This window comes from Lentzea sp. NPDC005914, assembly GCF_040629405.1.
Lineage (GTDB): Bacteria > Actinomycetota > Actinomycetes > Mycobacteriales > Pseudonocardiaceae > Lentzea.
In genome coordinates this window covers 223,236-280,443 of the sequence record NZ_JBEXVQ010000002.1, presented here as the reverse complement: position 1 = coordinate 280,443, position 57,208 = coordinate 223,236, and the positions used below count along the sequence as shown (strand labels likewise).

Below are 57,208 nucleotides of genomic sequence, written 5' to 3'. Positions count from 1 at the left end.
ACCGGCCAGCTGCCGGTCCTCCAGGTCGAGACTGCGCAGATCGACCCGCGACAGGCGCAGCTTCGGGGCATCCGGCGACTCCGGCCGCCGAGCGAGGATGGCCAGCGCGGTCTGGACATCGGGCGCCCGCATCCTCAGCCACGGCAGACTTTCGTCGACCTCGCCCACGGACTCTCCGCCGTCCCACGGAACCCGGTTGCGCACGAAGCTGCCGATGGTGATCTGAACGAACCGGCGGTCCTTCGGCGAGTCCGTCGAGATCCGTTCGAGCACGTAGAGCCCGCCGATGCGGACGTCGGCGTTCTCGCTGGCGAGGTGCTCGACCGCACGGCTGAACCGGTCGGTGATCTGACCGTCCCTGTTCACCTGGACCTGTCGCCAGGTCGCTGCGGCTCCGGCGACGATCAGAAGACCGCCGAAGAACTGCAGCAACGACGTGCGCAGGTTGATCTGCAACTGCGTCTGCTGGACATCGACGCCGGACTGGACCGGATAGATCATCAGCGGTAGGAACACGATGACTGCGAGGGCGATGAGGCCGCCGGCGACACCGGCGGCCACGAGGCAGATCGTTCTCAACCGCATGGTGGGCCATCCTCGCGGTGACCCCGCACAGGCGATATCCGCCATCAGGTCAGATAGCGGACCTGCTTGGCCTTGCCCTCGAGAACTTCCTCGCGGGCTTGAGCGATCTCCGCGCGGTGGGACGTCTCCGGCACGCCGACCTCCCACCACGCGCCTGCCTCGGTCCACGACGACGGGTGCGTGCGGATCACGACGACAGCCGGGCGTTTCTCGCTGACCGCCACCTCGCGGGCCTTGCGGTAGGCGCCTTCGAGGTCGCCCAGGGAGTCGACGGGGAACACCGCGCAGCCCATCGCCGCCGCGTGGGCCGCGAAGTCCGTGCGTGGCGGCTCGGCGTGGCTCGAGGTGCAGTCGGCGTAGAGGTTGTTGTAGCCCGCGCCGCCCTGGCCCGTCTGGAGGCGGTGGATCACCGCGTAGCCGTCGTTGTCGCAGACGACCGCCACGAAGCCGTGGCCCGCGAAGGACGCGGAGAACAGCTCGGAGTTCAGCATCAGGTACGAGCCGTCGCCCAGCAGGGTGGTGACGACGCCCTCGGTGTGGGCGATGGCGGCGCCCCAGGCTCCGGCCAGTTCGTAGCCCATGCAGGAGAAGCCGTACTCGACGTCCATTGTGGACTCGCCTACCGCGCGCCAGCCGCCGATCAGCTCGCCGGGCAGGCCACCGGATGCCGTCATCACGTAGTCGCGGGGTCCGCTGACGTCGTTCACCACGCCGACGACCTGGGCGTAGGTCGGCAGGCCCTCGGAAGGCCGGCGCAGTGAGGTGATGTGGGCGTCCCACTTGCCGCGTTCGGTCATGGCTCGGCGGCCCCAGTCCGGTGAGGCCTGCCACGAGCCGAGGACGTCGGTGAGTTCGCGCAGTCCTTCGTCCGCGTCGCCGACCAGGGCGAACGAGCCGTGCTTCACCGCGTCGAAGCGAGCCGCGTTCAGGGACACCAGGTGGACGTCCGGGGAGAAGACCGTCCAGGACGCCGTGGTGAAGTCCTGCAGGCGGGTGCCCACGGCGATCACCAGGTCCGCCTCGCCTGCAAGGACGTTCGCCGAGGTGGAACCCGTGATGCCCAGCGGACCGGCGTGCAGCGGGTGGTCGTGCGGGACGAGAGTGCGGCCCGCCGTGGTCTCGGTGATCGGGATGCCGTGCTGTTCAGCGAACCTCAGGGCGCGGCCCGCGGCACCCGAATAGCGGACACCACCTCCGAGCACGAGCAGCGGACGAGAAGCCGAACGGATCGCGCGAGCGGCCTCGGCCAGAGCCCGCAGGTCGGGCCGCAGGCGGAGCGGGCGGTGGACGACCGGGGTGAACAACGCGTCGGGGAAGTCGTAGGACTCCGCTTGGACGTCCTGCGGCAGAGCCAACGTCACCGGGCCGCAGTCGGCCGGGTCGGTCAGCACTCGCGCGACCTGAGGCAACGTGGAAAGCAGCTGCTCGGGGCGGGTGATGCGGTCGAAGTAACGGCTGACCGCGCGGAAGGCGTCGTTGACGGTCGCGGTCGGGTCGTGGAAGTGCTCGACCTGCTGCAGCACGGGATCCGGGGCACGGCCGGTGAAGGTGTCGCCGGGCAGGAGCAGGAGAGGCAGCCGGTTGGCGTGGGCCACGCCGGCCGCGGTGATCATGTTCAGGGCGCCGGGGCCGATGGACGACGTGGCGACGCCGACCTGGCGGCGGTGGGTGGCCTTGCCGATGCCGACCGCGGCGAGCGCCATGCCCTGCTCGTTGTGGCCGCGCCAGACCGGCATGCGGTCGCGGACCTCTTCCAGGGCGTTGCCGAGGCCGAGCACGTTGCCGTGGCCGAAGATCCCGAACACGCCGGGGAACAGCGGCGCCTGCGAGCCGTCGAGCAGTTCGGTGCGCTGGGCCAGCATCCAGCGGACCAGTGCCTGCGCAGTAGTGAGCTTCACTTGACCCGCCCCTCCGCGGTGGTGACCGGACAGCGCGGGTCGAGTTCCTGATCAGACCAGCTGTCGCGGACCCAGGTGTGCGCCGGGTCGTCGCAGAACGCCATGGAACGTTCGTCGCCCGGCCCGGCCAGGACGTTGAGGTAGTACATGGGGTAACCCGGCGCCGCGACGCACGGACCGTGGTAGCCGCGCGGGATCAGGAACACGTCACCGTCGCGCACGGTCACGTCCTCGTCGATCGTGCCGTCGTCGGTGTACGTGCGGTGGAAACCGAAGCCGGTGCGGGAAGGCGTGACCTGATCCCGATCGGCGATCCGGAAGTAGTAGATCTCCTCGTTCTCGACCTCGCACGGCTGCGAGGAGTCGTGCTTGTGCGGCGGGTACGAGGACCAGTTGCCGTCCGGGGTGATCAGCTCGCACGCGTTGAGCTTGTCCGCGTGGTCCCACACGCCAGGAGTGCCGAAGTTGGTGACCTGGCGGGTCGCGTTGCCGGAGCCGCGCACCTCGACCGGAACCCCGTCCGCGGGGCCGTACTTCGGAGTCAGGCGCTTTTCGCAACGAGCCATCGGCAGAGCGACCTCGCATCCGTCCTCGGACGACAGCACGACCGAGGCGTCCCTTGGCACGTAAGCGAAGTCCGTGACGCGGGTGAACACCGACTCACGGCCCTGCAGCTCGTACCGCTCGTCGTCGACCTCGACCGTCAACGACCCGGACAGCGGCAGCACGAACGCCTCGAACTCGCCGGTCTCGAGCGTGTGCACCCAACCGGCCTCGATCCGCAGCACGCGCAGTCCCGTGTAGATCCAGCCCGCGTCCTCCGGCATCAGGTGGACGGTCTCGGCGGAGGTCGACAGCGTCCCGTGTGGACGGTGCAGGGTCATACCGTGACTCCCTTGGCGGTGCGCAGGATTTCGGCGGCGGCGGCAACGGCGGCGGCGACATCGCCGTCCGGCGGGTAGAGCAACGCACGACCGACCACCAGGCCGCGCACGGTCGGGTGGCGCAGCGAACGGCCCCACGACGCGAGGTCGTCCTCTGGATTCGCGGACGGCACACCGCCGAGCACCAGCGCGGGCAACGCGGTGGTGTCCAGCACGATCTCCGGCTCGTCCGGTGCGGGCAGCTTCAGCCAGGTGTAGGCAGACGTCGCGCCCAGACCGGCGGCAACGGCCGAGGCACGTGACAGGGCCGCGGAGTCCTTCTGCAGCACCAGCTTGTCGTTGTGATCACGCTTGTACGGCAACGGTTCGACCATCGCCATCAGGCCGTGCTCGGCGAGTTCGGTGACGGCTCGCGCGCAGCCTTCCAAGGTCGGGATCGTGCCGGGGTCCGAGTCGACCAGGCGCAGCAGCATCTTGCCGCCGTCCAGCCCGAACGTCGCGATCGACGCCGCGTCGTAGGCGGTGAACCTGTCGTCGATCTCCCAGTCCGCGCCGGCCAGGCCGCCGCGGTTCATCGAGCCGATGACGACGCGTTCGTTCAGGCCGTCCAGCAGCAGCAGGTCCTCGATCACGTCCGGCGTGCCGAGCACACCGTCGACCGCGGGGTTCGCCAGCGCCGTCAGCAACCTGTCGAGCAACGAGCGCCGATCCGCCATCGCCAGCGGATCGCCGCCGACGCCCAGCGCACCTCGTGCCGGGTGGTCCGCCGCGACCAGGAACAGCGTGGACTTGCCGTTCAGCAACGAGTTGCGCCGCTTGCGAGCCTGGTAGGCCCGCCTGATCGAGCCGGGGTCCTCGGCTCGCCGCCACAGCAGTTCGCGCCACTGTCCGTCAGTGATCACAGCAGGTCCTCGATCTCTTTCTGGTCCGGCATCGCGTCCGCGCAGGCCAGTCGTGACGCCACGATCGCGCCGGCCGCGTTGGCGTGACGGGCGATCTTCACCGGGTCCCAGCCGGACAGCAGGCCGTGCACCACGGAACCGCCGAACGCGTCACCGGCGCCGAGCCCGCACACGACCTCGACCGGCGTCGGCTCGACCGTCCAACGACCTTCCGGCGTGGCCACGAGCACGCCCTCGGCGCCCTTCTTGACCAGCGCCAACGAGATTCCGTGCGCCAGCAGCCGGTCGGCGGCCTCGTCAGGATCACCAGTTCCAACAGCGATCTCGCACTCGGTCCGGTTGCCCACGGCGACCGTCACGTGATCGAGCATCCAGCTGATCTCGGCCCGCGCTGTCTTCACGTCCGGCCAGAACATCGGCCGGTAGTCCAGGTCCAGCACCGTGTGCCCGTGCCGGGCCCGGCTCGCCAGCATCATCCGCTGCGACCCGCGGGCGGGCTCGGCGGAAACGCCCGTTCCCGTGACCCACAACAGCGGGACGTCACGGACGACGTCCCACGGCACGTCCTCCTCGCCCAGCGTCAGGTCCGGTGCGATCGGCAACCGGTAGAACAGCAGCGGCGGGTCCGCGGGCGGGTTGAGCTCGCAGAACACCACCGGGGTCAGCAGATCGGGCGAGGTGCCGACGTGCTCCGACGACACCCCGAAACCTTCGAGTGCCTGCCGCACATAGGTTCCGAACCCGTCCGGCCCGACCTTCGTCAGCACACCCGCGCGACGGCCGAGCCGCGCGGCGGCGACCGCGACGTTGGTCGCGGTCCCGCCGAGCGACTTGGCGAACGTGCTGACCTCGGCCAGCGGCACCCCCGACTGCTCGGGGTAGAGGTCGACACCGACCCGGCCGACCGTCAGCACTTCCAGCGACGTCACGCCTCGACACCTCGCAGCTCGTGCTCCAGCGCTTCCAGCTCGGCACCGCCGGCCATCTGCCGCGTCAGCTCGTTGATGTCGATCTCGTTCTTCTCGTAGCTGCCCAGCGCACGGCCGCGCTTGAGCAGCAGGAACCGGTTGCCGACCGGGAAGGCGTGGTGCGGGTTGTGCGTGATCAGCACGACGCCGAGGCCGCGATCACGCGCCTGGGCCACGTACTTCAGCACCACACCGGCCTGCTTCACGCCGAGAGCGGCGGTCGGTTCGTCCAGGATCAGCACCTTGGCGCCGAAGTGCACCGCACGGGCGATGGCGACGCACTGCCGTTCGCCACCCGACAACGTGCCGACCGGCTGCTCCACGTCCCGCAGGTCGATGCCCATGTCGGACAACGCCTTCTTGGTGATCTCGCGGCCCTTCTTCCGATCCAGGAAGCCGAACTTCGTGGTCGGTTCCGAACCCAGGAAGAAGTTGCGCCACACCGACATCAGCGGCACGACCGCGAGGTCCTGGTACACGGTCGCGATGCCGTGGTCCAGAGCCTCGCGCGGCGACGAGAACTTGATCTCGTTGCCCTCGACCTTGAACGAGCCCTGGTCGTGCTGGTGCACACCGGCCAGGATCTTGATCAGCGTCGACTTGCCGGCACCGTTGTCGCCGAGCACGCAGGTGACCTCACCGGCGTTGACCACGGTGGACACGTCGCTCAGTGCGATGACGCTGCCGTAGGTCTTGCCGATGCTCTCGGTCTCGATGAGTGCGGTCATCGCTTCACCCTTTCCGCCCGACGGCGAAGCATGTTGTTCACCAGCACGGCCGCCAGCAGCATCACACCGAGGAACAGCTGGAACCAGTCGCTGTTCCAGCCGGCGTAGACGATGCCCTGCCGCGCCATGCCGAAGATCAGCGCGCCGATCGCCGCGCCCACCGCGGAACCGAAGCCACCGGTCAGCAGGCAGCCGCCGATCACCGCCGCGATGATGTACTGGAACTCCAGGCCGATGCCCTGGTTCGCCTGCACGCTCGCGTACCGCAGGATGTTGATCGAGCCGACGAGCCACGCGGCGAACGCCGTGGTCATGAACAGCAGGATCTTCGACCGCATGACCGGCACACCGACCGCGCGGGAGCTCAGTGCGGCACCACCGATCGCGAAGATCCAGTTGCCGAACTTGGTGCGCATCAACACGGTCGACGCGATGACCGTGAACAGCAGCCACCAGATGATCGACACGTAGAAGCTGGTGCCGCCGATCTGGAACGTCGACGCGAACAGGAACCCGGCCGACTCGTACCCGACCGTGTCGCGCATGCCCGACACCTGCACGCTGCCGGTGACGAGGCGGGTGACGCCGAGGTTGAGACCCTGCAACGCGAGGAAGCTGCCCAGCGTCACGATGAAGCTCGGCAAGCCCGTGCGCATCACGAGCCAGCCGTTCAACGCGCCCACCGACAACGCGAAAGCGAGCGACACCAACAGGGACAGCCAGACGTTGAGGCCCAGCTGGGTGGAGAGGATGGCCGTGACGAGCGCCGTGGACGCGGTCATGACACCGGCGGACAGGTCGAACTCGCCACCGATCATGAGCAGCGCCACGGCGACCGCCATGATGCCGAGCATCGAGGCGTCGTCCAGCCAGGTGGCCGCACCACCGACGCTCAGGAACTGCTCGGTGACCACGGAGAAGAACAGGAACACGAGCAGTGCGCCGAGCATGGCGCCGATCTCAGGGCGCTTGATCAGCTGATCCATCGCCCTGGGCTTGCTCAGCCGTTCGTCGGCAGCCGGTGGCGCCTTGGCCGTCACGGTCATCTCTCCGCTCACTCCTCTCAGCGCTTGCCGGCCTTGGCGTACTCCGCGACCTTGTCCACATTGGACTTGTCGACGAAGCCGGGACCGGTCAGGACGGGCTTGCCACCGCCGAGGGTGTTGGCGTTCTCCTTGAAGAGCTTCAGCATCACGATCGGCAGGTAGCCCTGCTCGTACTGCTGCTGGTCGACGGCGAACAGCACGTCACCGGCCTTGATCGAGCTGACCACGTCCGCGTTCAGGTCGAACGTCGCGACCTGCGCCTTCGAGCTCGCACCCTTGATGGCCGACGCCGCGTTCACGGCGACCTGCGGGTTCAGCGCGAGCACACCGTCGATGGCGGTGTCGGACTGCAGCTTGGCCTTGATGCGGGCCTCGATGTCGGTCGGGTTGGAGATGTCGACCTGGAGGTTCTCCACCGTGCCGCCGAAACCGGTGCGGGCGCCGTCGCAGCGCTGGTTGAGGCCCGTGTTACCGGCCTCGTGGATCACGCACAGCAGCTTGGTCTTGCCCGCGGCCTTGAGCTTCTTGCCGGCTTCCTCACCGGCGATCGACTCCTCCTGGCCGACGTGCGCCATGGCACCGAACTCCACGCTCTTCGCGCTGCCGGAGTTGATCGTGATGACCGGGATGCCGGCCTTCACCGCGTTCTCGATGGACGTCTTGAGCGCGTCCGGGTTCGCCATCGACACCACGATGCCGCCGACCTTCTGCGACACGGCGTTGTCGATCAGCTTCGCCTGGGCGCCGGGGTCGCCGTCGGAGTTGTACGTGACGCCGACGCCGAGCTGCTTGCCCGCGTCCTCCGCGCCGACCTTCACCACGCTCCAGAACGCGTCGCCCGCGGTGCCGTGCGTGATGACGGCGACCTTGAGATCACCCGCCGCCGGCGCGCTGTTGTTCTGCGTGGTCTGGGAGTTCGTTCCCGTGGGACCGCTGCACGCGGCCAGTAGAGCAACACCGGCGAGGGCAACGCCCGCACGGATGACCAAGCGAGACTTCATCGTCTCCAGTCCCTTCAGAGGATCTTGCTGAGGTGCGCGAGGCTGCGCCCGGTGTCCTTCAGTGGCTTGTCCACTGGACTTCCGTCCTTGAGCTGGGTGTCCTGCTCGAGCACGAACCAACCGGTGTAGCCCGCCTCTTGAACGAGCTTCACCAGCGCTTCCACGTCCACGTCGCCGTCCCCGAGCGGCACGTAGATGCCCTGTTCCACGGCATCGGTGTAACTGAGCTCGCCGCTGCGCACCTTCGCCGCGATCTCGTCACGCACGTCCTTGAGGTGCACGTGACCGATGCGGTCCGGGTAGCGGCGCGCCAGCTCGACCGGGTCCGTGCCACCGATGAGGAGGTGGCCGGTGTCCAGGCAGAGCTGGAGATCGGAGTCCGCGAGGAACCTGTCGACCTCCGCCTCCCGCTCGACGTGGGTGCCCACGTGCGGGTGCAGCACGGTCGCGAGCCCGTGCTTTGCGGCGATCTCACGGATCTTCGCGCAGGTGTCGACGAGGGTGTTCCACTCGTCGTCGGTCAGCTGGGGCGTCTCGTCGTAGCCGTCGAGGCCCGTCGCGGCCGCCAGCACGAGAACTTCCGCGCCACCGGCCTTGAGGATCGCGGCCACGCGGTCGGCTTCGTCCAGAGTGGACTGGACGTTCGTGTGCAGCGGGACGGCGAGGAAACCGCCGACGAGGGTGAGCTCGTGCCCCGCCAGCAACGTCTTGAGCGCCTCGGGGTCGGCGGGCAGGTAGTCGGGCGGGCCGAGTTCAGTGGCGGTGAGGCCGAGCTGATGCATTTCGGCGAGGACCGTGTCCGACGGGAGCACGTTGCCCCAGCCCGGGACCTCGCAGACACCCCAGGAGATCGGTGCCCCAGCGATCTTCGCCATGCCTAGTTCCCCTCGATCTTCACCGGTGCGCCGGTGCGGCGCGACTGCTCACACGCTTCAGCCAGGCGGAGGCTGATCAAACTCTCCCGCGCGGGCGACGGGTTCGCGACTTCGCCCTTGATGACCTGCGTGAACAGGTTCATCTCGTTGACGTACGCGCGGTGGAAGCGCTCCGGGAAGCCGGGGTAGGCGTCCGGTCCGGCCACGTGGCCGCCGGGCTCCAGCGAGTTCAGCGGGGTGCGCGGGTCGACGCCCGCGACCAGGGAGTCCTTGCTGCCCAGGACCTCGATGCGGTGGTCGTAGCCGATCGGGTCGTGCCGGCCGCCAGCCAGCGTGGCGTGCGCGCCGCCCGCGAACTTCAGCATCACCACGGCGTTGTCCACGTCGTCCGCCTCCGCAAACGCTTGGTGCACCAGGACGGAGCCGCTCGCGTAGACCTCGACAACGGGCTCGCCGACCAGCCACGGCACGCAGTCCAGGTCGTGGATGAGCAGGTCGCGGAAGATGCCGCCGGACGCGGGCAGGTAGGAGAAGTCCGGAGGGTTCGCGTCGTTGCCGACGGCCCTGACCAGGTAGATGTCGCCGACCTCGCCCGCGCGGATCCGGCGGTGGAGCTCGTAGATGGCCGGGTCGAAGCGGCGCTGGAAGCCCACCAGCACCTCGACACCGGACTTCTCGACGTCCTCGATCAGCGCGGACATCTCCTCGACGTCGCTCGCGATCGGCTTCTCGCACAGCGTCGGAACACCTCGCGCGATGGCCGAGCGCAGCATGTCCGGGTGGGTGTTCGTCGGGGTGGCGAGCAAGACCCCGTCGACGCTGTCCAGGAGTCCGATCAGGTCGTCGACAGCGGTTGTTCCCTCGATCTCAGCCGACGCCTGCGCGGCACGACCGGGCACCGGGTCGAAGAGAAGCACCTCGTCGACTCGATCCAGCGCGGCGAGGTTGGTCGCGTGCATGGTGCCGATCCTGCCGACACCCGCTACTCCGATCCGCATCGCAGGTTTCCCCTGTTCATGGACGAGATGTGTTAGAGCGCTCTATTGGTTGGAGCGCTCTAATGCTGTAACTTCGGCCACAGGGTGTCAAGAGGGGAGGTGGTTCCAGGTGGTCAGACCGACGATGGAAGACGTCGCTCTGCGGGCGGGCGTGTCCCGCGCTCTGGTGTCACTGGTGATGCGCAACTCACCCAAGGTGAGCGAGGCGCGACGCACCGCTGTGCTGAAGGCCGCGGAGGAGCTGGGGTACTCGCCGCACGCGATGGCGCGGTCGCTGGCCTCGCGCACGTCGACCGTGCTCGGCGTGATGGTGTCCGACCTGCACAACGCGTTCTTCGCGGAGGTCGTGGACGGCATCGACGAGGTCGCACGCGAGCAGGGCTTCGACATCATCATCAACACCGGTGGCCGCTCGCCCGCCCGTGAGCGCCGCGCGGTGGAGTCGCTGCTCTCCTTCCGCCCCGCCGGGCTGATCCTGCTGTCGCCCGTGGTGCCCGCCACCGCGATCGGCAAGGCCGCCGAGCAACTTCCGGTGGTGCTGGTCGCGCGATCGTCTCGGGTGTCCACTGTGGATACCGTGAACGACGACGGTGAGCAGGGCGCGCGACTCGCGATCGACCACCTGGTCTCGTTGGGGCACAAGCGCATCGCCCATTTAGATGGCGGTGAAGGAACTCAGGCCGGGCCTCGTCGGCGTGGCTACGTCACCGCCATGGAAGCGCACGGGCTCGCGCCGCAGATCGTTTCCTCCGAGTACACCGATGTTGCCGGGGCCCGGGCGATCCGGTCGTTGATCACTGATGACGCTCTGCCCACAGCCATCCTGTCCTGCAACGACTTCAACGCTGTCGGTGCGATCTCGGCTCTCGAGGATGCCGGGCTGCGCGTGCCGCAGGACGTTTCCGTTGTGGGGTATGACAACACTTCGCTGGCGGCTCTTCGCCACGTTTCGCTGACCACGATCGACCAGCCGCGTGCCGAGTTCGGCCGACTGGCTGCTGAGGCGCTCCTGCAGCGGGTTCGTGAAGAACGCACCGAACCCGTGCGCCATCTCCTCAATCCCTCTCTCGTAGTCCGCAACACCACCGCTCCACCAGGAGGCTTGCGTTGAGCACCATCCCCCACTGGATCGACGGCGCCCGCACCACGGGGGTGTCGTCCCGCACGTCCGACGTCTTCAACCCAGCGACCGGTGAGGTCGCGGCCCAGGTCGTGCTGGCCGAGCAGGCCGACGTCGACCTCGCGGTCTCCTCATCGCTGAAGGCCGCGCAGTCCTGGTCCGAGTCGTCGCTGTCCACGCGGTCGCGGATCCTGTTCGCCTACCGCCACCTCCTGCACTCTCATCGCGACGAGCTGGCCGCGATCATCACGTCCGAGCACGGCAAGGTCCTGTCGGACGCGGCCGGCGAGGTGCAGCGCGGCCTGGAGGTCGTCGAGTTCGCGTGCGGCATCCCGCAACTGCTGAAGGGCGAGCACTCCGAGCAGGTCTCGCGCGGTGTCGACGCGTACTCGTTCCGCCAGCCACTGGGCGTCGTCGCGGGCATCACGCCGTTCAACTTCCCCGTGATGGTGCCGATGTGGATGTTCCCCATCGCCATCGCTTGCGGGAACACCTTCGTTCTCAAGCCTTCCGAGCGCGATCCGTCCGCGTCCGTGCGCCTGGCCGAGCTGTTCCAGGAAGCCGGGCTGCCCGACGGCGTGCTGAACGTGCTGCAGGGCGATGCCTTCGCGGTCAACGCACTGCTCGACCACCCGGACGTGTCCGCGGCGTCGTTCGTCGGCTCGACGCCGATCGCGCGGCACGTCTACTCGCGCGGCACGGCGGCAGGCAAGCGCGTGCAGGCGTTGGGCGGCGCGAAGAACCACATGGTCGTGCTGCCGGACGCCGACCTCGACGTGGCCGCCGACGCCGCTGTCTCCGCAGGCTACGGCTCCGCCGGTGAGCGCTGCATGGCCATCTCGGTGGTCGTCGCCGTGGGTGAAACCGGTGACGCGCTCGTCGAGAAGATCGCCTCGCGGACCCGTGACCTGCACCCGTCGGTGTTGCCCGGCACCGACCCCGACGCGCAGATGGGGCCTTTGGTCACCGGAGTGCACCGGGACAAAGTCAAGTCCTATGTGGACGCTGGCGAGGTGGCCGGCGCGTCACTGGTGGTCGACGGGCGTGGTTACGCGCCCGAGGGCCACGCGGACGGTTTCTGGCTCGCGCCCACGCTTTTCGACCACGTCACGCGCGACATGACGATCTACACCGACGAGATCTTCGGCCCGGTGCTGTCGGTCGTGCGCGCCGACACGTTCGAGGACGCGGTGGAACTGGTCAACGCCAACCAGTACGGCAACGGCACGGCCATCTACACCGGTGACGGCCTGGCCGCACGCGAGTACCAGCGGCGCGTGCACGTCGGCATGGTCGGCATCAACGTGCCGATCCCCGTGCCGATGGCCTACTACTCGTTCGGTGGCTGGAAGGACTCGCTGTTCGGCGACACGCACGTGCACGGCGCCGAGGGCGTGAAGTTCTACACGCGTGCCAAGGCGATCACGGCGCGGTGGCCGCAGCAGCACGGCGTGAACCTGGGCTTCCCGACGCACGGCTGAGCCCGGCGAAAAAGCCCCCGCCGGGAGAGCGGGGGCTTTTCCACAACGCGATCAGGCCCAGAAATCAGGCCCAGAAATCAGGCATCGACCTTCTCGCGTTCGACCGCCGGAGCCGAAGGAGGCGTCGGCTTCGGCAGGAACTTCCTGATGAGCGGGAAGAACACGATCACCAGGATGACCACGTAGACCACGATGGCCATCGGGCTGTTGACCAGGCCGGTCAGCGACCCGTCGGAGAGCTGCAGCGAGCGGCGCATCTGCTGTTCCGCGGCCGGGCCGAGGATCACACCGATGATTGCGGGCAGCACCGGCAGGCCGTAGCGGCGCATGCCGAAGCCCAGCAGGCCGATCACGAACATCAGCAGCAGGTCGAAGATGTCCGCGTTCACCGCGTAGGCGCCGACCGAGGCGAAGAACAGGATGCCCGCGTAGAGGTACGGCCGCGGAATCTTCAGCAGTTTCGCCCACAACGGCGCGAGCGGCAGGTTCAGCACCAGCAGCAGCGTCAGTCCGATGAACAACGACGCGATCAGCGCCCACACCAGGCCGGCTTCGCGCTGGAACAGCAACGGGCCGGGCTGGATGCCGTAGGTCTGGAACGCCGCGAGCATCACGGCCGCGGTCGCCGTCGTCGGCAGACCCAGGGTCAGCATCGTGACCAGGGTGCCTGCGGCGGAAGCGGAAGCCGTCGACTCCGGGCCCGCGACACCCTCGATGGCGCCGTGGCCGAACTCGTCCTTGTGCTTGGAGAGCCGCTTCTCCGTCACGTAGGACAGGAAGGTCGGGATCTCCGCGCCACCGGCCGGGATCGCGCCGAACGGGAACCCGATCACCGGGCCGCGCAGCCACGGCTTCCAGGTGCGCTTCAGATCCGACCGGGACAGCCACGGACGGCCGACGGGGATCGGCGTGAACGGCTTGCGGCGCAGGTGGGCGGCTACCCACAGGGCCTCGCCGACCGCGAACAACGCCACCGCGACGACGATCACGTCGATGCCGTCGGCCAGGTGCAGCGAGCCGAACGTGAGGCGCTGCTGGCCGGTCATCTCGTCGAGGCCGACCAGGCCCAGCGTCAGGCCGATGAGCAACGACGCCACGCCGCGGATCCGGGAGGCACCCAGCACCGAGGTCACCGCGATGAACGCCAGCACCATGATCGCGAACAGGTCCGGCGCGCCGATGTCGACGGCGTGCTCGGCCACGAACGGCGCCAGCAGGACGATCAGGATCGTGCCGATGATGCCGCCGGTGAAGTGGCCGATGGCGGCGGCGGCAAGCGCTTGCGCACCACGTCCCTTGCGGGCCATGGGATTGCCCTCGAACGCGGTGACGACCGCCGCGCTCTCGCCCGGTGTGTTCAGCAGGATCGACGTCGTCGAGCCACCGAACATGCCGCCGTAGTAGATGCCCGCGAACATGATGAACGCGCCGGTCGGCTCCATGCCGTAGGTGACGGGCAGCAGCAGCGCCACCGCCATCGCCGGACCGATGCCCGGCAGGACGCCGATCGCAGTGCCGAGCAGCACGCCGATCGCCGCCATGAGCAGATGTGTCGGCGTCAGCGCGGTCGCGAAGCCGTCGAGCAGTTGTTCCACCTAGAACACCTCCATCAACGGGCCACCGGGGAGAGGGACGCCGAGCAGGTTGTTGAACACCACGAACGTGAGGATCGAGAGGCCGGCCGCGATCAGCGGGTCGCGGACGTAGGCACGGCTGCCGAGTGCGTAGGCCGCGCCCCAGAACAGGATCGCGCCCGAGATCGGGAACCCGACCACGCCGATCAGCGCGGCGTTCGCGAGGAAAGCACCGCACAGCAGCAGAACCGTGCGCCAGTCGGCCGGTTCGGTCAGGTCGACGTCCTCGCCGGCCTCCGCCTCGCCGCGACCGCCGCGCAGCACGTCACGGGCCAGCAGCACGGCGACGACCAGCAGCAGCGAGCCGACCAGGATCGGCACCGCCTTCGGGCCGACGGGACCGCGCTGGGCGAAGTCGGTGGGGATGCGCAGCGCGTCGGTCAGCACCAGTACGCCGAGCACGACCAACAGGGCGCAGATGCCCAGCTCGGAGCGTTCGCGGAGCCAGCCCCTCGGCCCCGTCTTCGTCTCGGTCGTCATGCGAGCCCCAAGTCCTTGAGCACCGTTGCCACCCGCTTGTTCTCGTTTTCCAGGAAGGTCTTGAACTGGTCTCCCGGTGCGAACGCGTCGGTCCAGCCGTTGCGCTGCAAGGCCTCTGCCCACTGCGGGGTCTTCTGCATCCGCTGCAGCAGGTCGACCAGCTTGTCCCTGTCGGTCTGCGTGATGCCGGGAGGAGCCACGATGCCGCGCCAGTTGGAGAACTCGACGTCCACACCGGACTCCTTGAGCGTCGGCGCGTCGATGCCGCTGACGCGCTTCGAGCTCGTCACCGCGAGCACCCGCAACGTGCCGGCCTGGATCTGGTCGCGGTACTCGCCGACACCGGAGACGCCGAACGCGACCTTGCCGCCGAGCACGCTGGCCAGCAGCTCGCCACCACCGTCGAACGGGATGTAGTTGACGCTCTTGGGCGCCAACCCGACGCCCTTGGCCATCAGCATCGGCGCCAGGTGGTCAGGTCCGCCCGGTGCCGAACCGCCGCCGACCGTGACCGTGCCGGGGTTCGCCTTCCACGCGTCCACGAGTTGTTGCAGCGACGTGTACGGCGAGTCCTTCCCGACCACGACGATGTCCGGCTCCTCGATCAGCCTCGCGATCGGGGTGGTGTCGAGCAGCGAGTTCGGCGACTTGTTCGTGTACACCGCGCCCACGACGCCCAGGCCCATCGACATGATCAGCTTGCCGTTCCCGCGCTCGCCGACCGTGCGACCGAGGCCGACCGTGCCACCGGCGCCGGGGAGGTTGAACACCTCGGCGTTGCGCAGCAGGTCAGCGTCCTCCATGGCCTTCGCCGCGGTGCGGGCCGTGATGTCGTACCCGCCGCCGGGCTGGTTCGGCACCAGCACGCGCAACGCCCGCACCTGGCTGGTCTCGCCGCTGTCCGCACCCGGCGTCAGCAGCGGTGGTACCAGCAGGACGGCGAGCAACGCCGTCGCCACCGCCACCCACACCTTCACCGACACTGTGATCCCCGCCTCTCATCCGCGTGGTTCGACATGTTGCTCTGGTGTAAACCTTGATGTCGCTCTTGCGCTTCTAAGGTTTCTTTCGGTCTTTCTGGTCACGGGAGGTCTCATGCGTCGCCGCCGTTCCCTGGCCAGCCAGCTTCTAGTGTGGCAACTCGTAGTCGTCACCTTGCTACTGTGCGCGGTCGGCGCGCTGACGGTCGTCCAGTTGGGCAGCAACTTTCGCTCCAACGAGGAACGCCGGATGCTGTCCGTCGCGGAGAACGTCGCGGCGACCAACGTCGTCCAGACGTCGATGGGCAACTGGCGGATCCTGGCCGCACCCGCCGAGACCGCGCGGAGTCTGTCCGGCGCCTCCTACGTGCTGATCGTCGACGCCCGCCGGATCGTGATCGCGTCGCCGGACCCGGCGCAGATCGGGTCCAAACTGGACACTCCGACGACGGCGCTGGACGGCAAGGCGTGGGTCGGGACGGTGGACGACTCGATCGAGGCCCACGTGCCGGTGTTCGACGAGCAGACGCGCAAGGTCAACGGCATGGTGATCGCCGGCGCGATCGAGCCGGGTCTGTTCGCGGGGGCGCTGAACCAGCCCGTCGACGTGCTGCGGTACCTGGCGATCGCGCTGGTAATCGGCGTCACCGGGTCGTTGCTGCTGGCCCGCCGGGTGAAGAACCAGACGCTCGGGCTGGAACCGCACGAGATCACCGCGCTGGTCGAGAACCGCGAGGCGTTGCTGCACGGCATCAGGGAAGGCGTCGTCGGCCTCGACGGGCAGAACCGGATCACGCTGGTCAACGACCACGCGAGCGACCTGCTGGCGTTGCCGGAGGACGCGGTCGGCCGGTCGGTCGAGGAACTGGAGCTCAACGACCGGCTGCGCGACGTGCTGACCGGGCGCGCGACCGGCGTCGACCAACTGGTGCTGCGGCAGGGTGCCGTGCTCACGGTGAACCGCATGCCGATCGAGGGCGCGGGTGCCGTCGTGACGTTGCGAGATCGCACGGAACTCCTTGCGCTGCAACACGAACTCGACGCTTCGCAGCACGCGACGGACACGTTGCGGGCGCAGGCGCACGAGTTCGCGAACCGGCTGCACACCATCGCCGGGCTGATCTCGTTGAAGGAGTACGACGAGGTCACCAACTACGTTCACCAGATCAGCTCGGCGCAGGACCAGTGGCGGTCCGAGGTCGGCTCGTCGATCGGCGACCCCGCCGTGGCGGCGCTGCTGATCGCCAAGGCGTCGCTCGCGTCCGAACGCGGCACGGCGCTGCGGATGGGCCCGGACAGCGTGCTGGGACGCGTCGACGAGGCGTTGTCCGCGGATCTGGTGATGGTGCTGGGAAATCTCGTCGACAACGCGTTGGATGCACTGAGCTCGCTGAGCACCAACGGAGCCGGCAAGTGGATCGAGGTGGGTGTGATGCAGTTGGACGACGAGGTCCAGGTCGTGGTGCGCGACTCCGGTCCCGGGGTGGCGCCGGAACTCGCGGAAGAGGTGTTCCGGCACGGGTTCACGACCAAGGCGGCATCGCACGGCGAACGCGGCATCGGGCTCGCGCTGATCAGGCGGGCGTGCCTGCGGCGCGGAGGGTCGGTCAGCGTCTCCGGTTCGGTCTTCACGGCAAGGCTGCCCTGGTGATCCGGGTGCTCGTCGTCGACGACGACTTCATGGTGGCCAAGGTGCACAGCGGGTACGTCGCGCGCACCGACGGTTTCGAGGTGGCCGGGGTCGCGCACAACGGCGCGGATGCGTTGCGGCTGGTGGCTTCTCTCAAACCGGACCTGGTGCTGCTCGACGTCTACCTTCCGGACGTCAGCGGCCTCGAGGTGCTGAAGTCGTTGCGCGCCAACGAGGACGTGGACGTCATCGTGATCACGGCCGCGACCGACGTCGAGACCGTGCGCAGTGCGATGCGCGGTGGCGTGCTGCACTACCTGATCAAGCCGTTCGACTACTCGGCACTGCGGGACCAGCTCGCGCACTACGCGTCGTTGCGGGAGAAGCTGCATCGGCTGGACTCGGCCGGGCAGGCGGACGTGGACCAGGTGTTCGGGGCGCGTCCGACCTCGAAACCGTTGCTGCCCAAGGGTTTGACACCGGAGACCGCGCGACTCGTCGAGAACGCGCTGCGGTCGCATCCGGACGGGCTGTCGGCGTCGGAGTGCGCGTCGTCGACCGGCGTCGCCAGGGTGAGCGCACGCCGGTACCTGGAGCACTTCGTGGCTGTCGGCCGGGCCGAGGTCCGGTTGCGGTACGGCGGAACCGGCCGGCCGGAACGGATCTACGCGCTAGTCCCAGGAGCCTGAACGGCCGCGGCCGCGTTTGGTGTCCGCACGGCGCTTCTTCGACGCGATGCGCCGTTCCTGCGAGCCCTTGGTGGGCTTCGTCGGCCGGCGCACGGGAGGTGGCGCGGCGGCGGCACTGCGGAGGATCGCGGCGAGGCGTTCCCGTGCGGCACCGCGGTTCTGCAGCTGCGCGCGGTGCTCGGACGCGGCGATCGTGAGCACGCCGTCGACCAGCCTGCCCTGCAGGCGCTCGAGCATCCGGCGCTTGAGGTGCTCGGGAACCGACGGCGAGGCAGCCAGGTCGAACGAGAGCTCCACGCGGCTGTCCGCCGTGTTCACTCCCTGCCCGCCCGGCCCACCTGACCTGGAAAAACGTTCACGCAACTCGGACGCCGGAATCACCAGCGTCCTCGTCACGGTCACGTCGTTCATGCCTCCAAGGCTAATAGGTCAGCCCCGGCAAAGTCGCGATCTTTATCAGCGCCTCGAGGTCGGGCACCGGCGCCGGCCTGGTCTTCGGGCCGTCCAGTTTCGGCATGCCGACCACGTTGGTGCGGAACTCGCCCACGTTGACGCTGCTGACCTTGACGAAGTTGCCGTCTGGTCGAAGCGCCTCCACCTGGTAGATGTGGACGCCGTCCTGCTTGCCCGCGATGCTGGACCGGATCTTGATGCCGTTGACCTCGCGAAGCTCGCACGGCGCGACCTCGGGCTCATAGCACCAGCCGAGGTCTGCGCCGGCGTTGCCGCGGTGGAGCTCGATCGTCAGCGCACTGGTGCCCTGGGCATCCTTCAGCAACGCCACGGCACGACGGCTGTCTCCGAGGTCGAAGAACTGCAGCGCACCTGCCGGAACTCCCTGGGCGCCCTGCGCGGTGACTCCGGCCGGGATCACGCCGGCCTCGCGCAGGATCGCGGTGAGCTGGTCGTTGCGGCCGACAGCGGAGTTCCCTCCGGAGTCCGCCGAGGTCATCCCCGCCGTGGAGTTCGGCCGCGCCAACGTCAGGTACCCGGCCGCGCCCAGTCCGGCCAGCACCGCGAACACCAGCGCGGACGCGATCGCCGTGCGCCTGCGGGCCAGCCTGGTCTTGCCCTTCCGGATCACGTCGGAGGCGTAGATCCTCGACGCCGGCTCGTCCACCAGCAGGTCGCGCAACGCGGCCAGACCCTTGGACGCCTGACTCTTCACCGTGCCCTCCGTCCTGCCGAGGATGCGGGCGGTCTCGGTGATGCTCAGGTCCTCCCAGTACCGCAGCACGACGACAGCGCGTTGCCCCGGTGGCAACGCGTCCAGCGCCAGCTTGAGGTCGAGGTCGGCCGAGTGGTCGGCCACCGGGCGTTCCGGCACGGCGTCGGTGGTCCGCTCACGCTGGAAGAACCCGCGCCGGCCCTCGTCGATCGCGGCACGTACCAGCACCTTGCGCGCGTAGGCGTCCAGACTGTCCTTGCGCACGCGTGACCAGGCCACGTACAGCTTGGTGAGCGTGGTCTGGACGATGTCCTCGGCGCGGTGCCAGTCACCGCAAAGCAGGAACGCCGTGCGGCGCATGACGAGAGCGCGTGCGTCGACGAACTCCCTGAACTCGCGGTCGCGGTCCAAGTCCCCTCCTCGGTCGTCGCTTTATACGCAGCGACGACCGCGGAAGGTTGCCCGGCAGTTCTAGAACCTGGGGTGGTCACCGACGAGCGCGGCGCCGCCCACCTCGGACTTGGTGATCTCGCCGAGCACCCACGACGGGACGTGGCGCGCGGTGAGCACGGCCAGGGCGCGGTCGACGTCCTCGGGCGCGACGACGGCGACCATGCCGACGCCCATGTTGAACGCCTTCTCCATCTCCTCGCGCTCCACCCGACCGCGCTGGGCGATCAGCTGGAACACCGCGGACGGCGTCCAGGTGCCGCGGTCGAGCGTCGCGTGCATGCCATCGGGCAGCACACGGGCCAGGTTCGCGGCCAGGCCACCACCGGTGACGTGCGAGAACCCGCGGACCTCCGTCTCGGCGATCAGCGCGAGGCAGTCCTTGGCGTAGATCTTGGTCGGCTCGAGCAGCTCCTCGCCGAGGGTGCGGCCGAACTCCTCGACGTGGCCCTCGAGCGGCATTCGCGCGATCTCCAGCAGCACGTGCCTGGCGAGCGAGTAGCCGTTGGAGTGCAGGCCCGACGAGCCCATCGCGATGACGACGTCGCCGTCGCGGACCCGGTCCGGGCCGAGCAGCTTCGACTGTTCGACCACGCCGACGCCGGTGCCGGAGATGTCGTAGTCGTCGTCGCCCATCAGGCCGGGGTGCTCGGCCGTCTCTCCGCCGAGCAGTGCGCAACCGGCCTGGACACAGCCCTCGGCGATGCCCTTGACCAGCGACGCGATCTTGTCCGGGTCGACCTTGCCGACCGCGATGTAGTCCTGCACGAACAGCGGCTCGGCACCGCAGACCACCAGGTCGTCCACGATCATGGCGACCAGGTCGATGCCGACGGTGTCGTGCTTGTCGAGCGCCTGCGCGATCGCGATCTTGGTGCCGACGCCGTCCGTGGAGGAGGCGAGGATCGGCTCCTTCCAGCGGTCGAGCTTGAGCTGGAACAGGCCCGCGAACCCGCCGATGCCACCGAGAACCTCGGGCCGATGCGCCTTGGCCGCCCACGGCTTGAGCTTCTCCACCGCCTCGTCACCTGCGGCGATACTGACTCCGGCGGCGGCGTAGGTGGCCTTGGCGCTGTCGGTCACGTCAACTTCTTCCACTTGGATCTGGGAGCTCAGGGACGACGCAGGGCGTCTTCGGCACCATAGCCGCTCGCCAGGACGGGAGCGGCTGAGCCCGCCACGCCCTTCAGGCCCTCGAGCAGGTGCTTGCCCATGAGCGCGTCCGGCGGCAGCTCGATCGGGTACTCGCCGTCGAAACAGGCCGAGCACAGCCGCGTCTTGGGCTGCTCGGTCGCGGCGACGAGCTGCTCGAGCGACACGTACCCGAGCGAGTCGGCACCGACCGAGCGGCGGATGCCGTCGTCGTCCAGGCCGTTCGCGATGAGCTCCGCCCGTGAGGCGAAGTCGATGCCGTAGAAGCACGGCCACTTGACCGGCGGCGACGCGATCCGCACGTGCACCTCGAGCGCACCGGCCTCGCGCAGCATGCGGACGAGAGCGCGCTGGGTGTTGCCGCGCACGATCGAGTCGTCCACGACGACCAGCCGCTTGCCGCGGATGACGTCCCGCAGCGGGTTCAGCTTCAGCCGGATGCCCAGCTGGCGGATGGTCTGCGACGGCTGGATGAACGTCCGGCCGACGTAGGCGTTCTTGACCAGGCCGGACCCGTACGGGATGCCGCTGGCCTGCGCGTACCCGATCGCGGCCGGCGTACCGGACTCCGGCACCGGGATCACGAGGTCGGCCTCGACCGGGTGCTCCTTGGCCAGGCGGCGGCCGATCTCGACGCGGGTGGCGTGCACGGAGCGTCCGGAGATCGTCGTGTCCGGCCGCGCCAGGTAGACGAACTCGAAGACGCAGCCCTTGGGCTCGGGCGTCGCGAACCTGCTGGACCGCAGCCCGTCGCCGTCGATCGCGATCAGCTCACCGGGCTCGACCTCGCGCACGAAGCTGGCGCCGACGATGTCCAGCGCCGCCGTCTCGCTCGCCACGACCCAGCCGCGGTCCAGCCGGCCGAGCACCAGCGGGCGGACACCGTGCGGGTCACGCGCCGCGTACAGCGTGGATTCGTCGGAGAAGACCAGGCAGTAGGCGCCCTTGACGGTCGGCAGCAGCTCCAGCGCGGCCTGCTCGATGCCCTTGTCCGCGGCGGCGTGGGCCAGCAACGCGGTGAGGATGTCCGAGTCGGTCGTCGCACCGTTGCGGCTGGAGATGCCGAGTTCCTTGACCTTCTCCAGCAACTCGGCGGTGTTCACCAGGTTGCCGTTGTGGCCGAGGCTCAGCCCGCTTCCGGCCGCCGTCGTGCGGAACGTCGGCTGCGCGTTCTCCCAGGTCGTGGACCCGGTGGTGGAGTAACGGCAGTGCCCGACGGCCACGTGGCCCTTCAGGCTCTGCAGGACCTGCTCGTCGAACACCTGGCTGACGAGCCCGAGGTCCTTGAAGACGACCACCTGCGACCCGTCACCGACCGAGATGCCAGCCGCCTCCTGGCCGCGGTGCTGCAGCGCGTAGAGGCCGTAGTACGTCATCTTGGAGACGTCTTCCCCCGGAGCCCAGACGCCGAAGACGCCGCACTCCTCACGGGGTTCCTGTTCGGACTGGGACGGGTCGGCGACCACCGAGTTGGCTCCCTAACGACGGGGCTGGCTACGTCCCGAGTGTAAGTGGAGCAAGGGGCCAACTACCCCCTCCGGACCCCCGGTGAGGTGACGAAACTCATGCATTCAGACGCCGAAAACGCCTTCAGGGCAAGATGATCTTGCCCGTCACGCCTTCTTGCAGGTCTTCATGTGCGTCACGACGTTCGAGTTGCCGAACGCGTTCCCCTTCTCCTGCTCGACCAGGCAGAGGACCTCGTCGCCGACATCGGCACCACCGGTGATGTCGCTCTTCGTGTTGGACAGCTTGGTCAGCCCACTCGGATCCAGTGCACCCTTCGGGGCAGCGCCCACCAGTTCGAGCCTGAACAACTCTGTCGGGGTGCTGTTGTCGAACGACACGATCTTGTACCGCACCTCCTGTGCCTGCCAGTTCGCCGCACATCCGGCGAGCAGCAGGCAACCGAGCAGTGCCGCGGTCAGCTTGCGCATCAGTGCCCCCGTCCGACCTGAAGGACGTCCAGCACGCGCCGGTCGCCGGTCATCTCCTTGAGGTTCATCCGGTTCCAGAGCCAGAAGTAGACGAGCTCGGCCTCGCCGGTCACCTGCGCGTCGCCCTGTTCACCGGGAGCCGCGGCCCGCGTCTCGGGCACCTCACCCGGCGTGAAGGAGATCAACCAGGACTCGGGCACGTCCGTCGGCCGCACCACTGCCGTACCGGAGACCTCGGTCGGCGAGTCGCCGTCGAGCTTGGCCGCGACGATCGTGGTCAGCACCTCGTCGATGCCATCGGTGCAGAGATCCGTGTCCGTCCCAACGAGCTGGCGGACCACTGTCTGCGCGTCGAAGCGGCGCAACACCGTCTCGTGGGCGATCCGGCGGTGCCACACCCACGCGAGGTCAGGTGCCGCCGGTGAGAACGTCCACACAGGGCGATTTCCCGGCACGGCCGTCAGGATCTCTCCGGCCGCGGTGAGCTGCAGGTCCAGGTACTCGAGCGGCGCCAACCCGGTCGGCGGAGCCGGCGGCTTGATCGGACCGCGACTGCCGGTGCGCAGATAGGCGGTGGAGGTCTCCAGGAAGCGGGCGAGGTGGACGACCAGGTCCTGGACGGTCCACCCCGGACGCGTTGGCACCTCCGCGGCCGGGTCCGCGTCCGCCACTGCCTTGCGGAACATCTCCGCCTGTTCGATGAACACAGCGGTCCACCGCTGAGCCGTCCACCCCGTCTGCACCATGAGCGACATGGTGCCGGAAACGCTCAACGCGTGAGTGGGGAACCGGTCATGATGCTTCTGCGTCGCATGGATCAAGGACCAACCAGGGGGTGGCGATGTTCGGCGTTGAGCCCGAACTGCTGCGCAACGCGTCCAAGGAGTTCGGCAACGGCTCCGACGCGGTGCGCGAGGCAGCGGAGATGATCTCGATGCTCAAGCTGGACGCGGGAGCACTCGGCGAGGTCGACGCGGCGGCCGAGTTCGCGGACGCTCTGGCGAAGTTCGTCGGCACGCACGCCCAGGACCTGCAGCGCGGTTCCGCCTGGATCACCGACGCCGCCGAAGGTCTCGTGTCGAACGCCGAGGCCTACCAGCGCACGGACGACGACCACGCGTCGATGCTGACGAAGCTCATGCAGGGACTTGGGGGCGGCAAGTGAGCTACACGGATCCGGAGAGCCTGTACGGAAAGCTCGCGTCCGGGGACGTCGGTCGCATCGCTGCCGCCGCCGACCCGATCACCGGTGCGATCAGCGCCGTCGGCCGCGCTGGCGATTCCGTGGCCAAGGGCGGCAGGACCGCGGTGAGCAACTGGGTCGGTGACGCGGCGACGAAGTTCACAGCACGGGCCGAGCTGTCCGCTAACGCCGCGAAGGCCGCAGTCGAACGGCTCGGTGCGGGCGTCGACATCGTCCAGGCCGCATCACGGGCCTACGGCCAGATGCGCGGCGCCGCGGACCAGGCGATCAACGTGTGGCGCAGCCGTCCGCCCGGCATGGACGAGGAGCAGACCCGCACGCTCGCCAACCAGGTCAACGACTCCCTGACCAAGGTGAAGTCGGGCTACGACAACGTCCTGCGTTCGTACGCGGGCGCGCTCACCAAGATCCCGCCGGGCTTCGAGGAGTCCGCGCGCACGGACTGCGGCTGGGACCGCGCAGCTCAGCGGGCGGGTGCGGGCGGTGCGCTGCCACCGGTGCCACCGCCGGGAAGCGACCCGAAGGCCGTCGCCGACTGGTGGAAGTCGCTCAGCAAGGACCAGCAGGACGCGCTCAAGAACACCAAGTACCAGGAGCTCGGCCAGCTCCGCGGACTGCCGGCCGACGTGCTGGACTACGCGAACCGCAAGCGCATCCCCGAGGACGCGGCACGGTTCAACGCGGAGAAGGACCAGCTCAAGCAGCAGCTGGCGGACCGCGCCCGGGAACTCGGCGTCGACCCGAACTCGGCGGAGGGTCAGCGCGCCCTGCGCAACGACGCCCAGGGTTCGCAGCTGATGTCGCAGTACGACGAAGCCGCCCGGCGCGCGAAGAACGCGGACAACGCGGTCGGCGCGTTGAAGACGGCCGGGGACCTGAGCATCGCGAACGGCAAGCAGGCATACGTCCTGTACTGGAGCCCTGACGGCGCCGGTGCCAAGGAAGGCTCCCTGGCGGTGGCGTACGGCAACCCCGACACCGCCAAGAACCTCGCCGTCTGCGTCCCCGGCACGACCTCGGGCCTCGACGGCTTCAGCCAGGAACAGGCAGCCCAGCTGAGCGCGAAGATGGGACCGGACGGCGCCGCGATCCAGTGGCTCGGCTACGACGCGCCGGAGTTCTCGCTCGGCCAGGTCAACGACCCGGCGCAGGCCAAGGAAGGTGGCGCGATCCTGGCGAAGGACGTCGAGGGTTACCGCACGGCCAACCCCAACGCCCACGTCACGGTGATCGGCCACAGCTACGGCAGCACGGTCGTCGGCTACTCCGCCATGGACAACGGACTGAAGGCGGACGACATCGCGTTCGTCGGCTCGCCCGGCGTCGGAGCGTCCAATGTGGACCAGCTGTCGGCCGGCAGCGGGCACGTCTACGTCGGTGGCACGGAACACGACCCGGTGATCCAGGCCACGAGTGGCGACTGGTTCACCAAGGACGGGTCCTCGACCGGCCCGTACGACTCCTCGTTCGGCGCGAAGACGTTCGGCACGTCCGGCGAGGCCGGGATCGGGCACGCCCACTCGTCCTACTACGACAAGGGTTCCGAGTCGCTCGACAACCTGGCGAAGATCGCCAACGGCCACGGCGGCGACGTCAGCGCGCAACGGTGGCAGGACGCTCCTACGCCGCGCGAGGTGCCGGGATCGGACCTGCCGGGCGTCGGGCCGGTCATCGACTGGGGTGTCAACACCGGCAAGGAGGTCGTCGACATCGGCGAGGACGTCTGGCACGGCGGCGGTCAGGTCGTCGACGACGTCTCGAAGGGCAACTGGGGTGACGCGGCCGGCCACGCCTGGGACACCACGAAGGAGGTCGCCAGCGACGCCGGTGACGTCGTGGTCGACACGGTGGGCAACGTGATCGAGGTCGGGAAGGACGTCGTCGACGGTGTCGGCGGCGCGATCAAGACGGTCGGTTCGTGGTTCTAGAAACGCACGACCGGCAGTAGGTGTGAAAGGTCGGCTCGGGTGCCGGAGGCGGTGACCCGAGCGCCGTCCAGGGCTTCGGCCCAGTCCAGAGCACCGGTCGCCAGTTCCAGCCACGTGCGGGGATCGGTCTCGACCACGTTCGGGGGCGTGCCGCGGGTGTGCCGCGGGCCCTCGACGCACTGCACGGCGGCGAACGGCGGCACCCGGACCTCGACGCTGCGACCTGGGGCGATGTGTTCCAGGGTGCGCAGGCTCAGGCGGACGGCAGCGGCCAGCACCGGACGTTCCGGCTGGTCGGCCTCGCCCCGCAGCCACGGGAGCACCGCCTGCACCGCTGCTCGCATCTCGGCGGGGTCGACGGGCTTGGCTGGCACGTCGCCCACATTAGCGAAGCGGCAGCGGCGGTCCCCGGGCTGTTGGTATATCTGGACGGTGATCAGGAACTTCGCCGTGGTCGGTCCAGGGCAGGCGACGAGGGAGCGGCTGACGGCGGCGCTCGCGGCGGCGCCGGACATGGCCGTCTACCGGATCGGGCGCGGGGCGGACCCGTTGCCCGTGTCGGCGACCTTCGACCCGTCGGACCAGGCCGGCTGCCGGAGCCTGCTCGACTGGTTCGAACGCGGGGCGCCTTCCGGTGCGGTGTTGCTGCTCGACGACTGGGGGCTGTGCTTCGAGCAGGACCCGGAGCTCGACCAGGTCGTCGAGTGGATCGCGGCGTTCGGGCCCGCACGCGGCGTGCAGGTCGTCGTGACGGCCCGGAAGTGGAGCGAACTGCCGGTCCGGTTGCGGCGGCACCTCGACGGCGAGGCGACGGACTTCCTGGCGCTGCACGGGATCGAGGCCGATCTCAGCGACAAGTACCAGCGGCACGACCTCAAGGCCGCTGTCGGTGTCGACGAACGCGGATGGCCGGTCTACCTGGACATCAGCGTCGACGGCAACGGGCTCACGGGTGCCTACTACGGTCCACAACGCGGGCAGAAGCTGCTCAGCGCGTTGCTGGGACTCATGATCACGCACTCGCCGCAGGACCTGAACCTCGGCCTGATCGACATGAAGAACTCCCGGGTGTTCGACAGCCTGAACCCCGCGCCGCACGTGTCGTTCGCGCTCAAGGGCGAGGACCAGGACGAGCTGTTCGAGCGGTTCCAGGTCGGCCTGGAAGGCGAGCTCAACCGGCGGCAGGAGCTCATGCACAAGGCGGGGTGCCGCAACTTCACCGACTACGGGGCGCAAGCCGGCGTGGAACCGTTGGCGTCCTTGCTGATCTGCGTCGACAGCGCCGAGGTGCTGATCGAACGGCTGCCCCGCTTCGCGGACACGCTGAAGGCGCTCACCAGCGCCGGCCGCATCCGGGGCATCCACCTGCTCTACTCCGGCGACGCGTTCCCGCAACAGCTGCCGTACAACGTCCCCGAGTGGCCGTTCGCGACGCCTCCGCACGACATCGAGGAGTGGATCGAGGCGTTGCCCTGGGCGCTGGCCGGCTCCGCGCCGCCTGCTCGCCCGGTCGTGTTGCCGGCGCTGCACCAGAACTACGTCGAGCTCAAGCTGGACATGCTGCCGCCCGGTGCCATCGGCGTGGTGGACGAGCCGTACCTGCAACGCCGTGACGTGCTCGTCCCCACCTTCACCGACCAGCTGCGGCACGGCGCCATCGTCGGCAAACCCGGCACCGGCAAGAGCACCACGCTGCGCACGCTGGCCACCGTCCTGGGCGACCTGACCGAGTACCAGCTGCTCGACGGGCCTGGCGAGCCGCTGGACCCGGAGCGGCACATCGTGGTGACCGCGCGCTCGTGGGACCAGGTGCCGCCGTTCATCAGGAACAGCCTCGCGTTCGCCGTCGAGTTCCGGCTCGACGACCCGGCCACCTCGCTCGTCGACGCCCGGCAGGCTGCCCGCGTGCCCGACCAGCCCGGCTACGGTCTGTCCGTACCGCACCGACTACACGCACAGATAGCGCTTCCGTGACCCCACTCGCCCTCGTCGGCCCTCCGCACCTCACCGCATCGCGAATCCCTGCCGCACAAGGCGTCTACCGCATCGGACGGGGCCAGTCCGCGGTGGCGGCCGTCAGCTTCGACCCCTCCGACGAACGCCGCAGGCAGAACCTGCTGACGTGGTTCGAGCGCGGTGGCGAGCCCGGCGCGACGCTGCTGATCGACGACTGGAAGCTGTGCGCGGAAAGCGATCCCGGCCTCGCCGACGCCGTCCGGTGGATCACGACGATGGCGCGCGGCGTCCAGGTGATCATCACCGCTCGCGCGCTCGGCGATCTGCCCGACGGTGTCCGGCTCGCCGTCGAGGTCCTGGACTTCCTGTCGCTGCACGGGATCCACGACTTCAGCAAGACGATCGCGTGGAAGGGCAGGTGGTGGAAGGTCCCGATCGGCGTCGACGGCTCGGGCGAACCGGTGGTCGTCGAGCTCACCCGTTTCGCCGACGGAAAGTGGCGGACCGGATCGCACCTCAGCGTGACCGCGCCGGACGCGTTCCGGAGTCTCGTGCTGGGGCTGATGACCACGCACTCACCCCGGTTGTTCCAGACGATCTTCATCGACGCGCACGACACGGACACGTTCTCCGGGCTGGACCAGGCGCCGCACGTGCAGTCCCATCACCGTCACGCGGCGAAGAACCCCGCACGGCTGGCGGACGCGCTGCTGGCCGAGTCGGCGCGCCGGCTGGAGGTCGTCGGCAACACCTGGACGATCTTCCACCACCGCGGCTTCGACCAGGTGCTGCCACAGCTCCTCGTCTGCGTCACCGGTCTCGAGGACATAATCGCGGCCGAACCGTCGTTCGCCTCGGACCTCGCGATCATCGCCAAAGACGTTCGTCAGTCGGGGATGCAGCTGCTGCTCGACAGTCCACACGCGACTGCGGACCTGCGGATCGACGACTGCACCGCGCCCGCGAACCTCGACGAGCTCGCGATCTCGTTGCCGTTGCTGATGCACCGCGACGAGCCCGCGCCGGACTTCTTCACCCTGCACGAGATGCCGAAGCACGCGTGGCGACCGCGTCCCGTCGCCCTGCAGTACCGGGCTCCTGTTGGTGCGGACGAGCACGGGCAACCGGTGGAGGTGGACCTGAAGTCCACCCACCTGCAGGACGGGATGGGCCCGCACGGCGAGGTCGTCGCACCACCCGAGCGACGCGCGGAAGCCCTCAACGCGCTGATTCTCGGCCAGATGCTGCGCCACTCACCGGACGACCTGCGAGTCACGTTCATCGGTGGCTCCACCGGCCTCGACGAAGCACCGCACGTGTGGCACGGGGATCTGCTGGACGATCTGGAGCGACGCACCAGGACGTTGGCGGAGGGCGGCTACCGGACCATCTGGGACCTCCGCGCGGCGCGACCCGCCGGCACCCCGCTGCCCGAACTCCTGATCTGCGTGAACGGCGTGCGCGACCTGGTGGAGGCCGACCCGGAGTTCCTCAACGTCCTCAAGTCGCTCAGCGAGGCAGGACGCAGCTACGGCCAGCACCTGCTTCTCGCCGACTCGATCCCGAGCGACTGGCCCGGCATCTCGCTGTCGTACCGCCTGGTGCTCACCGAGGACGGCTGGACGCGCCGGATCAGCAGATCGGTGGAGAGCTTCGTGCTCCCCACCGATCTCGCCGGCGTGACCCGCTCGCTGCCCGTCGCGATGCGCGGCTAGTTCAGGAGCGGCACAACTTCCGTTGTGCGTCGTAGAGGTTGCGAGGCGTCACGTCGGTGCTGCCGTAGAGCTCCAGCCGCGAGTTCAGCTCACCGGCGAAGTCCGGCTTGTCGATCTGACCGAAGTCGCGGACCTCGGAGATCGCGACGGTGGCGCTGCACGGCGCGACCTGGTCGATGCGGACGTTGCCGGCACGCTGGTTCGTGACCGTCACGTTCCAGTGCGCGAAACGGGCGCCGTACAAGGGGCCCGCGTTGGCGCTACCGCCGTGCGCACCGACGTTGTTGATGGTGACCTCGGTGCGGACGTTGCCGAACGGCAGACCGCGGTGGGTGTCGAAGACGTCGTAGTCCATCTTGCCGCGAGTCCAGACGTTGCCGCACGACAGGCCTTCGACGTTCAGGCCGTGGTTGCCCGCACCCGCCTGCGAGGGCTCGGACGGCGCCTCGATCACGAACCCGTCGGTCAGGTTGTCGTGCGACTGCTCGCGCGTCGCGTACGCGTGGTGGTGGCCGCGGCCGGAGACACGCGTGTTCAGCAGCGAGACTCCCTTGGAGGACACCAGGAGGAACCCGTTGTCGACGTCCTGGACGTGCACGTCGTCGGCCCAGCAGTCCCACGCGCACTGGAACACGAGACCGTTGTACCCCTTGTCCTGCAGGTGCTTCGGCGTCGGCGTCTTGAACATCTCGATCTTGATGCCCTCGACCCCCGCACCCGTGACGACCGGCGCCATCGTGGTCAGGCGCGCCTTCCACTCCGGGCGGATCTCCACCGGCAACGGCTGCGCGAGCTTGACCCTGTTGCCGCGCACCCACTCCACGCGCACCGGCCACAGGAACGGGAAGTACGACAGGAGCTTGTCCTTGTCGTCCCACTTGTAGGTGGCCGTGCCGGGCACGTCACCGCACATGTACTTGGGCAGCGAGTAGTTGTCGTCGTCCACCCGTAGCAGTACGCGCTGACCGGCGCACAACTTGTGTCCATTCTCGACAGTCACGACGAACGAACCACGCGCCGCGGAGCCGGTGACAGCGGTCAGCGTCGAACCCTGCTCCAGTTCGTTGCCCGTCCAGCCCTCGAACGGCCACTTGTGAGCCTTGATCGCGTCGACCAGCGGCTGGTAGCGGTCGCGGTGGCACACCCACACCAGGCCGCCCGACCAGCTCCACGCCGAGTTCTCCGAGCCGTAGCGGCTGCGGTTGATGCCGACGATCTGCTCCAGCGACCGGGTCGCGTAGAAGGTCGTCTTCGAGCTGCCGGCACCGCGCAGCACCACGTTGTCGTAGCCGATGCGGATGATGTCGTCGATCCGGTAGCGACCGGGCGGCACGTGGACGGTGCCACCGCCCAGCCTGCCGACGAACTCGATCGCCTTGTTGATCGCCACCGAAGCATCGGCGGAACCGTCGCGACGAGCGCCGAAGAACAGCACGTTCGCGAGGACCGGCCGACGAGAAGGCCGCTCACCCGTCCGGTAGCCGGCGTAGGCGATGTTCGGGATCTGCGGGTGGTTGTACGGGTTCGCCACGAACTCCTGCCACAGCGAGGCGGAGGACTCAGCCGCCGAGGCTGTCCCCGTCATCGCTGACGTGCCGACCAGCGCGACCCCTGTAGCCAGCAGGAATCGCCGTCTGTCGATGTTCATTTCGCCGTCTCCAAGGGGTCTTGGCCACGGCGGCGGTGGTCAGATCAAACCAGACTCGGGCCGCCCGCGGAACGAACTGCTTCCGCGATCAGCTCGTCCACCTGGTGCATCATCCGGCGGACGTCGGTCGGCGTGAACGTGCTCCACGGCGGCTGACCGTTCGACGAACGGCGTTGCTGCAGGTAGCGACCCTCTTCGGTGTCGAAGAACGCGACCACGCGATCGGGCCGCCAGCGCTTGCCGTACTTGTCCCTGGCCGCCGCGCCGAAGTTCCCGGTGTGCACGAGACCGGTGAACATCTGCACCAGCGCCTTCGCGTCGGCCTCGCGCAGGCCGACGCCCCGGAACGCGGCCTCCATCGACTTCGGCGAGCCGTCGGTCTGGGAGATCGCCTTCTCGATGTCCGCGCTCGGCAGCGTCACCGAAAGGCCAGTTCCGGAGGGGTGCGAGGGCAGCACGGACAGCACGGCCGAGGCGAGCCCGGAGCCGGCCCACGGCTGGAACGTCAGCTGGTCGTCGCGCAACGTCGCGAGCGCGCCCCAGTCACCGTTCGCGACGGCGAGGACGCGCACGCTGTGGCCGAGCCAGAGGCGGCCGTCCGCCTCCCGCTCGGGCTTGACGAACATGCGCAGCAACCCGTCCAGCTCGGACGAGAGACCACGCGAGTTGCCCAGGCGCCGGTAGTCCAACTGCTGGTAGACGCGGTTCTCGAGCTGAATGCGCTCGTCCCGCGTCTTACCGGGCGTGGGAACCTTCAGAACGAGCGGCATCGGGCCGGCGTTCATCCGTTCCCACACCACGTCGAACTCCTCGGCGGAGAGAGTGATCGGCTCTCTCTCCGCCGGAGCGCCGAACAGGCTCACTCCGAGAAGCCTCCGATGACCGGCGGCGCGACCATGCGCTCGTCACCGAACACGTCGTCGGTCTCGACCAGGTAGTCGGCGGACTTGTGCTCGAGGTCGTCCTCGCCCTCGCCCTTCTGGCCGTGCGCGCCACCCGCGCCCGTACCAGCGGCTCCGCCCTTGCCGGCACCCGCACCGGAGCCCATGGCCCCGCCGCGCATGCCTTCGGGACCGGAACCCATGCCGGGCATGGAGCCGGGCTTCAGCGAGCCCTGACCCGACGACGAGCCGAGCGAGCCGGACATCGGGCCGAACGCCTTGCCGCCACCGAGCTGACCACCGCGAACGCCACCGGCGCCGCCACCACCGCGGACACCGCTGGTGCCGCTCGTGGTCGGCCGGGTGAACACGGGTCCGCCAGGCGTCGGGGTCGGCGTGGGCGTCGGAGTCGGGTGCGGCAGGTTCGTCGGCGGAGGAGTCGGAATCGACGGCGGAGGAGTGGGCTGCGTCCACGACACGTGCGTGGTGTCGGTGGCCGGCGGCGGCGTCCACGCCTGCGAGACGTGCTGCTGAGTCGTCGGCGACGGCGTCGTCCACGACGGCGAGGTGGTCGTGTTGCCCGATGGCGTGTGCGTACCCGTCGAGCTGTAGCCGGCGTGGGTGTTCTCGGTGCCGGTCTGGCCGGGAGGCGGCGTGTCGATCACGACCTGCGGCGGCTCCGGGAACTCGCCGAGCGTCGAGGAGTTCCAGCGGCTGTCCGACTGGTAGTCCTCCATGACCTTGACGGCCTGGGCTGCGGCGTTGTCCGCGGCGGCTTCCTGCTTCTCGTGGTCCATCTGCTGGCCGACGACGTGCGCCATGCCGACCGGACCGGTCATCGCGCCGACGGCCATGTCCAGGATGCCGGGCTTCTCGGTGGTGACCGGGACGACCTCGGGCATCTTCTTGCGCGCGTCGGCGATGAACTCGCCCTGCAGGCGCGCGGAGCTCTCCATGGTGCCCGAGCCCTGCTCGGCGTATCCGGCCCACTCCGCCAGCGGCGACAGCGCGGCACCGGCGGACTCGGCGGCTTCGGACTCCCAGCCCGCGCCCATCTTGGTCAGCGCCGCGTGCAGGTCGCCGTCGATCTGGGCCAGCGTGTCCTTGATGGTCTTCCAGCCGCGTTCCACCGGGATGGAGGCGGAGACGCCAGGCCCGGAGTTGATCATTTCGTACAGCTCGGGGTGGGCGTACCCCTGATAGCGGTGCTCAGTCATCGGTCAGCTCCCCCCTCAGCCCAGGTCCCGGTTGTGCTTGCCCCACATGGCCGTGTTGTCGCCCTCGACCTTGCGGTACTGCTCCTCGATCATCTTCAGCTGGCTGATCACACCGACGAGCTGCTCGCGGTAGACGTTCAGCGCTGCGATCGCCTTGCCTGAGGTCTGCTCGTTGAAGGCCTTCGACGTCTCACTGCTGATCGGGTCGTGCGCCCAGGGCTTCGTCGGCAGCTCGACCACTGCCCGCCTGATCTTGGCGTCGAACTCGTCGAGCGCGTGCTCGAAGGCCTTTCTTGCTTCCGGAATGGCAGACGGGTCCACCTTCAGCTTGCGCTGACCGAACTCGGCAGGTGTGGACACGCCACCTCCACCGCCATCCGCGAGATACACGGCACACCCTCCTCAGATACGGCCCCCAGGGATGGGCCGCGTGTGCATTTGGAACGACTTTAGCTCTGATGCATGACGCGAGTGACCGGTTCCCGGTACAAGGCGCGTAGTTCTACTCAACTCGTCATTTGGTCGCGAGCACGGCACCTACTGCGTTGGCGAACTTCTTCGCCTGCTCGCAGGTCGCGTCCATCGTGGACTTGGTGTCGCCAATGGCGTCGACCAGCAACAACTGCCCGTCGTGCGCATCGATGTAGATGTCGCAGCCGGGGCCGAGCCCCGCCTGCGGGACCTTGTTGAGGTAGGCCGGGTAGCCGGCGATCTGCACCGGCGTGAGCTCGGTCTCGCTGGTCGTCCTCTTGAGCCGATCCACACCGCCGTTGACCAGCGTGTAGATGGCGGAGATGTACGTGCGGTCCTCATAGGTGTTGGTGCAGGTCTTGCTGCCCTCGCCGTACTCGGCCAGAGGATCGCGGGGCGTCACGATCCTGACGCCGAGGGCGGCCTTCACCTCGGGCGTGTACAGCGAGCACGGGTCGAGGGTCTTCATATCGACGGCCTTGGGCCTGTCCACGGGGGCAGTCCCGGCAGAAGTTCCGGTCGTCGGCGTCCCACCGGTCTGGTTCCCCGCCGTGGGCGTCCCCGGCTGGGTCGAAGAACACCCGGTCAGGACCGCTGCCAGCACGAACGGGACGGCAAGTCGAAGCATGACGGCCAACGTATCGGATCGCCGCGCACGGAGTGTTGCGATTGACGTGGCCCGTGTCACCCATAAGGCGCATTGCCGGTGACCTCACAAAAAGGAAACCTTCTTTACGATACCCCGAAGCGCCGCCGCCCCGATGCGTCGAGGAGCGACATGCTGCGCAACCGACCACTACCGACCCTGGTCGTGGCGGCGGTGGGTCTGGCCCTGTTCGTGCCAGCCACATCAGCCAACGCGGGTCCCGTGCCCGGCACGGGAGCGGCGCTCAAGGTGGCCGCCAGCCCCGGATCCGTCTCCACCATCCCCGACTGGCGGATGCAGACCAGCAAGACCGCCACCCAGGCCGGCGACGTGATCTCCGCGCCGACCTATTCGGACTCCGGCTGGCTCTCCGTGCCCGCGCGATCGACGGTCATGGCCGGCCTGATCGCGAACAACAAGTACGGCGACGTCAACTACTCGGACAACCTGAAGAAGGCCAGCCGCTCGGACTTCCAGGTCCCGTGGTGGTACCGCAAGACCTTCCAGGCCGACCCGCAGCCGGGCGTCAACACGTTCCTCAAGCTCAACGGCGGCATCATCTCCCGCGGTGAGATCTGGCTGAACGGCAAGAAGGTCGCGGGCACCGACACGGTGATCGGCGCCTACCCGACCTTCGAGTTCAACGTCACCAGCTTGCTGCGCAAGGGCGACAACGCGCTGGCCATCAAGGCCTCGCCGTCCGACCCCGCCAAGGACCTGGTGATCCACTTCATCGACTGGTCCCAGCTCCCGCCCGACCGCAACCAGGGCATCTGGCGCGACATCGACCTGGTCGCGAGCAACCAGGTCTCGTTGCGCGGCCTGCACGTCACGACCGACCTGCCGCTGCCGAATCTGAACAGCGCCGCGGTCACCGTGAAGGTCGACGCGCGCAACAACACCGGCAGCGCGGTCACCACGACCGTCGCCGGCAGTGCCGCGGGCCAGAACTACAGCCAGAACGTGAGCCTGGCCGCGAACGAGACCAAGACCGTCACGTTCACGCTGAACGTCAGCAACCCGCAGGTCTGGTGGCCGTTCCAGATGGGCGCGCAACCGCTGTACGACGCGACGGCGACCGCGACGGTCTCCGGTGCCAAGTCGGACGAGCAGAAGACGACGTTCGGCATCCGCGAGGTCACCTCGAAGATGGTCAGCGGCAACATCCAGTACCAGATCAACGGCAAGCCGATCCTGATCCGCGGCGGCGGCTGGGCGTCGGACCTCTTCCTGCGCACCAACGTGCAGAAGATCGCCGACGAGATGATGCTGACGAAGTCCATGGGCCTCAACACGATCCGTCTCGAGGGCAAGCCCGAGAACGACGAGATCTACGACATGGCCGACCGCATGGGCATCCTGATCATGACCGGCTGGGAGTGCTGCTCGAAGTGGCAGAGCACCGGCAGCTACTCCGCGGAGGACAAGAAGGTCGCGGGCGCGTCCGCCGAGGGCGAGGCCAAACGGATCCGAAACCACCCCAGCGTGTTCACGTTCCTGATCGGCTCGGACGAGGCCCCGGTGGCCGCCGTCGAGAAGATCTACCTGGACGCGTTGAAGCGCGCCGACTGGCAGACCCCGATCGTCACGGCGGCCGCTCGCCGCAGCTCCCCGCAGCTCGGTGACTCGGGCATGAAGATGGACGGCCCGTACTGGTGGGAGCCGCCGGTCTACTGGTACAACAACCAAAAGGGCGGCTCGGCGGGCTTCGCGTCGGAGATCGGCCCCGGCCCGGCGATCCCGGAGATGGACGAGCTGAAGAAGTTCCTCAGCTCCTCCGAGATCAACAAGCTGACCGACTACAACGCCTCTCAGTACCACCTGTCCCCGTCGGGCACGTTCAGCAAGCTCGGCTTCTGGGGCACGGCGCTGGACAACCGCTACGGCAAGCCTTCTGACGTCAACGACTTCGTGAAGAAGGCCCAGCTGCAGCAGTACGAGACGAACCGCGCGCAGTTCGAGGCGTTCGGCCGCGACTTCTCCGACACCGGCGCGAACCAGGCGCAGGGCGTCATCTACTGGATGCAGAACGACCCGTGGCCCAAGCTCTACTGGCACCTCTACAACTACAACCTCGCGACCGCGGGTTCGTACTTCGGTGCCAAGACCGGCAACAAGGCCCTGCACGCGCAGTACTCCTACGACGACAAGTCGCTCGCCGTCGTGAACATGGGTCTGCAGGCGCAGGACGGCCTCAGCCTCCAGGTGACCGTCTTCAACGCCGACGGCACGCAGAAGGCGAACGAGACGCGCCCGGTTCCGGCCAAGGCCAACGGTTCCGTGCGGGTCGGCACCGTGCCGCAACCCTCGGGGCTGTCCACCGCGTACTTCGTGCGGTTGCTGCTCAAGGACTCCTCCGGCAAGGAGATCGACCGCAACGTGTACTGGCTGTCCACCAAGGCGGACACGCTGAACTACAGCGGCGGCGACTGGTACTACACGCCGCAGTCCGCGTACACGGACCTGAAGTCGTTGAGCTCCTTGAAGGCGGGCCAGGTGTCGGTGTCCACGGCCACGACGCCGGGCACCGACGGCAGGCAGGCCACGCACGTGACCATCAAGAACACCGGCACCTCCGTGGCGTTCTTCCTGCGGGCGTCACTGCGCAAGGGTGAGGGCGGCGCCGAGGTGCTGCCGGTCGACTGGACGGACAACTACGTCACGTTGTTCCCCGGTGAGACCCAGACGATCAGGGCCGAGTACCGCGCGTCCGACCTGGGCGGTGCCCAGCCGGTCGTCGAGGTCTCCGGCCACAACGTGTCCAAGAGGTCCTCTAAGTAGTCGAGTAGCGGTTCGCGACGACGGCGGGTCGTTCCACGGGACGGCCCGCGTCCAGCGACCACGCCAGCCGCACGTACTGCGCGTGCGTCCAGGCGAGTGGGGTGGCCGAGGTGGTTCCGCGGCCACCCCACACCTGTTCGGGCAGCATGCGGCCGCTGTTGGCGGTCTTCGCGATCTGGTCGAGGCGCCTGGCGGCACTGGACTTGTCGTTGAGGAGCAGCTCGTACTCGCCGCGTTCGCCGCTCAACAACGGCCAGAGCCTGCCGTACGTCCGGGTCGGCGTCGGCCAGTTGATGTTCCACGGCCTGCCGTCCGCCGTTTCGCCGTAGCCGTCCTGAGTGAACCGGTGCCAGTAGCCCTGTTCCTTCAACTGCTGGTCGACCACGGCGACGGTGTTGCGGATGACCGGGTCGTCGGCGCGTTTGACGCCGAGCCGGACCAGCTCCAGGAAGCTCGGGTCGACGACGGCGCGCTGGTCGATGTCGGCCGGGTTGTTGTCGCCGAGGTTGTACTTAGTGCCCGCGTTCGGATTTCCGTCCTTGGTGAGCCGCAGGTAGTACGGCTTGGGCTCGTACGGGCCGGTGCTGGTCGCGGTCCAGCTCTCCACCTTGTCCTGCCACTCGTCGGCGGCCTTGAGGTACTTGTCCGCGTTCTCACCGTTGCGCTGCAACAGGTCCGCGAAGCACACCAGGCCGGCGACGGCCGAGGCGATCGTGGCGGGTGAGTAGCCGCTCTGGTTCTCCCAGCGCTCCTGCTCGCTGAACGGCGCGTTCGGGTAGCTCAGCAGGTAGTCGGCGGCTCGACGCAGCGAGTCCATTGTGGACTTGTCGCGCTGGTTCAGGTGCCAGGCCAGCAGCATCGGCGCCGCCGTCTCGTCCAGCTGCACGCTCTTCCAGAACGGGGTGCCGTCGACACGCGTGTTCTGCGGCAGATGGCCGTCCGGTTGCTGCTGCTTGTGAAGCATGAAGTCCAACGCGCGCAAGGCGACGCCACGATCGCCGGCCGCGATCATCGCCGTTGCCACGTGGTACAGGTCGCGCGGCCACACCAGCGCGTACGGGCCGAGCTCCGGCGCGAGGTCGCGGTCGAACCCGAACGCCCACGGGAAGCTCGGCGACGCGATCAGCGCGCCGGGGTTGCGCTTGTCCTCGCTCGCGGCCAGCACCATGACGGACATGTCGTAGAGCTCGCGGTCCGCCGACTTCGGCCTGCGCAACCCGTCCAGGTACGCGTGCCAGCCCCGGGTGTACTCCCGCGCGGTCCTGTCGAACCCGCGATCCAGCGCGGCCTGGGCGACGCCCTCGCCGAACCCGACCGCGAACGTGCCGTGCGCGTGCCGCACCGGCTGAGTCGGCAACGTGCTCACCACGTTGCTGGAGCCCTTCATCGGCACGTGCTCGACCGACAACCTGACCGGCCGCCGAGCCGAGACCGTCACATCCGCCAGCACAGCAGCGCGTTGAGGGTCGGTGACGTAGGTGATCTCGGCCTGCCAGCCGTCGCCGCGCAGCCGTTGCCGGAAGGTGAGCGACCGGTCGTCGGCGGGTTCGGTGTAGGCCTGACCTGGCTTTCCGTCGACCAGGAGCCGCGTCTCGCGAGTGGCGGGCGTGCTGAGATCCGGGAAGAAGATCTCGGACAGGCCCTGGTGGCCGAGCGTGAACCACACCGGACTGGCCGCGGACCGCGCGGTCCCGAAGCCCTGCTTGTCGGCGGGCAGCGGCACGACGTCGGCGGCAGCGCGGGCGACCGGGGTCATCATCACGAGCAGGAACACCACCAGGGCCAATGACTTCATGGCCTTCGGAGTTCCCCGAGCTAGAGATCACCACGCAGGAGGCTGTCGATGTTCTCGGGCGGGCCGGGGCGGGCGAAGAACCACCCTTGGCCGGTGTCGCACCCGAGCCTGAGCAGCCGCGCGGCCTGAGCGGGCGTTTCCACACCCTCGGCCGTGACGCCCAGCCCCAACGCGTGCGCGAGCTGCACCAACGTCGCCACGATCTGCGAGTCGACCGGGTCTTCCTCGTGCTCGGCCCGCAGCCCCTCCATGAACGAGCCGGCGATCTTCAGCTCGTGCACGGGCAGGTGCTTCAAGTACGCCAGGTTCGAGTAGCCGGTGCCGAAGTCGTCGATGGCGATGCGCACACCCATGTCGCACAACGCCCGCAGCGCTTCCAGCGGCTCGTCGGCGGTGCCCATGATCGCCGACTCGGTGAGCTCCAGCTGCAGGTGGTGCGGGGGCAGCGCGCACTCGTCGAGGATGCGCTTGACGTCGCGGACCAGCTCGGGGTCGCGGGACTGGCGCACGGCCAGGTTCACCGACACGAACGGGGCCGCGTCGCCGAACTCGACCAGCCAGCGCCGAGCCTCCTCGCAGGCCTTGCGCAACACCCACCGTCCTAACGGGACGATGAGGCCGGTCTCCTCGGCCAGCTCGATGAAGCGGTCGGGGGCCAGACGCCCGAACTCCGGGTGCTGCCAGCGCACCAGGGCCTCGACGCCGGTTAGCGTGGAGTCCTCCAGCCGCACCAGCGGCTGGTACTCGACGTAGAACTCGCCGCGTTCCAGGGCGCGCGGCATCGTCGCCGACAACGTGAACCTGGCCACCTCGCGGGCGTTGCGCTCCGGGTCGTAGAGCGCCCAGCGCGCCTTGCCATCGGCTTTGGCCCAGTACAGCGTGATGTCCGCGTCCCGCATCAGGTCGGCGGACGTGGTGCCGGACAGCTGGCGTTCGACGATGCCGATGGAGGCCGACACCGACAGCTCGTGGCCGGCGATGCGGATCGGGGCCTCCAGCTCGGTCAGCACCCGGTCCGCCACGTCGACGATGTCCTGCTCACCGGCCGAGGCCTCGACCAGGATCACGAACTCGTCGCCGCCCATGCGCGCGACCAGCTTGCCCTCACCGGACACCGAATGATCGAGTCTTCGGCCGACCTCGACGAGGAGCTGATCTCCGATGTCGTGGCCCAGCGAGTCGTTGATGACCTTGAAGCCGTCCAGGTCGAGGTAGCACAAGCCCGCGCGCACGTGCTTCGCGCGATTGTTGAACACCCGGCCGAGGCGCTCGAGGAACAGCGCGCGGTTCGGCAGGCCGGTCAGCGGGTCGTGCAACGCCTGGTAGCGCAGGCGGTTCTGCAGCAGGTGGCGGTCGGTGACGTCCTCGATCATCGCGACCTGGTACTGCGGCTCGCCGTGGTCGTCGCGGACCAGCGACAGCGTCAGGTGCGTCCACACCTGCTCGCCGTCGGCGCGGTGGAAGCGCTTCTCGGCGCGGTAGTGGTCGCACTCGCCCGCGATGAGCTGGTCGTAGAGCCGCCACACGCTGCCCGCGTCCTCCGGGTGCATGAGGTCGCGCACGTTGTACTGGCGCATCTCCTCGACGCTGAACCCGAGCATGTCCTGCAGGGCCTGGTTGACGTCCAGTATCCGGCCCTCGATGTCCGCGATGCCGATGCCGATCGCGGCCTCGGTGAACATCGCGCGAAACCGGGCCTCCGACGCCCGCAGCATCGCTTCCGCCTGGTCACGGGCGTCCAGGACGGCCGCCCTGATCGCCTCCTGCTCGGCGAGCGTGCGTTCCCGCAGTGCGCGGGCGTACCCGGCTGCCAGCGCGCCCTGCAGAGCCGCCAGACGGGACTGCAGGCGGTCGTCACCGGGGTGGCCCAGCTCGGCCAGCAGGTCGTCGCCGAGCAGCTGGACCGTGCGGCCCAGCGTGTCCGTGCCGGTGAAGTGCGCGTCGACCAGCCGGGTGCCGATCTCGTAGCCGGGTGCCGTGCGGAACGGGCTCGCGAACAGCGCCTCGACGAGCATCTCGGTGAGGTCCTGGAGGTGCTGCGCCACCTCGGCACGGGTCATCGGCACGTAGCTCGACCCGATCACGGCCGTGGCCCAGCTGCGCGCGAACGACTCGGCACCGGCCAAAACGGCCGGGTCCAAAGGAGAGCGGTCGTCACGCACCCGGTGGTCAACCCGTTCGGTCATCTGTTCGGCCCTAACGCCACGAACGCGCAGCATACGGGCGGTCGCCGTGCGGAGTCATCTCCAAGCCTTCCGGCCCACAGCGCAGAAGCCCGGGAAAGCCCTGCCCGCGATGCCCTCGTCGTCCGGAGCCTCCGCGTGCCACTGCGGCAGGCGCACCACACCGGGTTCCACCAGGTCGAATCCTGCGAACAACCTGGTGAACTCGGCACTGTTGCGCAACGTCGTCCGCGTGACACTGCGTTCGTAGACGCTGCGCGCCGCACGGATCTCAGGTGTTACCTCGTGCGCCTCGAAGCCGGCCTGGGACAGCGCGAGGAAGCTACCGGGAGCGAGACGGTCGCGATAACCGGCGAGGATGCCCTGCGGGTCCTCGTCGTCCGACACGAAGTGGAGCACCGCGACCATCAGCACCGCGATCGGCTCGTTCAGGTCGAGCAGGTCGTTCACCTCCGGCGAGGCGAACACCGTCGCCGGATCGCGGACGTCGGCCTGGAGCACTCTCACCCGTTCGTTGCCGTCGAGCAGCGAACGGCTGTGCGCGACCGCGACCGAGTCCAGGTCGACGTAGACGACCTTGGCGGCGGGGTCGGCCGCCTGGGCGATCTCGTGCACGTTGCCCACGGTCGGAATGCCGGAACCCAGGTCGAGGAACTGCCGGACGCCCCTGCCCAGCAGGTAGCGCACGGCGCGGCGGAGGAACGCGCGGTGCTGCAGGGCGCCGGTGCGCACGTCGGGCATCATCTCGAGGGTCTTCTGGGCGACCGCCCGATCGGCGGCGAAGTTGTGCGCGCCGCCCAGCAGGTAGTCGTACACGCGCGCGACGCTCGGCCGTTCCAGGTCGATGTCCCCCGGCGCCCAGTTCGGCCGCTCCACCCGCTCACCTCGTTCGCGTCCGGACCGTTCACGCCCATCATGCACCCGCCGCTTGGCAGAATGCGGACCTCGTGAGGAAAAGTTTGCTGCTGCCCACCGTGCTCGCGTCGCTGGCAGCGTTCGTGCTGGTCGGCGGCGTGTTGCTGCTCATCGACCCCAGCGCGCCGAAGCACGAGGCCATCAAGACCGGTGGCCTCGCGGGCGGCGCGATCGTGGCGCTCTACGCGCTGTGGCTCAACGACCGGCGGCGCAAGGTCGAAGAGGCCCGCCAGGAGCTCGAGAGCCAGCGAATCGAGCACGACAGGTCCCGAGTGGCCGACGAACGGTTCGCGCGCGCCGTGGAGCTGCTGGGACACGACGCGGCGCAGGTTCGCGTGGGTGCGATGCACGCACTCGCCGGGCTGGCGAAGTCGAGGGTCGAGTACACGCAGACCGTGCTCGACATCCTGTGCGCCTACCTGCGCCGGCCGTTCAAGCACAACGAGGACGAACTGGAGGACTTCGACGCCGAGCGGAACGAGATCGAGTTGGAGGTCCGTCTCACCTCGCAACGGCTCATCGAGGACCTGCTGCCGCGCGTCGAGGAGAAGGACCCGGTCCAGTACGACCTGAACCTCACGAAGGCGCACCTGGAGTACATGGACCTGTCGTACCGGCACGTCGGCGACCTCGTCATGCGGGTCGCGCAGCTCAACGAGGCCAACGCGTTCCACCACATGGTGATCCACGGCGACGTGTACCTGACCGAGGTCGAGGCGACCGGCCGGTTCTACATGCACCACACCGAGGTCCGCGGCAAGGCGTGGTTCAGCCGGTTCAAGGCGCGCGGGCTCGCGGTGCTGACCGAGTCGAAGTTCCTGGGCGAGACCAAGTTCAAGGGCTCGGAGTGGGCGGACGTGAAGGCCGACGGCTGTACGTTCGCGGTGGAAGCCGATCTGCCCGAAGCGTGGAGGAACTGACGTGCGGTGGGCATGGCTCGCGGCGGTGCTGGCAGCTCTGGTCGTCACGGCGGGTACCGGAGTCGCGCTGTACCTGGTGCACGCACCCGCGGTGGAGATCGTGAAAACCGCCGGTGTCGCGGGTGGCGCGGTCGTGGCGTTGTACGCGCTGTGGCTCAACGATCGCCGCCGCAAGGTGGAGGAGGCACGGCACAGCCTGGAGAGCGAGAAGGTCGCGGACGAGCGGTTCGCGCGCTCGGTCGAACTGCTGGGCAACGAGGCGGACCAGGTGCGGGTGGGCGCGATGCACGCGTTGGCGTGGCTCGCGAGGTCCACGCCGCGCTACCGGCAGACCGTGCTCGACGTGCTGTGCGCCTACCTGCGGCGACCGTTCGACCACCCCGCCTACAAAGTCCAGGCCGACGACCCGAACCGGGCCGATTCCGAGGTGGCGCAGGAGATCCGGCTGGAGCACCAGGTGCGGTTGACGGCGCAGCGGCTGATCAAGGACACGTTGTCGTGGGGCGACCACGACGATGACGTGCACTACGACCTCGACCTGACGGACGCCAGCCTGGAGTACTTCTCGCTGGACGGGCGGCGCATCAACTGGCTCACCGCACGGCGAGCGCAGTTCTACGGCATCACGAGATTTCGCAAAGTCCACGTGCTCAAGCCGGCGCTGTTCTCCGGTGCGAGGTTCCTGGGCAGGCTGGAGCTCAACGAGGCCAGGTTCGAAGGCGGAATCTCGTTCCAGGAAGCCGTGCTCGCCCACGAGGTCGAGCTGTCAGGCGCCTCGGTCGGCAGGTTCTTCCACGCGTCCGACCACCCGCCCGCACACCAGATCGGCGAGCTGAACGTCCAGCCGAACACCGAGTTCCGCATACCCGCGCCCGGTTGGCAGCTAACCGGCAGCACGGAGACGGCCGGACTTGGCCTCCGCGACCATGTCGAGCAGGACGCTCGCGGCGGCGCTGACGGTGTTCCCGGTGACGGCGACGGTCTCGGCAACGGGAAGGTCCCCGCGAAGGCCGACGAAGCAGGCGCTGTCGGTCTTCACGGCGAATGACTGCGGGACCAGCGCGACACCGAGGCCGAACCCGACGAAGTCCAGGAGCGAGTGCACGTCGTTGACCTCGACGGCGACGTGCCGCTCGACCCCGGCCGCGGTGAGCATGCGGTCGACCTCGTCGCGGGTGCCCCAGTCGGCGTTGAAGTCGACGAACGGCTGACCGGCGAGCTCCTTCAGCTCAACTGATTGCCTGGTGGCGAAAGGGCTTTCCGGCGCGCACGCGAGCACCAGCGGTTCGCTGGCCAAAGTGGACACTCGCAGGTCGTCGGCCATCTTCGGCTGACGCGTGACGAACGCGAGGTCGAGCCGGCCCGCGCGGACCTCCTCGACCAGTTCGGCGTTGCCGGACTGGCGCATCCTGATCTCCACGCCGGGGTGGATCTCGTGGAAGCGCGCCAGCACCGCGGGCAGGTGCACCACGTGCAGACACTGCAGGCTGCCGACCGACAACGTGCCGCGCAGCAGCCCCTGCACGGCGGCGACGGCGTCCCTCGCCGACTCGACGCTGGTGAGAGCGCGCCGAGCTTCGGGCAGCAGCGCCCGTCCGGCCTGGGTCAGCTCGACCTGGCGGGTGGTGCGCAGGAACAGCGGCGCGCCGAGCTCGATCTCCAGCGCCCGGATCGACGCCGAGAGGCCCGACTGGGACACGTGCATCCGGCGCGCGGCCCTCGTGAAATGACATTCGTCGGCGACCGCGAGGAAGTACTCCAGCTGCCTGAGTTCCACGATTCATCACCCGCAGTGCTCAATGAGATCACTTCTTTGCGTTGGACAGCTTAATCGACCTGCGCCAGAGTGGAGGTCATGCAGAAGCGTCGTATCGGAGAAGCAGAGGTCAGTGCCATCGGCTTGGGCGGCATGCCCGTCTCCATCCAGGGGAGGCCGGACCGCGCGCAGGGGATCGAGACCATTCACGCCGCGCTCGACGCCGGCGTGACGTTCATCGACACCGCCGACGCCTACTCGCTCGACGACAGCGACTTCGGCCACAACGAGGAGCTGATCGCCGAGGCGCTGCGAGGCAGGTCCGAGGAGGTGTTCGTCGCGACCAAGGGCGGTCACACGCGCGTTGCTGGCGGCGGCTGGGCTCTCGACGGACGTCCGGAGTACCTGCGTCGCGCCGTCGACGCGTCACTGCGGCGGCTCGGCGTCGAGCAGATCTTCCTGTACCAGTTCCACCGGCCGGACCCGAAGACGCCGATCGCCGAGTCGGTCGGCGTGCTCAAGGAGCTGCTGGACAACGGCAAGATCCGCTACGCCGGTGTCTCGAACTTCAACCCGGACGAGATCGTGCAGGCCAACGACATCCTGGACGGGCGCCTGACGTCCGTGCAGAACCAGTTCTCGCCGTCGTTCCGGTCGAGCGAGCCCGAACTGGAGCTGTGCGACAAGCTCGGCATCGCGTTCCTGCCGTGGAGCCCGTTCGGCGGCATCAGCAAGGCGGGCGCGCTGAGCGGTCCGTTCAAGGAGGTCGGCGACGCGCACGGCGTGAGCCCGCACCAGGTCTGTCTCGCGTGGATGCTGGCCAAGTCCGAAGTGGTAGTCCCCATTCCGGGTGCATCCCGGCCCGCGAGCATCCGCGATTCCGCCCAGGCCACCCACCTGGAGTTGACCAGGGACGAGCTGACCCGCCTGGACGGGTGACCCCAGTGGCAAATTAGGACAAACGGTCGCACGATCTAGTCCATGCGGACCCTGATCAGCATCGTGGCGATCGTCGCCGGCATGACGCCGGCACCCGCGTCCGCGGCGCCCTTGCCAGAGGGCTCCGCGGACCATTTCGCGGGATCTCAGATACTCAAGTACGAAGGTGGCGGCGGCCTCCGAACAGCGGAGGACCCGTCAGCGGACGGCAAAGTGCCGGGCATGGACGTGAGCAGCCATCAGGGCGACGTCGACTGGAAGTCCTCCTGGGACAATGGAGCCCGTTTCACCTACGTCAAGGCGACCGAGGGAACCCACTACCGGAACCCGAAGTTCACCCAGCAGTACGACGGTTCCTACGACGTCGGCATGATCCGCGGCGCGTATCACTTCGCGCTGCCGGACCGCACCGACGGTGCCGCGCAGGCGAACTTCTTCGTCGACAACGGCGGCGGCTGGTCGCCCGACGGCAGGACGCTGCCACCGGCGCTGGACATGGAGTACAACCCGTACGGCGACACCTGCTACAACATGAGCCAGGAGGCCATGACCGCCTGGGTGAAGGCGTTCAGCGACACGGTTTTCGCCCGCACCAGGCGGTATCCGGCCATCTACACGTCCACGAGCTGGTGGAACAGGTGCGTCGGCGGCTCGATGAAGTTCGGCGACAACAACCCGCTGTGGGTCGCGCACTACAACTCGACGCTCGGCCCGTTGCCGATGGGGTTCGACTTCCACACGATCTGGCAGTGGCAGGCGGCGGGCCTGTTCCCCGGCGACCAGAACCTGTTCAACGGCCAGTTCGACCAGCTGCAGCGCATCGCCGCCAGCTGACGGCGATGCGCTGAAACCGGCTAGTCGAACAGGGCCGGGAGGGTGCCCTCCCAGGCCTCGCGCAGCTCGTCGAGCGGCAGCTCACCGAGGCCCTGGATCTCCAGCGCCTTCGACTCCGGGTCGACGACACCGACCTTGCGCCACGGCAGGCGGCGCGCGGTGCACATGTCGGTGAAGCGCTGCTCCTCGGTTCGCGGCACGGCGACCAGCACGCGGCCGGCCGACTCGCTGAACAACTCGGTGAACAGGTCGCCCCGCAGGAACACCCGCGCGCCGACCTCGCCGATCAGGCACGTCTCGACCAGCGCCTGGGCAAGTCCACCCTCGGACAGGTCGTGCGCGGCGGAGACCATGCCGTCACGGGAACCCGCGACGAGCACCTGACCGAGCAGCTTCTCGCGTTGCAGATCGGCCTTCGGCGGCAGACCGCCGAGGTGACCGTGCACGTGGTGAGCCCACTCCGAGCCGCCGAACTCCGCTTTGGTCTCACCGAGCAGCAGCAGCGTCTCACCCGCCTCGGCCCCGATCCCGGTGGGGATGCGGCGCCGCACGTCGTCGATCACGCCCAGCACGCCCACGACCGGCGTCGGCAGGATCGCCGTGGTGCCGGTCTGGTTGTAGAAGCTGACGTTGCCGCCGGTCACCGGGATGCCCAGCTCCGCGCAGCCGTCCGCGAGGCCCTTCACGGCCTGCTCGAACTGCCACATGACACCGGGGTCCTCCGGCGAGCCGAAGTTGAGGCAGTTCGTGACCGCTACTGGCGTGGCACCGGTGGCGGCGACGTTGCGGTAGGCCTCGGCCAGTGCGAGCTTCGCGCCCTCGTACGGGTCGAGCTTGGTGTAACGGCCGTTGCAGTCCGTCGAGAGAGCGACACCGCGGCCGGTCTCCTCGTCGATCCGGATCATGCCGCCGTCGCTCGGCTGCGCGAGAACCGTGCCGCCGCGGACGTACCGGTCGTACTGCTGGGTGACCCACTTCTTGGAGGCCAGGTTGGGGCTGGCCGCCATGATCTTGATCAGCTCGAGGACGTTCTCGGGCCTTTCGAGGCTGTCCGGCGTGTTCGCCTGCAGCTCGTCCTGGTCGGCCGGGCGCTGGATCGGCCGGTGGTAGACCGGGCCCTCGTGGGCGACGGTGCGCGGCGGCACGTCCACGACGACCTCGTCGTGGTACGTGATCACCAGGCGGTCGCCGTCGGTCACCTCACCGATCTCGGTGGCGATGACGTCCCACTTCTTGCAGACCTCCATGAAGGCGTCGACGTTCTCCGGTTCGACGACCGCGCACATGCGTTCCTGGGACTCGCTGGAGAGGATCTCGGCCGGGGTCATGTTCTTGGCCCTGAGCGGCACCCGGTCGAGGTAGACGTGCATGCCGCCGTCACCCGCGGAGGCGAGCTCACTCGTGGCGCAGCTGAGACCGGCTCCGCCGAGGTCCTGGATGCCGACGACGATGCCTTTCTCGAAGAGCTCGAGCGAGCACTCGATCAGGACCTTCTCGGTGAACGGGTCGCCGACCTGGACGCTCGGCAGCTTCTTGCGCTTGCCGGCTGAGTCGTCGAACGTCTCGCTGGCCAGGACGCTGACTCCGCCGATGCCATCGAGACCGGTGCGCGCGCCGTAGAGGATGACCTTGTTGCCGGTGCCGCTCGCGTGCGCGAGGTGCAGGTCCTCGGTGCGCATGGCGCCGACGCACAGGGCGTTGACCAGCGGGTTTCCCTGGTAGGACTCGTCGAACACGACCTCGCCGCCGATGTTCGGCAGGCCGAGGCAGTTCCCGTAGCCGCCGACGCCCGCGACGATGCCGGGAAGCACGCGCCTGGTGTCTTCGGCGTCCGGCTTGCCGAACCGCAGCGGGTCCATGACGGCGAGCGGCCGCGCGCCCATCGCGAGGATGTCTCGGACGATGCCACCGACACCCGTGGCCGCACCCTGGTAGGGCTCGACGTACGACGGGTGGTTGTGGCTCTCGACCTTGAACGTGACCGCCCAGCCGTCACCGATGTCGACGACGCCGGCGTTCTCGCCGATGCCCGCGAGCATCTTGCTGCGCATCTCGTCGGTCGTGGTGTCGCCGAAGTACTTCAGGTGCACCTTGGACGACTTGTAGGAGCAGTGCTCGCTCCACATGACCGAGTACATCGCGAGCTCGGCATCGGTCGGCCTGCGCTGGAGGATCTCCTTGATGCGCGCGTACTCGTCGTCCTTCAGGCCCAGCTCCTTGTAGGGCTGCTCCTGGTCGGGCGTGCTCTCCGCGTTCTTGACGGTGTCGATCATGCGTTCACCTGCACTGCGTCGAGAAGCGACAGGAACATCCCCAGTCCGTCGTCCGTCGGGCCGGTGAGCGCGTCGATGGCGTGCTCGGGGTGCGGCATGAGGCCGACGACGTTGCCCCTGGCGTTGGTGATGCCCGCGATGTTGTTGCGGCTGCCGTTCGGGTTCTCGCCGACGTACCGGAAGACGACGCGGTTGTTGTCTTCCAGCTCTTTGAGGGTGTCTTCGTCGGCCTGGTAGCCGCCCTCGCCCGACTTCAGCGGCACGAGGATCTCGGCTTTTTCGTCGTACCTGGTGGTCCAGGCGGTGGTGTTGTTCTCGACGCTGAGCCACTGGTCGCGGCACACGAAGTGCAGCTTGTGGTTGCGGACGAGCGCCCCCGGCAGCAAGTGGGCCTCGGCGAGGATCTGGAAGCCGTTGCAGATGCCCAGAACCGGCATCCCCTTGTTCGCGGCCTCGATCACTTCCTGCATGACCGGCGCGAACCGGGCGATGGCACCGCACCGCAGGTAGTCGCCGTACGAGAACCCGCCGGGCACGACGACCGCGTCAACACCCTTGAGGTCGTGATCGCCGTGCCACAACGGCACGGCCTCCCCGTCGGCGTATTTCACCGCCCGCTGCGCATCGACGTCGTCGAGCGTGCCGGGGAAGGTGATGACACCGACCCTCATGCCTCGACCCTGCGCACGGTCCAGTCCTCGATCACGGGGTTGGCGAGGAAGGTCTCAGCGATCTTGGCGAGCGTGGCGTCGTCGACGTCGTCGGCGACCTCCAGCTCGAAGTGCTTGCCCTGGCGGACGGCGGTGATGCCGTCGAAGCCGAGACGCGGCAGCGCGTTCGCCACCGCCTGGCCTTGGGGGTCGAGAATTTCGGGCTTCGGCATGACGTCGACGACGACTCGGGCCACGACAGACTGCTCCCGGGTTTGAGGGGCTGGCGGTACTCCGAGACCCTATCTGACCTGGAGGTTCATCAACTCGACACGTGTTCGGCGGCACATCTTCACCGGACGCACCATCGGGTGAACCGGCTTGCCCTCGTGGGACAGCACCACGTCGTCGTCTTGGACCTCACGGCTGTCGAACACCAACCGCGTGACGCCGACCTTGAGCAGGTCGTCGGTCAGCCGGCGACGCAGGTCTGTCGCGCCCGCTCCTCGCCCTCCCGACAGCACGCGAGGTAGATGTCGACGTGCACCACGGTTGATGCCAAAGCGGACAGGATCTGCTTGCGGCGAGCAGGTGTCTCCTTCTTGACAGGCCCCACCATCGGCCGGGCCCGAACGATACTTCAGCGAGGCCGGCCGATCGAGGCGTTACGCCGAAAGCAGAGAGCGCTGGCACTCCAGCCCGATCGGACGGAAGCTGGGAATCATGAAGATCCTGGTGCTCGGCGGAACCGTGTTCCTCAGCAAGGCCATCACGGCGGAGGCCGTGCGCCGCGGCCACGACGTGGTGTGCGGTGCCCGTGGCGCCTCGGGTGCCGTGCCTGAAGGCGCACGCCTGATCCCGATCGACAGAAACAAACCCGGTGCGTTCGACCAGCTCGCCGGGGAGCAGTTCGACTCGGTCATCGACGTGTCCAAGTACTCGGTGAACTGGGTGCGGGACGCGCTCGAGGCGTTCGGGCCGACGACGCCGCACTGGACGTTCGTGTCGAGCATCTCGGTCTACGCCGACCACGGCACGGGCAGTGACGAGCTCCTGCCGCCGCTCGAGGACGACCCGGCCGAGGAGTTCACGGCGGAGCGGTACGGCAGCGTGAAGGTGGCCAGCGAGAACGCGGTCAGGGAGGTGGTGGCCGGGCGCGAGTTCATCGTCAGGGCCGGGCTGATCACCGGGCCCGACGATCCGAGCGACCGGTTCGGGTACTGGCCCGCGCGGTTCAGCAGGGGTGGCCGGGTGGTCGTGCCGGACAGCCCTGACCTCGGGTTCCAGCACATCGACGTGCGGGATCTGGCGCAGTGGATCGTGTTCGCGGCCGAGGAGCGGGTCACGGGCACGTACGACTCGACCGGGCCGGTCATGCCGTTCCAGATGGCGATCGGGGAGATCGCGGGAGCCACGGCGGCGCCCGGTACGCAGATCGTCAGCGTGCCGGAGAGCGTGCTCCAGAAGCTCGAGATCAACCCGTGGGCCGGGCCGCGGTCGCTTCCGCTGTGGCTGCCGCAGGAGTGGGCCAAGATGGTCGGCCGCGATGTGAGCAACGCGCTGGCGAACGGGCTGCGGGTCAGGTCGCTGACCGAGACCGCGCTCGACTCGCTGGAGTACGAGCGCGGCCTCGGGCTGGACCGGCCTCGCAAGGCCGGGCTCACCGAAGAAGAAGAGCAGGAAATCCTTACAGCAGTGAGTTGATCTGTGCGGCAACGAGGTCGATGCGCACGCCCTGGTTCGGGCAGCCGCCGAAGTGGTGGAGCCCGATCACCTTGTGCGTGCGCCTCGACAGCACCGGCGAGCCGGACGAGCCGCCCTCGGTGTCGCACATGTAGCTGATGTCGGACTGCGAGACGTTGCCGTTGACCCGCACCGCGCGCACGATGCAGTAGCCGGAGCCGTTGTTGGTGTCGCGCAACGACAACTTCTTCAGCTTCCCGGCCGGGTGGCCGATGACGTACATCTCCTCACCCACGTCCGGAACGCGCGCGTCCAGCTCGAGGTAGCCGAACGAACTGATGGCCGCGAAGTTGTTCACGGAGAAGAGGGTGTAGTCGAGCCCGGTGTCCGTCTTCAGCACCTGGGACGCCAGCACCTTGGTGACGGCGGCCGAAGTGGTGCCGCCGCAGGTCGGGCACTGGTAGTTGAACCACACCTCGATGCCGGAAGTGCTCGTGAAGCAGTGGTTGTTGGTGAGCATGCGATTGTTCGGGCCGACCCGCCACGCCGTGCACAGCGAGCTGCCGTTCTTCAGCAGCTTCGCGACGGACGCGGTCTTGCCCCACTCGGTCGGGTTGCTGGACTGGTAGCAGACCGCGTCCTTGTAGTCGTTCGTGCCGCAGATGCTCTGCACGGACGGCTGCGACGACATCTCGGCCTCGGTGTAGCCGCGGGTGATCTTGTCGATCCGCACGCGCGACAGCGGGTTGCGCACCGACACGACGGCCGACGAACCGGTGATCGACATGGCCCAGAAGCCGGAAGCGTCAGGAGTAGCGGTCTTGGAAGACCGCAGATCCCGGTTGTACGTGTACTTCTCGGTGCCGTCAGGGTTCGACACCGTGAGCACGTCACCTGGCAGGATCCGCAGGTCGGTGAAATGGATCTTCACGTAACCGGATCCCGGCCTGTCGATCACGGTAGAAAGGGACTTGCCACCCACTCGGACTGAGATCGATTCCTCAGTGCCGATCTCCTGCGACTGCGGCGAGGCCGCCTGAGCAGGAGTAGAGGTGGTGGTAGCAGGGACGAAGGACGTCATCGGCAGGGCGAGCGCCAGTGCCGTGAGGAGTTGCAGGGTTTTCCTCATGCCTTTTGATACTTCCGACGTCACCTGACCGTGTCAGCCCGCCAATCGTCGGTAATGGAGGAATCCATGCGAGTTGTCCATTTCGGTCACGCCTGCGTGCTTCTGGACACCGGGTCGACGCGCATCCTGATCGACCCCGGCACGTTCTCCGCCGGGTTCGAGGACGTGAAAGACCTAGACGCGGTACTGATCACCCACCAGCACTACGACCACCTGGACGTCGAGAGGCTGCCCGCACTGCTCAAGGCCAACCCGCAGGCGCAGCTGATCGTGGACGAGGGATCGGCACCGAGCGTCGAGAATCCGACCGTCGCCCAGCCGGGCGACGTCATCAAGGTCGGCGACACGACGGTCAAGGTCGCCGGCGGCAAGCACGCGATGATCCACGAGGACATCCCGATCGTGCCGAACACCGCGTACGTGGTCGGCGACGGCGCGTTCTACCACCCCGGCGACTCGCTGTTCGTGCCGGACGAGGACGTCGACGTGCTCGGCCTGCCGACCGGAGCGCCGTGGCTGCGGCTCGGCGAGGCCGTCGACTTCATGCGCGCGATCAAGCCCCGCACGGCGGTGCCCATCCACGAGAAGCTGCTGTCGATGCCGGAGAACGCCTACCGGATGTTCGACATGCTCAAGCCGGAGGGCACCGAGGTCAGGCCGCTGACGCCTGGCGAGGAGACGGCAGTTTGACGTAGGTCGTCGGCGCGGCGTCGTGGGCGAGTGCGATGTCCACGGCGTCGAGCACGGCCTGCCGCGCACCGGCCCGGTCCAGGTCACGGGCGTCGACGGTGATCCTGGTCAGGCCACCGCGGCGCGCGGACCGTGCCGCCGCGTAGACCAGCGCCAGCGACCGCAACTCACCGAAGCTGGTGCGCTCGGTCAGCGCGTGCAGCCGGCCCAGCGTCGCGAGGCCGGTGCCGACGTCGCGAACCGCGTGGGCGTCGGCGCAGCGGTTGAACCGGTGCTTGGCCAGCGCGAGCAACGTGCCGGGCGACGCGATACAGCGCCGTGGGGCGAACGTGGTGGTGTTGAGGCCGATGGCTTCCATCTGCACACGGGCACCCGTCAACAACAACCCCGCCTCATAGGCAGGCAGCCGCCGCTGACCGAGACCGTGCAGCACGACGTCATCGCCGAGCGCGGCGCGCTGCCGCACCCATTCCTGCGCCTTGCCGAGCTCGCGAGGGATCACGAGCAGCGACAACGGCACCTTCCGCGGGTCGAGAGCCGCGGCGAGATCAGCGCATCGGTCGAGTGTCTGCGGACCGATGCCGGACAGTGAGACCACGAGCTGTGAGTGCACGCATTGAGTGCGCCATGCCGTGGTGACATCCGCGTGAAACCAGAGCTAACTCAGGCGAGCCAGTCAGCGAAAGACCGTCCGGTAAGCCGCTCGTAGGCCTCGATGTACCTGTTTCGGGTGGCTTCCACGACCTCCGCGGGCAGCGGGGGCGGCGGGACGTCGCTCTTGCGGTCCCAGCCGGACGCATCAGACGTCAGCCAGTCGCGGACGTACTGCTTGTCGAACGACGGCTGCACGCGACCGGGCTCGTAGCCCTCGGCCGGCCAGTACCGCGACGAGTCCGGCGTGAAGACCTCGTCCGCCAGGATCAGCTCACCGGACGCGTCCAGCCCGAACTCGAACTTCGTGTCCGCCAGGATCAGGCCACGCGTCAACGCGTACGCGCGCGCCTCGCTGTACAGCTCGATCGTGCGGTCACGCAGCTTCGACGCCAGCTCGACACCGTGCTTCTCGGCGATGACCTCGAACGACACGTTCTCGTCGTGCGCCCCGATCTCGGCCTTCGACGCCGGCGTGAAGATCGGCGGGGTCAGCTCGGAGGCCTCGACCAGCCCGGCCGGCAGCTCGATCCCGCACACCGCGCCGGTCGCCGTGTAGTCGGCCATGCCCGAACCGGTCAGGTACCCGCGCGCCACGCACTCGACGTCGACCATCTTCAGCTTGCGCACCAGCAGCGCCCGGCCGCGGACCTCGGCGGGGATGCGCGGGTCGTCGAAGGCGACCAGGTGGTTCGGGGCGAGCCGCTCGAACCAGAACACGCTCATCGCCGTCAACACCCGGCCCTTGTCCGGGATCTCGGTGCTCAGGACGTGGTCGTAGGCCGAGATCCGGTCGGACGCGACGAACAGCAGCAGCTCGTCGTCGACGTCGTAGAGTTCGCGAACCTTGCCGCGGGCGACGTGCTGGTAGTCAGCGAGCGTAGGCACGCTGGTCAGCCTACGTGTGCGTGCCGGAAAACCGACGCACACCCCTTCACCTCTACAGATCAAGCTCGCAGACCCTTAAGGTGCACCCGTGCTCACCCGTAAGGCGCTGTGGATTCCGGCTTTGGCGAGCCTGGGACTGCTCATCGTGCTGGGAGTGGCCGGGTGGAGCATCGACTCCAGCCCGCTCTCCTCCCCGGCTTCGAGCTCACAGGCAACGACCCCGGTCCAGCCGGTCAGCATCGTGCCGACTCCGGACGTCGTCGACATCACGGTCAACACCACGACCACCACGACGACCACCACGACGACCACGCAACCGAAGCCGCCGCCCGTGCAGGCACCGCCGCCGCCCCCGCAGACCACGACGCCGAGCACGCCCCCGCAGCAAGGCCTGCTGGTCAACGAGGGTGCGCGATGCGATCCCGAGGGTGCCACCGGTATCGGGCTGCTCGGCGAGCCGCTGGTGTGCAAGAAGGACGGTCAGCGCGGCGACCGCCTGCGCTGGCACAAGGCCTAGGAAGCCCACTCCAGCACGTCGATCTTGTCGCCGACCGCCATCGTGCCGGTGCCGGTGACGGCCGCCTTCATCCCGAAGGTCACGCCACCGTCCGGGTCGCGCCGGTAGGTCGCCAGCGTGCGAGTCGGCTCCGGGCCGTCGCGCAGACCGGTCTCCTGGTCCACCATCGGCACGGCACACCGCACGCAGTCCTTGGCGTAGGCCAGTTCCACGTCGCCGATCACCGCGCGCCGCACCCTGTCCTCGGTGTGCGGCTCCGGCCAGCCGGACACGATGATGTTGGGGCGGAACCGGTTCATCGGCACCGGCTCGGCGCCGCGCTCCAGGATCCGCTCGTTCAACCCGTCCAATGAGGACAGCGAGATCATCAGCACCGCGTGCGCATCTGCGTAACCGACCAGGCCCGCGGTGTCGCCACCCGACTCGCGACGCAGGTCCGGTGGTGTCCGCACCAGCCGCACCGACCTGCCGAGCACGTCCGAGAAGTGCTCGGCGGCGTCGTCGCCCTGGTCGATCCCGAAGCCCTGCCACTTGTGCACGACGACCGGAACCCGAGGCCCGTCGAGGACGACCGGGAACGAGTTCCCGCCGAGGAACAGCGACGAGTCCGAGAGGTGCGGACGCAACGCGGCCATCTCCGGAAACTTGCGCTGTGACAGGAAGACGCCGTCGTCGTCGACCAGCATCATCATCCGGTCGCCGCGCAAGCCCGTGAGGTCGACGGCAGAAGCCGCGACGGAGTACCCGCCGCAGCCCTTGACCGGGTAGACGACCAGATCGGAAACGATCACAGAATCGGCTCCGGCTCGTACGCCGGGTACTTGTCCACGACCGCGGCGACCTGCTCAACGATGGACGCGACCTGCGCCGACGCCACGCCGGTGAACGACAGGCGGTCGGCCAGCAACGCGTCCAGCGCGGCACGGTCCAGCGGCAGGCGCTCGTCGGCGGCCAGGCGGTCCAGCAGGTCGTTCTGCGCGAGGCCCTGCTCGCGCATCGCCAGCGCCACGGCCACCGCGTTCTCCTTGATGGCCTGGTGCGCGGTCTCGCGGCCGACACCCGCGCGCACGGCCGCCATCAGCACCTTGGTCGTGCCGAGGAACGGCAGGTAGCGGTCCAGCTCGCGCGCGACCACGGCCGGGTAGGCGCCGAACTCGTCCAGCACCGTCAGGAACGTCTCCAGCAGCCCGTCGAACGCGAAGAACGCGTCCGGCAGCGCGACCCGGCGGACCACCGAGCACGACACGTCGCCCTCGTTCCACTGGTCGCCCGCGAGTTCGCCGACCATCGACAGGTAACCGCGCAGGATCACCGCGAAGCCGTTCACGCGCTCGCACGAGCGGGTGTTCATCTTGTGCGGCATGGCGGAGGAGCCGACCTGACCGGGCTTGAAGCCCTCGGTCACGAGCTCGTGGCCTGCCATCAGGCGGATGGTCTTCGCCACCGACGACGGCGCCGCCGCGAGCTGCACGAGCGTGGACACCACGTCGAAGTCCAGCGAGCGCGGGTAGACCTGGCCGACCGACGTCAGCACGCGCTCGAAGCCGAGGTGGCCCGCGACCGTGCGCTCCAGCTCGTCCAGCTTCTCGGGCGTTCCCAGCAAGTCGAGCATGTCCTGGGCGGTGCCGACCGGGCCCTTGATGCCGCGCAACGGGTACCGCGAGATCAGCTCGTTCAGCCGGGAGAACGCCACCAGCAGCTCGTCGGCACCAGAAGCGAACCTCTTGCCCAGCGTCGTCGCCTGCGCCGCCACGTTGTGCGAGCGACCGGCCATGACCAGGTCGGAGTGCTCGGCCGCGAGCCGCGCCAGCCGTCCGAGCACCGCAGCGACCTTGGACCTGATCAGCTCGAGCGACCGCAGCACCTGCAGCTGCTCGACGTTCTCGGTCAGGTCGCGCGAGGTCATGCCCTTGTGGACCTGCTCGTGGCCCGCCAGCGCGTTGAACTCCTCGATGCGCGCCTTCACGTCGTGTCGCGTCACCCGCTCGCGCGCCGCGATCGACTCCAGGTCGACCTGCTCCAGCACGCGCTCGTAGTCGGCGACCGCACCGGCCGGCACGTCGATGCCCGCGGCCGCCTGGGCACGCAGCACGGCGAGCCACAGCTGGCGCTCCAGCACGATCTTGTGCTCGGCCGACCAGAGCGTCGCGAGCGACGTGGAGGCGTAGCGACCTGCGAGGACGTTGGCGATGCGCGGCTTGCTCACGCCTGCAAGGCTAGTGCACCCCGGCCTCACTCCCAGCGCACGTCCGGGTCCGTGACCAGCGCTGTGAGCACGTCCACACCGACCGGCACCGTCTGCCTCAGCCCGCTGCCCGTGGCGGGGTTGCTG

General features: G+C 68.5%; 54 protein-coding genes and 1 pseudogene (2 of these 55 only partly in view). 16 read left to right on the top strand and 39 right to left on the bottom strand.

All coding sequences use genetic code 11. The features are described 5' to 3' along the window. The 10 genes in view from ABZ345_RS04145 to ABZ345_RS04100 are tightly spaced (at most 44 nt apart) and all read right to left on the bottom strand, a layout consistent with a single transcriptional unit that may run on beyond the window. On the bottom strand, positions 1–585 hold the 5' portion of the coding sequence (locus tag ABZ345_RS04145; RefSeq protein WP_359842730.1) for a pentapeptide repeat-containing protein. 318 nt of this gene lie to the left of the window's left edge; only the first 585 of its 903 coding nucleotides appear in the window; its start codon is at positions 583–585; its stop codon lies beyond the left edge, outside the window. Between the two features lie 44 nt (positions 586–629). Beyond that, the gene (iolD, locus tag ABZ345_RS04140) at positions 630–2,483 is read right to left on the bottom strand and encodes a 3D-(3,5/4)-trihydroxycyclohexane-1,2-dione acylhydrolase (decyclizing) (protein WP_359842728.1); all 1,854 of its coding nucleotides are present in this window, start codon (positions 2,481–2,483) and stop codon (positions 630–632) included. Further along, positions 2,480–3,367: a 5-deoxy-glucuronate isomerase gene (gene iolB, locus ABZ345_RS04135; protein WP_359842726.1), complete on the bottom strand. Its 888-nt coding sequence runs from the start codon at positions 3,365–3,367 to the stop codon at positions 2,480–2,482. The genes iolD and iolB overlap by 4 nt, the downstream gene beginning before the upstream one ends. Further along, positions 3,364–4,269, bottom strand: a complete 906-nt coding sequence (locus ABZ345_RS04130; protein WP_359842724.1) for an aldolase — start codon at positions 4,267–4,269, stop codon at positions 3,364–3,366. The genes iolB and ABZ345_RS04130 overlap by 4 nt, the downstream gene beginning before the upstream one ends. Beyond that, complete coding sequence (gene iolC / locus ABZ345_RS04125; protein WP_359842722.1) at positions 4,266–5,198, bottom strand: 5-dehydro-2-deoxygluconokinase; 933 nt, start codon at positions 5,196–5,198, stop codon at positions 4,266–4,268. Before iolC ends, ABZ345_RS04130 begins: the two co-directional genes overlap by 4 nt. Continuing rightward, positions 5,195–5,965: an ATP-binding cassette domain-containing protein gene (locus tag ABZ345_RS04120; protein ID WP_359842720.1), complete on the bottom strand. Its 771-nt coding sequence runs from the start codon at positions 5,963–5,965 to the stop codon at positions 5,195–5,197. Before ABZ345_RS04120 ends, iolC begins: the two co-directional genes overlap by 4 nt. Then, positions 5,962–7,011 carry an ABC transporter permease gene (locus ABZ345_RS04115; protein WP_359842718.1) on the bottom strand — a complete coding sequence of 350 codons (1,050 nt, stop codon included), beginning with the start codon at positions 7,009–7,011 and terminating at the stop codon, positions 5,962–5,964. The genes ABZ345_RS04120 and ABZ345_RS04115 overlap by 4 nt, the downstream gene beginning before the upstream one ends. Before the next feature lie 17 nt (positions 7,012–7,028). Then, the gene (locus tag ABZ345_RS04110; protein ID WP_359842716.1) at positions 7,029–8,012 is read right to left on the bottom strand and encodes a sugar ABC transporter substrate-binding protein; all 984 of its coding nucleotides are present in this window, start codon (positions 8,010–8,012) and stop codon (positions 7,029–7,031) included. Positions 8,013–8,026: 14 nt separating this feature from the next. Next, a complete protein-coding gene (locus ABZ345_RS04105; protein ID WP_359842714.1) occupies positions 8,027–8,887 on the bottom strand; it encodes a TIM barrel protein in 861 nt (286 codons plus the stop codon). A 2-nt stretch (positions 8,888–8,889) separates the two neighbouring features. Further along, positions 8,890–9,885: a Gfo/Idh/MocA family oxidoreductase gene (locus tag ABZ345_RS04100; protein ID WP_359842712.1), complete on the bottom strand. Its 996-nt coding sequence runs from the start codon at positions 9,883–9,885 to the stop codon at positions 8,890–8,892. Between the two features lie 109 nt (positions 9,886–9,994). Here ABZ345_RS04100 and ABZ345_RS04095 point away from each other — a divergent pair, with 109 nt between their 5' ends. Then, the gene (locus tag ABZ345_RS04095; RefSeq protein WP_359842710.1) at positions 9,995–10,996 is read left to right on the top strand and encodes a LacI family DNA-binding transcriptional regulator; all 1,002 of its coding nucleotides are present in this window, start codon (positions 9,995–9,997) and stop codon (positions 10,994–10,996) included. Next, positions 10,993–12,486: a CoA-acylating methylmalonate-semialdehyde dehydrogenase gene (locus ABZ345_RS04090; RefSeq protein ID WP_359842708.1), complete on the top strand. Its 1,494-nt coding sequence runs from the start codon at positions 10,993–10,995 to the stop codon at positions 12,484–12,486. Before ABZ345_RS04095 ends, ABZ345_RS04090 begins: the two co-directional genes overlap by 4 nt. Before the next feature lie 77 nt (positions 12,487–12,563). Here ABZ345_RS04090 and ABZ345_RS04085 read toward each other — a convergent pair whose 3' ends face one another. The 3 genes from ABZ345_RS04085 to ABZ345_RS04075 are packed head-to-tail and all read right to left on the bottom strand — an operon-like array spanning position 12,564 to position 15,565. Further along, entirely contained in the window at positions 12,564–14,027 is a 1,464-nt protein-coding gene (locus tag ABZ345_RS04085; protein WP_359843124.1) for a tripartite tricarboxylate transporter permease, read from the bottom strand. A gap of 54 nt (positions 14,028–14,081) precedes the next feature. Beyond that, complete coding sequence (locus ABZ345_RS04080; protein ID WP_359842706.1) at positions 14,082–14,600, bottom strand: tripartite tricarboxylate transporter TctB family protein; 519 nt, start codon at positions 14,598–14,600, stop codon at positions 14,082–14,084. Further along, positions 14,597–15,565 (bottom strand): tripartite tricarboxylate transporter substrate binding protein, encoded by a 969-nt coding sequence (locus ABZ345_RS04075; protein ID WP_359843122.1) that lies wholly within the window; start codon positions 15,563–15,565, stop codon positions 14,597–14,599. Before ABZ345_RS04075 ends, ABZ345_RS04080 begins: the two co-directional genes overlap by 4 nt. A gap of 130 nt (positions 15,566–15,695) precedes the next feature. Between ABZ345_RS04075 and ABZ345_RS04070 the strand changes: the two genes are divergently transcribed. Then, positions 15,696–17,231 carry an ATP-binding protein gene (locus ABZ345_RS04070; protein WP_359842705.1) on the top strand — a complete coding sequence of 512 codons (1,536 nt, stop codon included), beginning with the start codon at positions 15,696–15,698 and terminating at the stop codon, positions 17,229–17,231. Continuing rightward, positions 17,228–17,899, top strand: a complete 672-nt coding sequence (locus ABZ345_RS04065; RefSeq protein WP_359842703.1) for a response regulator — start codon at positions 17,228–17,230, stop codon at positions 17,897–17,899. Before ABZ345_RS04070 ends, ABZ345_RS04065 begins: the two co-directional genes overlap by 4 nt. Here the strand turns inward: ABZ345_RS04065 and arfB are convergent. From arfB to ABZ345_RS04035, 6 genes are all read right to left on the bottom strand, one after another. After that, positions 17,882–18,310, bottom strand: a complete 429-nt coding sequence (gene arfB, locus ABZ345_RS04060) for an alternative ribosome rescue aminoacyl-tRNA hydrolase ArfB (protein WP_359842701.1) — start codon at positions 18,308–18,310, stop codon at positions 17,882–17,884. The genes ABZ345_RS04065 and arfB overlap by 18 nt on opposite strands. A 10-nt stretch (positions 18,311–18,320) precedes the next feature. Next, a complete protein-coding gene (locus tag ABZ345_RS04055) occupies positions 18,321–19,478 on the bottom strand; it encodes a SigE family RNA polymerase sigma factor (RefSeq protein ID WP_359842699.1) in 1,158 nt (385 codons plus the stop codon). Positions 19,479–19,538: 60 nt separating this feature from the next. Then, positions 19,539–20,600: a phosphoribosylformylglycinamidine cyclo-ligase gene (purM, locus tag ABZ345_RS04050; RefSeq protein WP_359842698.1), complete on the bottom strand. Its 1,062-nt coding sequence runs from the start codon at positions 20,598–20,600 to the stop codon at positions 19,539–19,541. A gap of 29 nt (positions 20,601–20,629) precedes the next feature. Then, positions 20,630–22,135, bottom strand: a complete 1,506-nt coding sequence (purF, locus tag ABZ345_RS04045; protein ID WP_359842696.1) for an amidophosphoribosyltransferase — start codon at positions 22,133–22,135, stop codon at positions 20,630–20,632. Between the two features lie 147 nt (positions 22,136–22,282). After that, the gene (locus ABZ345_RS04040; RefSeq protein ID WP_359842695.1) at positions 22,283–22,606 is read right to left on the bottom strand and encodes a hypothetical protein; all 324 of its coding nucleotides are present in this window, start codon (positions 22,604–22,606) and stop codon (positions 22,283–22,285) included. Next, entirely contained in the window at positions 22,606–23,352 is a 747-nt protein-coding gene (locus tag ABZ345_RS04035; RefSeq protein ID WP_359842693.1) for a maleylpyruvate isomerase N-terminal domain-containing protein, read from the bottom strand. Before ABZ345_RS04035 ends, ABZ345_RS04040 begins: the two co-directional genes overlap by 1 nt. Before the next feature lie 95 nt (positions 23,353–23,447). Between ABZ345_RS04035 and ABZ345_RS04030 the strand changes: the two genes are divergently transcribed. Beyond that, positions 23,448–23,771 carry a type VII secretion target gene (locus ABZ345_RS04030; RefSeq protein WP_359842691.1) on the top strand — a complete coding sequence of 108 codons (324 nt, stop codon included), beginning with the start codon at positions 23,448–23,450 and terminating at the stop codon, positions 23,769–23,771. Further along, the gene (locus tag ABZ345_RS04025; protein ID WP_359842689.1) at positions 23,768–25,738 is read left to right on the top strand and encodes an alpha/beta hydrolase; all 1,971 of its coding nucleotides are present in this window, start codon (positions 23,768–23,770) and stop codon (positions 25,736–25,738) included. Before ABZ345_RS04030 ends, ABZ345_RS04025 begins: the two co-directional genes overlap by 4 nt. Here the strand turns inward: ABZ345_RS04025 and ABZ345_RS04020 are convergent. Continuing rightward, the gene (locus tag ABZ345_RS04020; RefSeq protein WP_359842688.1) at positions 25,735–26,112 is read right to left on the bottom strand and encodes a sterol carrier family protein; all 378 of its coding nucleotides are present in this window, start codon (positions 26,110–26,112) and stop codon (positions 25,735–25,737) included. The two genes, ABZ345_RS04025 and ABZ345_RS04020, sit on opposite strands and share 4 nt — an antisense overlap. A 58-nt stretch (positions 26,113–26,170) precedes the next feature. On the opposite strand from ABZ345_RS04020, the gene ABZ345_RS04015 reads away from it, so the two are divergent. Then, the gene (locus ABZ345_RS04015) at positions 26,171–27,712 is read left to right on the top strand and encodes an FtsK/SpoIIIE domain-containing protein (protein WP_359842686.1); all 1,542 of its coding nucleotides are present in this window, start codon (positions 26,171–26,173) and stop codon (positions 27,710–27,712) included. Further along, a complete protein-coding gene (locus tag ABZ345_RS04010) occupies positions 27,709–29,409 on the top strand; it encodes a hypothetical protein (protein ID WP_359842684.1) in 1,701 nt (566 codons plus the stop codon). Before ABZ345_RS04015 ends, ABZ345_RS04010 begins: the two co-directional genes overlap by 4 nt. 1 nt (position 29,410) lies before the next feature. Here ABZ345_RS04010 and ABZ345_RS04005 read toward each other — a convergent pair whose 3' ends face one another. The 5 genes from ABZ345_RS04005 to ABZ345_RS03985 form a co-directional block, all read right to left on the bottom strand. Then, entirely contained in the window at positions 29,411–31,057 is a 1,647-nt protein-coding gene (locus ABZ345_RS04005) for a glycosyl hydrolase family 28-related protein (RefSeq protein WP_359842682.1), read from the bottom strand. A gap of 44 nt (positions 31,058–31,101) precedes the next feature. Then, positions 31,102–31,920: an ESX secretion-associated protein EspG gene (locus ABZ345_RS04000; protein ID WP_359842681.1), complete on the bottom strand. Its 819-nt coding sequence runs from the start codon at positions 31,918–31,920 to the stop codon at positions 31,102–31,104. Then, positions 31,917–33,155 (bottom strand): PPE domain-containing protein, encoded by a 1,239-nt coding sequence (locus tag ABZ345_RS03995; protein WP_359842679.1) that lies wholly within the window; start codon positions 33,153–33,155, stop codon positions 31,917–31,919. The genes ABZ345_RS04000 and ABZ345_RS03995 overlap by 4 nt, the downstream gene beginning before the upstream one ends. A gap of 15 nt (positions 33,156–33,170) precedes the next feature. Beyond that, entirely contained in the window at positions 33,171–33,515 is a 345-nt protein-coding gene (locus ABZ345_RS03990; protein ID WP_359842677.1) for a transcriptional regulator, read from the bottom strand. Between the two features lie 154 nt (positions 33,516–33,669). Next, positions 33,670–34,254, bottom strand: a complete 585-nt coding sequence (locus tag ABZ345_RS03985) for a DUF3558 domain-containing protein (protein ID WP_359842675.1) — start codon at positions 34,252–34,254, stop codon at positions 33,670–33,672. Positions 34,255–34,404: 150 nt separating this feature from the next. Between ABZ345_RS03985 and ABZ345_RS03980 the strand changes: the two genes are divergently transcribed. Next, positions 34,405–37,053 (top strand): glycoside hydrolase family 2 TIM barrel-domain containing protein, encoded by a 2,649-nt coding sequence (locus ABZ345_RS03980; RefSeq protein ID WP_359842673.1) that lies wholly within the window; start codon positions 34,405–34,407, stop codon positions 37,051–37,053. On the opposite strand, the gene ABZ345_RS03975 is transcribed toward ABZ345_RS03980, so the two are convergent. The 3 genes from ABZ345_RS03975 to ABZ345_RS03965 are packed head-to-tail and all read right to left on the bottom strand — an operon-like array spanning position 37,046 to position 41,907. After that, entirely contained in the window at positions 37,046–38,848 is a 1,803-nt protein-coding gene (locus tag ABZ345_RS03975) for a glycoside hydrolase family 15 protein (protein ID WP_359842672.1), read from the bottom strand. The two genes, ABZ345_RS03980 and ABZ345_RS03975, sit on opposite strands and share 8 nt — an antisense overlap. Positions 38,849–38,868: 20 nt before the next feature. Continuing rightward, the gene (locus ABZ345_RS03970; RefSeq protein ID WP_359842670.1) at positions 38,869–41,034 is read right to left on the bottom strand and encodes an EAL domain-containing protein; all 2,166 of its coding nucleotides are present in this window, start codon (positions 41,032–41,034) and stop codon (positions 38,869–38,871) included. A 54-nt stretch (positions 41,035–41,088) separates the two neighbouring features. Continuing rightward, positions 41,089–41,907, bottom strand: a complete 819-nt coding sequence (locus ABZ345_RS03965; protein WP_359842668.1) for an SAM-dependent methyltransferase — start codon at positions 41,905–41,907, stop codon at positions 41,089–41,091. Positions 41,908–41,978: 71 nt separating this feature from the next. On the opposite strand from ABZ345_RS03965, the gene ABZ345_RS03960 reads away from it, so the two are divergent. Both ABZ345_RS03960 and ABZ345_RS03955 read left to right on the top strand, forming a co-directional pair. Then, on the top strand, positions 41,979–42,866 hold the full coding sequence (locus ABZ345_RS03960) for a pentapeptide repeat-containing protein (protein ID WP_359842666.1): 888 nt from the start codon (positions 41,979–41,981) through the stop codon (positions 42,864–42,866). A 1-nt stretch (position 42,867) separates the two neighbouring features. Next, positions 42,868–43,914: a pentapeptide repeat-containing protein gene (locus ABZ345_RS03955; RefSeq protein ID WP_359842664.1), complete on the top strand. Its 1,047-nt coding sequence runs from the start codon at positions 42,868–42,870 to the stop codon at positions 43,912–43,914. Here the strand turns inward: ABZ345_RS03955 and ABZ345_RS03950 are convergent. Continuing rightward, positions 43,840–44,643, bottom strand: a pseudogene (locus ABZ345_RS03950) (LysR family transcriptional regulator); the annotation flags it as partial. The gene ABZ345_RS03955 and the pseudogene ABZ345_RS03950 overlap by 75 nt on opposite strands. 78 nt (positions 44,644–44,721) lie before the next feature. Between ABZ345_RS03950 and ABZ345_RS03945 the strand changes: the two are divergent. Further along, positions 44,722–45,561 (top strand): aldo/keto reductase, encoded by an 840-nt coding sequence (locus ABZ345_RS03945; RefSeq protein WP_359842663.1) that lies wholly within the window; start codon positions 44,722–44,724, stop codon positions 45,559–45,561. 42 nt (positions 45,562–45,603) lie between these two features. Beyond that, a complete protein-coding gene (locus tag ABZ345_RS03940) occupies positions 45,604–46,395 on the top strand; it encodes a lysozyme (protein ID WP_359842662.1) in 792 nt (263 codons plus the stop codon). A 20-nt stretch (positions 46,396–46,415) separates the two neighbouring features. Here the strand turns inward: ABZ345_RS03940 and purL are convergent, their stop codons facing one another. The 4 genes from purL to ABZ345_RS03920 are packed head-to-tail and all read right to left on the bottom strand — an operon-like array spanning position 46,416 to position 49,842. Continuing rightward, positions 46,416–48,668 (bottom strand): phosphoribosylformylglycinamidine synthase subunit PurL, encoded by a 2,253-nt coding sequence (gene purL, locus ABZ345_RS03935; protein WP_359842660.1) that lies wholly within the window; start codon positions 48,666–48,668, stop codon positions 46,416–46,418. After that, positions 48,665–49,339 carry a phosphoribosylformylglycinamidine synthase subunit PurQ gene (purQ, locus tag ABZ345_RS03930; RefSeq protein ID WP_359842658.1) on the bottom strand — a complete coding sequence of 225 codons (675 nt, stop codon included), beginning with the start codon at positions 49,337–49,339 and terminating at the stop codon, positions 48,665–48,667. The genes purL and purQ overlap by 4 nt, the downstream gene beginning before the upstream one ends. Continuing rightward, entirely contained in the window at positions 49,336–49,575 is a 240-nt protein-coding gene (gene purS / locus ABZ345_RS03925) for a phosphoribosylformylglycinamidine synthase subunit PurS (protein WP_030465889.1), read from the bottom strand. Before purS ends, purQ begins: the two co-directional genes overlap by 4 nt. Before the next feature lie 45 nt (positions 49,576–49,620). After that, on the bottom strand, positions 49,621–49,842 hold the full coding sequence (locus tag ABZ345_RS03920) for a hypothetical protein (RefSeq protein ID WP_359842656.1): 222 nt from the start codon (positions 49,840–49,842) through the stop codon (positions 49,621–49,623). Between the two features lie 199 nt (positions 49,843–50,041). On the opposite strand from ABZ345_RS03920, the gene ABZ345_RS03915 reads away from it, so the two are divergent. Then, positions 50,042–51,022 carry an NAD-dependent epimerase/dehydratase family protein gene (locus ABZ345_RS03915; protein ID WP_359842654.1) on the top strand — a complete coding sequence of 327 codons (981 nt, stop codon included), beginning with the start codon at positions 50,042–50,044 and terminating at the stop codon, positions 51,020–51,022. On the opposite strand, the gene ABZ345_RS03910 is transcribed toward ABZ345_RS03915, so the two are convergent. Further along, a complete protein-coding gene (locus ABZ345_RS03910) occupies positions 51,006–52,130 on the bottom strand; it encodes a serine protease (protein WP_359842652.1) in 1,125 nt (374 codons plus the stop codon). The genes ABZ345_RS03915 and ABZ345_RS03910 overlap by 17 nt on opposite strands. Before the next feature lie 66 nt (positions 52,131–52,196). Between ABZ345_RS03910 and ABZ345_RS03905 the strand changes: the two genes are divergently transcribed. Then, positions 52,197–52,820, top strand: coding sequence for an MBL fold metallo-hydrolase (locus tag ABZ345_RS03905; protein ID WP_359842650.1), 624 nt, complete (start codon positions 52,197–52,199; stop codon positions 52,818–52,820). Here ABZ345_RS03905 and ABZ345_RS03900 read toward each other — a convergent pair. Both ABZ345_RS03900 and ABZ345_RS03895 read right to left on the bottom strand, forming a co-directional pair. Further along, positions 52,783–53,433 (bottom strand): DUF2334 domain-containing protein, encoded by a 651-nt coding sequence (locus tag ABZ345_RS03900; RefSeq protein ID WP_359842648.1) that lies wholly within the window; start codon positions 53,431–53,433, stop codon positions 52,783–52,785. The two genes, ABZ345_RS03905 and ABZ345_RS03900, sit on opposite strands and share 38 nt — an antisense overlap. Positions 53,434–53,483: 50 nt before the next feature. Then, complete coding sequence (locus ABZ345_RS03895) at positions 53,484–54,359, bottom strand: phosphoribosylaminoimidazolesuccinocarboxamide synthase (RefSeq protein WP_359842646.1); 876 nt, start codon at positions 54,357–54,359, stop codon at positions 53,484–53,486. A gap of 88 nt (positions 54,360–54,447) precedes the next feature. Here ABZ345_RS03895 and ABZ345_RS03890 point away from each other — a divergent pair, with 88 nt between their 5' ends. Further along, a complete protein-coding gene (locus tag ABZ345_RS03890) occupies positions 54,448–54,876 on the top strand; it encodes a hypothetical protein (protein ID WP_359842644.1) in 429 nt (142 codons plus the stop codon). On the opposite strand, the gene ABZ345_RS03885 is transcribed toward ABZ345_RS03890, so the two are convergent. The 3 genes in view from ABZ345_RS03885 to ABZ345_RS03875 are tightly spaced (at most 26 nt apart) and all read right to left on the bottom strand, a layout consistent with a single transcriptional unit that may run on beyond the window. Further along, a complete protein-coding gene (locus tag ABZ345_RS03885) occupies positions 54,873–55,667 on the bottom strand; it encodes an MOSC N-terminal beta barrel domain-containing protein (RefSeq protein ID WP_359842642.1) in 795 nt (264 codons plus the stop codon). The genes ABZ345_RS03890 and ABZ345_RS03885 overlap by 4 nt on opposite strands. After that, positions 55,664–57,082: an adenylosuccinate lyase gene (gene purB, locus ABZ345_RS03880; protein ID WP_359842640.1), complete on the bottom strand. Its 1,419-nt coding sequence runs from the start codon at positions 57,080–57,082 to the stop codon at positions 55,664–55,666. The genes ABZ345_RS03885 and purB overlap by 4 nt, the downstream gene beginning before the upstream one ends. 26 nt (positions 57,083–57,108) lie before the next feature. Continuing rightward, positions 57,109–57,208: the 3' portion of a hypothetical protein gene (locus ABZ345_RS03875; protein ID WP_359842638.1), read on the bottom strand. 656 nt of this gene lie beyond the right edge of the window; 100 of the gene's 756 nt are visible here — the last part of the coding sequence; its start codon lies beyond the right edge, outside the window; its stop codon occupies positions 57,109–57,111.

Excerpts from the sequence above, each read along its gene's own strand:
- iolB (WP_359842726.1), bottom strand. The coding sequence starts at position 3,367 with ATGACCCTGCACCGTCCACACGGGACGCTGTCGACCTCCGCCGAGACC.
- ABZ345_RS04120 (WP_359842720.1), bottom strand. The coding sequence starts at position 5,965 with ATGACCGCACTCATCGAGACCGAGAGCATCGGCAAGACCTACGGCAGC.
- ABZ345_RS04115 (WP_359842718.1), bottom strand. The coding sequence starts at position 7,011 with ATGACCGTGACGGCCAAGGCGCCACCGGCTGCCGACGAACGGCTGAGC.
- ABZ345_RS04110 (WP_359842716.1), bottom strand. The coding sequence starts at position 8,012 with ATGAAGTCTCGCTTGGTCATCCGTGCGGGCGTTGCCCTCGCCGGTGTT.
- ABZ345_RS04105 (WP_359842714.1), bottom strand. The coding sequence starts at position 8,887 with ATGGCGAAGATCGCTGGGGCACCGATCTCCTGGGGTGTCTGCGAGGTC.
- ABZ345_RS04100 (WP_359842712.1), bottom strand. The coding sequence starts at position 9,885 with ATGCGGATCGGAGTAGCGGGTGTCGGCAGGATCGGCACCATGCACGCG.
- ABZ345_RS04085 (WP_359843124.1), bottom strand. The coding sequence starts at position 14,027 with ATGGCGGCGATCGGCGTGCTGCTCGGCACTGCGATCGGCGTCCTGCCG.
- ABZ345_RS04080 (WP_359842706.1), bottom strand. The coding sequence starts at position 14,600 with ATGACGACCGAGACGAAGACGGGGCCGAGGGGCTGGCTCCGCGAACGC.
- ABZ345_RS04070 (WP_359842705.1), top strand. The coding sequence starts at position 15,696 with ATGCGTCGCCGCCGTTCCCTGGCCAGCCAGCTTCTAGTGTGGCAACTC.
- arfB (WP_359842701.1), bottom strand. The coding sequence starts at position 18,310 with ATGAACGACGTGACCGTGACGAGGACGCTGGTGATTCCGGCGTCCGAG.
- ABZ345_RS04040 (WP_359842695.1), bottom strand. The coding sequence starts at position 22,606 with ATGCGCAAGCTGACCGCGGCACTGCTCGGTTGCCTGCTGCTCGCCGGA.
- ABZ345_RS04035 (WP_359842693.1), bottom strand. The coding sequence starts at position 23,352 with ATGGTGCAGACGGGGTGGACGGCTCAGCGGTGGACCGCTGTGTTCATC.
- ABZ345_RS04030 (WP_359842691.1), top strand. The coding sequence starts at position 23,448 with ATGTTCGGCGTTGAGCCCGAACTGCTGCGCAACGCGTCCAAGGAGTTC.
- ABZ345_RS04005 (WP_359842682.1), bottom strand. The coding sequence starts at position 31,057 with ATGAACATCGACAGACGGCGATTCCTGCTGGCTACAGGGGTCGCGCTG.
- ABZ345_RS03995 (WP_359842679.1), bottom strand. The coding sequence starts at position 33,155 with ATGACTGAGCACCGCTATCAGGGGTACGCCCACCCCGAGCTGTACGAA.
- ABZ345_RS03985 (WP_359842675.1), bottom strand. The coding sequence starts at position 34,254 with ATGCTTCGACTTGCCGTCCCGTTCGTGCTGGCAGCGGTCCTGACCGGG.
- ABZ345_RS03980 (WP_359842673.1), top strand. The coding sequence starts at position 34,405 with ATGCTGCGCAACCGACCACTACCGACCCTGGTCGTGGCGGCGGTGGGT.
- ABZ345_RS03975 (WP_359842672.1), bottom strand. The coding sequence starts at position 38,848 with ATGAAGTCATTGGCCCTGGTGGTGTTCCTGCTCGTGATGATGACCCCG.
- ABZ345_RS03970 (WP_359842670.1), bottom strand. The coding sequence starts at position 41,034 with ATGACCGAACGGGTTGACCACCGGGTGCGTGACGACCGCTCTCCTTTG.
- ABZ345_RS03945 (WP_359842663.1), top strand. The coding sequence starts at position 44,722 with ATGCAGAAGCGTCGTATCGGAGAAGCAGAGGTCAGTGCCATCGGCTTG.
- ABZ345_RS03940 (WP_359842662.1), top strand. The coding sequence starts at position 45,604 with ATGCGGACCCTGATCAGCATCGTGGCGATCGTCGCCGGCATGACGCCG.
- purL (WP_359842660.1), bottom strand. The coding sequence starts at position 48,668 with ATGATCGACACCGTCAAGAACGCGGAGAGCACGCCCGACCAGGAGCAG.
- purQ (WP_359842658.1), bottom strand. The coding sequence starts at position 49,339 with ATGAGGGTCGGTGTCATCACCTTCCCCGGCACGCTCGACGACGTCGAT.
- ABZ345_RS03915 (WP_359842654.1), top strand. The coding sequence starts at position 50,042 with ATGAAGATCCTGGTGCTCGGCGGAACCGTGTTCCTCAGCAAGGCCATC.
- ABZ345_RS03910 (WP_359842652.1), bottom strand. The coding sequence starts at position 52,130 with ATGAGGAAAACCCTGCAACTCCTCACGGCACTGGCGCTCGCCCTGCCG.
- ABZ345_RS03905 (WP_359842650.1), top strand. The coding sequence starts at position 52,197 with ATGCGAGTTGTCCATTTCGGTCACGCCTGCGTGCTTCTGGACACCGGG.